We start from the raw sequence: 41,005 nt of genomic DNA, 5'->3' as shown, positions 1-41,005 counted from the left end.
CCTCCCCCCGAACCGCACCACTCCACTGAAGGAGCACCATGCCCCCCACCACCACACCCGCGCGGCGAGCGCCGCTGCGCGCAGCGCTCGCCGCGCTCGGCCTCGGAGCAGTGCTGCTCTCGGGCCTCGTCGCACCGGCTCCGGCCGCGCAGGCGGCCGACGCCGTCATCCCGCAGCAGGGTCTCCTCGCCGACTACCGGTTCACGCAGACCACCGGCAGCACGGTCCCGAACACCGTGAGCGGAGGCGTGGGAGCCGCCACCGTCCGCAACGCGACCGACGCGCTCTGGACCGGCACGTCGCTCCGCCTCACCGGCGGCCCCAAGAGCAGCACCACCGCCCCCTGGGTGCAGCTGCCCGCGAATCTGCTGACCGGCCGCTCGTCGGCCACCGTGACGATCGAGACCCGCGCCGACGCGTCGATGCTCTCGAACTTCCACTTCCTGTGGAACATCGGCAGTGACAGCACGAACCAGTACTGGTTCGCGTCCGTCCGCGACCGGGTGCGCACCGCGATCACGACCAGTGGAGGGAACGGCGAGAACAACGCCCGCAGCGCCTCCGCTCTCACCGCCGACCGCTGGTACAGCCTCACCTCGGTGATCGACGGCAGCGCCGGCACGATCTCGTTCTTCGTCGACGGCGTCCAGGTCGCCGCGGCGCCCACGGCGCTCCGCCCCTCGTCGGTGGCCGACCAGTCGCTGAACACGATCGGCCGCGCACCGTACCCCGACCCGTTCTACACCGGCGAGGTCTCGGCGTTCCGCGTCTACGACCGCGCGCTCTCCGGGGCGGAGGTGGTGGCCGTGTCGAGTGTCGACGCGAAGCCGCACGCCTCCACCTTCTCCCCGATCGCCGCCGCCGTGCTGGCCGGGGTCGCCCCGCTCACCGTCGACGACTCGACCACGAACCTGCCCGACTACGGGGGAGCGGTGACCTGGTCCTCCAGTGACCCGACCCTGCGCGTCTCGGCCGACGGCCGCACCCTCAGCGCCGACCGCCCCGCCGTGGGCCAGGCCGCGCGTACCTCGACGCTCACCGCGACGGCCTCGATCCGCGGAATCGTGCAGACCCGCTCGATCGCCGTGACCGTCGAGCCGCAGGTCGGCGTCGACACCCCCTACGGCTACATGATGGTCCACTTCGTCGAGGACTCCGAGGGCTACGCCGAGAAGATCTACCTCGACGTCTCCCGCGGCGACGACCCGGAGAAGTGGGACCCTCTCAACGGCGCGAAGCCGATCCTGGCCTCCGACCTCGGCACCACCGGCGTGCGCGACCCGTACCTGACCTACAACCCCGACACGAAGAAGTACTACATCATCGCCACGGACCTCCGCGTCTTCGGCGGCGACCGGGGCCCGAGCGGCTGCGACACCTGGTGCTACTGGACCACCAAGGGCAGCACGAAGATGAACGTCTGGGAGTCGAGCGACCTCGTGTCGTGGAGCGACGTCCGCCAGTTCGACGTAGCGCTCGACGCTGCGGGGACGAAGAAGCTCGAAGCCGGCATGATGTGGGCTCCCGAGGCCACCTGGGTGCCGGACTACGCGGGACCCGGCAAGGGCGCCTTCGTCGTCTACTGGTCCTCGACGGTCTACCCGAACGCGGCGCACACGCCGGGCACCGGATCCTCCCGCGTGCTCTGGGGAGCGACCACGGACTTCACACAGGCCACCTACTCGTACGGCGGCACCTTCATCGACACCGGGGCCGACACGATCGACACCACGCTGATCCAGGACTCCGGCACGACCTACCGGATCTCGAAGGACAACGGCACCGGCAAGGGCATCTACATGGAGTCGACCACCTCGGCGACCTGGTGGCTGCCGACGACCGCGTGGACGCAGATCCAGTCGCGGATCGGCGCGGTCTGGTCGGGCGGCAACGCCGGAGGGGTCGAGGGGCCCGCGGTGTTCAAGGACCACGGCGAGGACACCTGGTACCTCTACGTCGACGTGATCCCCGCGACCGGCTACAAGCCGATGGTGACGAACGACCTCGACGCAGGCTGGACCCAGCTCACCGATCCGGGCTTCTCGCTCGCCTCGTCGACCAAGCACGGCGGCATCGTCTCGCTGACCGCGGGGCAGTACGCCGAGGTCCGGTCGGCCGACGCCGCCTCCGCGGTCCGCTCGGACCTCGGCGAGGTGACGGTCGCCTCCGGCGCCGACGCCGCGGCGGCTCTGCCCGCCCGCGCCGACGTCGTGCTGGCCTACAACCGCGGCACGGCCTCGCAGCCGGTCACCTGGAACACCTCCGCGGTGGCGACGACGCCCGGCCGCTACTCCGTCACCGGAGTCGTCCGCACGATCGGTGCGAACGACAACCAGTGGGTGGGCGCGAACGGATCGACGGCCTACAACGCCGCCGACCGCCGGCTCTCGAGCTCCACGGCCGTCACGGTCACCGCGACCGTGGTGGTGACGGCACCGACCTCGACGCTCACCGCTTCCACCCGGTGCGTCGCCGGCAAGGTGGTCCTCACCGGAGTGGTGAAGAACACGGGCACGACGCCCCTCTCGGTCGTCATCCGCTCGCCGTTCGGCGCCTCGCAGACCCTGACCGCCGCCCCCGGCGCCAGCGCCTCGGCCGCGTTCACCACCCGTCAGACCTCGATCCCGGCTGCCTCGCTCACCGCGGGCGCCCTGACCGCGGCCTACCCGGCGCGCACCTGCTGACGCGCGCGCGCCGCTGACACCGAGACGGCCCGCCCCTGCCGAGACACCGCCCTGACGGCGGCGCCTCGGCGGGGAGCGGGCCGTCTCGGCGTCAGGCGCGGAGCGCGCTCGCAGGCTCCTGCCGCCCCGCCGCCCACGCGGGCACGATCGCGCTCACGACTCCGGTCACGGCTCCGAGCGCGATGCTCAGCGGAGTGAGAGCGGGCGGCAGCAGCGGCGACCATCCCTGCACCGCGGCGGTGGCCAGCGTCGCGGCGGTACCGAGGACGGCGCCCGTCACACCGCCGATGACTCCGACCACAAGCCCCTCGCCGACGAACAGTCGTGCGACCGCACCGCGGCTCGCTCCGATCGCTCGCCTCAAAGCGATCTCGGCCGCTCGAGCCTGGACGGACACGTACATCGTCGTCGAGGCGCTGATGGTCGCCAAGACGAGGAGCACGACCCCGATCAAGCCGATGAGCGCGCCGAGGTCGGTCGCGACGCCGTAGCGGAGGGCCCGCAGATCGGCGACCGTCTCGACGGTGAAGCGCCCTGGATCGCCCGGGTCGAGCGCCAGGGGAAGCGCCTCGGCGAGCGGAGCGGGGAAGCCGGGATCGGTCCGGACGAGGATGGTGACGGCGACGGACGGTGCTCGCGCCAGGATGTCCCGGGAGACGACGACCGATCCGTCGATTCCGGGCGCCCGCTCGCCCGCGATGAGGGTGCCCGCTACGGCGGCCCGGATGCCGAGGACCTCGACGGTGGAGCCGGGTCCCGGGGCGGCGGCGGCAAGGGTCGAGGCCGCGCCCGACCCGAGCAGCGCAACGGCGTCGGCTCCGGGGGTCGCGAGAAGACCCCGGGTGTCGGGTCCGACGGCAGAGGCGCCGACCAGGCGGAGGTACGTGGGGTCCGCGCTGATCAGCTGCAGCGGTGCGGCCGGCTCCGGGTCGGTCGAGGCGAGGCGCCGGATGCGCGCGGCCTCCGCTCCGGTCTGCGCGACGAAGCCGGCGTCGACCACATGAGGCAGCGCTCTGGTCGCGGCGAGCCAGGAATCGAGGCGCCCGTCCTCAGCAGCCAGGAGTTCCGCGCCGCCCGGCACGGTGACGCGGACCTCGTCCAGCGCGGCAGCTGTGAGCCGCTCCGAGACCTGCGCCGAGGCGCTCTCGCTGACTCCGAGCGCGGCGATGAGACCACCGACTCCGAGCGCGAACGCGAGGACGAGGAGGGCTGTGCGGAGCGGGCGAGCGGCGAGGGCGCCGAGGGAGTCGCCGAGCACGTCCGCCGCGGATGTGATGAAGGAGCGGCGCGGGGCCGTCTCCGGTCGAGGAGGCGGGGAGGGCAGCGCGCTGGTCGGTCTCGCTCCCGTGTCCTCGATGACGCGACCGTCGGCGATCCGGATGCGGCGCTCCGCTCTGGCTGCGATGGTCGGATCGTGGGTGATGAGTACCACGGTGGTCCCGGTCGCGTTCAGGTCCAGCAGCTGATCGAGCACGCTCTCGCCGTTGGCCGAGTCGAGGTTGCCCGTCGGCTCGTCGGCGAGGATGAGGTCAGGTCTCGTCGCGACGGCCCGGGCGATAGCCAGCCGCTGGCGCTCGCCACCGGAGAGAAGACGCGCGTCGAGGTCCGCACGGTGGCCGATGCCGACCGAAGCGAGCGCGTTCGAGGTCAAACGACGGCGGTCTTTCAGCGGACGGCCCTGGATCCGCAGCCCGGTCGCCGCGTTCTCTCCCACGCTCTGATGACCGAGGACGAACGACGACTGGAAGACGAATCCGATGAGACGGGAGCGGAGGATGTTGCGACGCCCCTCGCGGAGTTCGTTCGTGGCGACGCCATCGATCAGGTAGCTGCCGTCGGTGGGACGATCGAGGAGACCCAGGATGTCGAGGAGCGTGCTCTTGCCTGCCCCCGATGGGCCGACGACGGCGACGAACTCGCCGCGGCGGACGTCGAAGGTGATCCCGCGCACGCCTCCTGTCGAAGATCTGCCGAAGGTGCGAGAGACGTCGCGCAGGCTGAGCAGGGGAACCGGATCACTCACGACAGCAGCACGGGGTCGCCGACCTCGAGCTCCCCGTCCGCCACAGCAGCCCAGCCGCCGCCGGAGCGCTGCACCGTGATCGGCACGCGTTCCGGAGCAGGGGCGCCGTCGGAGCGGCGTTGCACGTAGTCGCCCTCTGCATCGCGCCGGACAGCGATCAGCGGCACGGCCAATGCTTCCTCATCGACGCCGCCGCTGAGCACGGAGACCGAGGTCCCCGGGCCGAGATCGGCGAGAGCCGGGTCGGTGCAGGCCAGGACGACATCACGTCCAGCCAGCCTGCCTTCGCCGGCATCACTGAACGCGCCGATGGACGCTACTGTCACCGGAAGGTCCTGGATACCAGCTCGAGCCGTCATCGAGGCGCCGACGGTGAATCGCGCCGCAGTCGCGACGTCGGCGCGGAGATTGATCGTCTTCGGTCCGGTGCGGATGCTGATGAGCGGCGTGTCTGAACCGAGCACCGTTCCCACCCCGGCTGCCGACACGACAGTGCCCTCAGCGGAACCGGTGCCGAGGATCTGGTTCGCGGGAATGAACGACGTCTTCTTCCCATCCGAAGCGACGGCCTCCGGGAGGACGAGGTCGTGTTCGTCGAAGAGGCCACTCACAGCGTCGAGCGTGGCCCAGTCGATCGATCCGCTCTCCTCGATATCGGCGCCCGTCGTGTTCAGGGCGCGCTGCAGAGCAATGACGTCGTCCCCTCGGTCGTCGGCGCGAAGATCCCGGTAGAGCGGCAGCGGCCCGGTCAGAACGAAGTAGGGCACGCCGGCGACGAGCGCGACCAGGTCGCCCGAGGACACAGGCTCGCCCGTGGTCAGTGCCTGGCGAGTGACGACAGGAACACCGGGCAGTGATCGGGCGATGACCGGAACCGCAGGGCTCTCGACGATCGTTCCCGGGAAGGAGGAGCGGGAGTCGACGACCCGCCGCTCGACCATCGCCGTCACCTCGATCCGCTCCTGTGTCGAGACAAGGGCGTCCCGCTCGGGCGCGTGAACGGACAGTCCAGCAGCGAACGACGCGCCTGATGCGAGGGTCAGTACTGCTGCGAGGACGGCGATCCGCCAGGGATGCCGGAACCGTCGGAGTGTTGTCGTCGCGTCAGCCATGTGCGGCTACGTAGGCTCGAAGCCCGGCGAGCCGGTCCTGGTTCCGTGTCTTGATCCGGTCCAGTGCGGCCTGGTTCTGCTTGATGAGTGGCGCCTGGTACGACGCCTCGAGATCGCCGAGGATCTGCGAGAGTCCGGTTTCGGTGTCGCACTGCGCCTCAAGCGATGCGACGCGTATCTCCTCCTCTCTGTCAGGAGAAGAGCCGTCCGGTCTTATGCTGGTGACGAGTCCCTCACCCTGTTCCGAGTTCCAGCCGCCGCCACTCGTACGCGGAGACAGGCCGAGGCTTCGAAGGCACTGCGACCATTCGTCCCGAGCATTCTGCCATCCGGCATCCGATGCGGCCGCGTTGTACGAATCGGTCCGGATGCGGGCGACGAGCGAATCGACCGACTCCTCGTTCGTCGGGATCAGTGCAGCGAGTTCGTCGTCTTCGTCGGTCGAGCAGTCATCGACCGCCGACTCCCAGCCGGGTCCTCCGGCCTGCGCGTCGGCTTCCTTCGCAGCGTCGACGAGGGAGGGGGCGTAGCCGTAGCCGTATGCGCGAGCTCGGTCCTCGTCCCACAGTCCGTACGTTCGATCACCGGTCCCGTGCTGGGGGTCCTCTTCGACGGCAGCAGCCGTGTACTGCAGACCTCGTCGACTCATGCACTTCGCTGTGCTGATGTCGAAAGCGCGGTCGACGAGGAGCCCCACGCTGTCCGAGTCGAAAGGGTCGTACTCATCGAGAGGCAGCACGATCTCGCCGGTCGTGTGGTCGAGGAGTGCCCGGGCGGTCACGTCCTGCTCCCGCTCCACCGGCATCGATGAACAGGAACCCAGGGCGAGCGCCAGACCGAGACCGAGGAAGGAGGAGAGGGCGAGATGCCCCCGTGACTTCATACCGTTCCGTGCTTCGGTGTCGGGTTGAATCATGAGGAGTCCTTCTTTCGTTCTCTTATGTGATTCGGAGTTCCGCTTTCCGCCGAGAGTGGTCGGACGCGGTCGACGCGAGGAGGATCACTGCTGCGGGCGTCGCGACTCTCCGGGCTGCTGGAGCCTCCGGAGGGTGAGGGGTCCGTCAGCCATGCGCGGCCACGTAGTCGCGGAGTGCGGCGAGTCGCTCCTGGTTGCGGGTCTTGATCTCGTTGAGTGCGGCCTGGTTCTGCGCGATGAGGGGCGCCTGGTACGACGCCTCGAGGTCGCCTAGGGTCTGCGAGAGACCGGTCTCGGTGTTGCAGTGCGCCTCGACCGTCGCGAGGCGGATCTCCTCCTCCGAGTTCGAGGAGGCGCTGTCGGCACCCGTCCGCACCGCGTCCTCCTGCTCCACACCCCACTCGGACGAGCCGGAGCGAGGGGTCAGTCCGGCGTCCCGAACGCAGCTCGCCCAGGCGTCGCGGGCCGTCTGCCAGAGCGGATCCGCCCGGGCGGCACTGTAAGCCTCGGTCGCGATCCGAGAGACGGAGGAGTCGGTGCTCTCATCGTTCCCGGGCAGGATCGCCATGAGCGCCGGGTCGGTCTCCTCCTCGCACCTGCCGACCGCCGTCGTCCACGCCTCCCCGCCAGCGGCCGCGTCCACCGCCTTCGCGGCGCTGACCCGGGACGGTGCGAAGCCGAATCCCCACCGGCGGGCGCGTTCCTCGTCCCACAGACCGTAGGTCCGGTCGCCGCCGCTGTGCTCCGGATCCTCTTCGACCGACGCCGCTGAATAGGCGAAGCCCTGCCCCGCCATGCAGCGTGCAGTCACGGTGTCGAGGGCGCGGTTCCCGATCGCCGCGTTCGCGTCGTCACCGTAGTAGTCGTACTCCTCCAGGGGCAGAACGATCCGGCCGGTGGTGCTGTCGAGCAGAGCGTGAGCCGTCGAGTCCTTGTCCAGCGGAGCACTCGTGCATCCACCGAGCAGGACGAGAGCGGGGGTGATGGCCGCGAGAGCCGCGATCCCACGGGTCGTGGAGCGATGGCTGGAGTGTCGTCGGGTCATGTCCGAAGCCGTTTCTGTGAGGGATGGGGAGCTCGTGGCCGGGGGCTCGGGCGGGTCCGAGCGAGGAGAGCCGTCGCGGTGCAGGTGCGTCGACCGTGGTCTGCTACTCCCAGCTGCTGATCCTGTCGTTCCAGCTCTCGTTCCAGCCGAGGTCTGTGGAGATCGACTGGAGGTCGTTGTAGTCGCCCATCAGGCGAACCGACCGTCCGCGACGATCGGCATGCTCGTAGTAGCGACGAGAGTCGCGGTTCCTGATGGAGGACGCCATGTCGTTGGCACCTTCTCCGACGTAGGCCGTGTCGTACCCACCGTCATGCGCCCGACCCTCGTAGTTCCTGTGCTCGTAGATCGTCGCCGCGCTCGCAGCCTGAGCGCCGCTCAGCGCGACCACTCCTGCGGCGGCGAGTGCGAGGACGGTCGTGGTGGTCCTCCTCATGGTTCTGTCCTTCCCTGCTGTCCCGTCGCCGGGACATCTCCGTCTCGACGGCGTGCACCTCTCTCCTTGGAAGAGCTATGCGCGCTGGACCATCATGAGGGAAGCACGCTTTTCCGTCACGGCGCTGGCGCGCCGGGTCGACTCCATCACGGTGCTGCCTCCCCGATGCTCACTGAAACGTCCCGGTCACCGGCCTTTTCGCGGACCGGGTGGTGCTGGTGAGGGTGGCGCGGGCCGTCGGCGATCACCGATCGCGCCTCGCCGGACGGCCGTCGTCGTCGCCCTGGTCGGTGCGGGCGCCTCGCTCGCCGTGCACGCTGCGACCGGGGCGGGCGGGATCGCGGCCGCGACCATCGGTGCGCTCGTCGTGGGCTTGGCCGGCTCGTGGGCCGGCTCCTGCGGGCGACCCGCGTCCGCTCGATCCTTCTCCTCGAGCGGCGGGTGCCGGAGGACGGGCTCGCCGACGCGGACGAGCTCGCCGTCGCCTCCGAGCGAGCACGCACAGCCCGGGACGTGCACGACGTGATGGCGCCGTCGCTCTCGATCGTCCTGGCCCAGGCGGACGGTGCCGAGCGGCTCGTGCGCGCCGAGCCCGACCGGGCGCAGGAGTCGCTGCGGGCGATCGCGGAGGTGGCCCGCACGTCGCTGGTCGAGGTGCGCCTCGTGATCGAATCGCTCGGCACCGGCCCCGACGCGGTCGATCAGCCCGGCCTCGACTCCCTCCCGCAGCTCGTCGGCCGATTCCGCTCCGCCGGGCTCGCCGCGGCGCTCGACGAGCAGGGCGATCGTGCCGTGCTCTCGCCGGCTCAGCAGCTCGCGGTGTACCGGATCCTGCAGGAGGCGCTCACCAATGCTCTCCGCCACAGCGGCGCCGCCCCGAATGCGGAGGTGCGCCTCGTCTGGGAGGAGTGCGCGCTGCTGCTCGAGGTCGCGTCGCACGGTCGCTCCGGCGCGGAGTCGAGCGGGTCGGGCCGCGGGGTCGTCGGCATGCGGGAGCGGGCCGCGCTCGCCGGCGGCTGGCTGACCGCGGAGGAGGACGGCGGCGGATTCCGCGTCACCGCGTCGATCCCGGCGCGCGTGCTCGAGGGTGCAGCGTGATCCGCGTCGCTGTCGCGGACGACCACGTCCTGTTCTGCTCCGGGCTCCGGATGCTCCTCGACGCGGAGCCGGGGCTCGAGTTCGCCGGAGCCGCGCACGACGGCGAGGCGGCCGTCGAGCTCGTGCGGCGCGAGGCTCCCGACGTGCTCCTGCTCGACGTGCGCATGCCGCTGCTCGACGGCATCTCGGCGATGCGGAGGATCGCCCGCGATCCCGACGTCGCTACGAGGGTGATCATCCTGACCACGCATCAGCACGACAGCGCCGTCGCCGAGTCGCTGGCGGCCGGAGCGGCGGGTTTCCTGATGAAGGACGCGACGACCGAGCTGCTGCTGGGCACCGTGCGCGCGGTCGCCGCGGGGCGGACGGTGGTGGCCGGCGGTGGCCGGCACGCCCCGCTCCGCGACTACACGGCGTCGGCGGTGCCCGCCCGTCCGGAGGTGCTCGACGTGCTCTCGGCTCGCGAGAAGGAGGTGTTCACCTCGGCAGCGCAGGGGCGGAGCATCGCCGAGATCGCGGCCGCGGCCCACCTCAGCGAGTCCACCGTCAAGAGCCCTGTCTCGAGCATCCTCGCGAAGCTCGGTCTCGCCTCCAGACTGCAGCTCGTCGCCTTCGCGCACCGCCACGGCCTGGCCTGAACCGCGGCGCCTCCTCCGCTGAGGTGCCCGGGGTCGAGGCGCCTCCGCCCTGTGGTGTTTCGCTGAAGGCAGGGCTGTCTCGATCCGCCGCCGGCTCGTCCTGGCGTCGAGGCGCCGCCCCCTCCGTCGAGACGCCGCTGACACGGAGGTGTCTCGGCGGATACGGGGCTGTCTCGCCGGCCGCCGGTGCGCGGCTCCGTCGAGACGCCCCCGCGGCGCCGACCCGCCCGGGCCGTCCCACATCCGGGGCACGGCAGGCTGTACGGATGAGCGCGCCTGGAACCACCGACCCCCTCGACCGCGTCCGCGTGCGCGGCGCCCGCGAGAACAACCTCCGGAGCATCGATGTCGACGTGCCGCGCGACGCCCTCGTCGCCTTCACGGGGGTCTCCGGATCGGGCAAGAGCTCGCTCGCCTTCGGCACGCTCTACGCGGAGGCGCAGCGCCGCTACTTCGAGTCTGTCGCCCCCTACGCGCGGCGGCTGATCGACCAGGTCGGCGTGCCGGACGTCGACTCGATCGAGGGCCTGCCTCCGGCCGTCGCCCTCCCGCAGCGGCGCTCCGGCGGCTCGGCCCGCTCCACGGTCGGCAGCGCGACGACGCTCTCGAGCGTGGTGCGGATGGTGTTCTCGCGCATCGGCGCCTACCCCGAGGGCGCGCCGATGCTGCTCGCGGAGGACTTCTCCGCCAACACCGTGCAGGGCGCGTGCCCGAGCTGCCACGGCATCGGCCGGGTCTACGACGTCCCCGACGAGCTGATGGTGCCGGACGACTCCCTCTCGATCCGCGACGGGGCGCTCGCCGCCTGGCCGACCGCCTGGCACGGCAAGCAGCTGCGCGACAGCCTGATCTCGCTCGGCCACGACATCGACGCTCCGTGGCGCGACCTGCCCGCGGAGGACCGCGACTGGATCCTGCACACGCCCGACTCCCCGCAAGTGCCCGTCTGGACCGACCGCTCGCCCGCGGAGGTGCGCGCCTCCGTCGCCGCCGGGGACGAGCCGCGCTACATGAGCACGTTCCTCGGGGTGCGCCGCTACGTGCTCGACACCTTCGCCGGCTCGAAGAGCGCCCGGATGCGCGAGCGCGCGGCCTCGTTCGTCGTCAGCGTCGCCTGCCCGGTGTGCGGCGGGCGGAGGCTGAAGCCCGACGCGCTCGCCGTCACGTTCGAGGGGCTCGACATCACCGAGCTGTCGGCGCTGCCCCTCGAGGAGCTGGTCGTGCTCGCCCGGCGCGTGCTCGAGCCCGGGTGGACCCCGGCCGACGGAGCGCCGCAGACCCGGCTGGCCGCTCAGCGCCTGGTCGAGGACCTCGTCGGCCGCCTCGCTCCGATCGTCGACCTGGGCCTCGGCCACCTCTCGCTCGACCGCTCCACGCCGACACTCTCCTCGGGGGAGCTCCAGCGGATGCGACTCGCGACGCAGGTGCTCTCGCGCCTCTTCGGCGTCGTCTTCGTGCTCGACGAGCCGTCGACGGGCCTGCACCCCGCCGACACGGAGGCGCTGCTGGGCATCCTGCGGACCCTGCGGGCGACCGGCAACACCGTCTTCTTCGTCGAGCACTCCCTCGACGTCATCCGCGAGGCCGACTGGATCGTCGACATCGGCCCGGGCGCGGGGTCCGGCGGCGGCACCGTCGTCTACTCCGGCCCGCTCGACGGCCTGCCGAGCGCCCGCGGCTCCGTCACCCGCCGCTACCTCTTCCCCGAGGGCGACCCGGCGCCGCTGCGCTCCCGCCGCACCGCGGAGCAGTGGATCGACCTCGCCGGAGTCTCGCGGCACACCCTCGACGACCTCTCCGTCGCGTTCCCGGTCGGGGTGCTCACCGCGGTCACCGGCGTCTCCGGATCGGGCAAGTCGACGCTCGTGAACCAGGCGCTGCCCGATCTGCTGCGCGCCTCGCTCCGCGCCGACGTCGCCGAGGACGCGCCGGCCGAGGAGGGCGGGGAGGCGGACCCGCTGCTCGACGCGGCCGCGGCGGCGACCCGCGGCACCGCCTCCGGGCCCGCGGACCGCCTGCGCCGGGTGGTGCAGGTGACCCAGACCCCGATCGGCCGGACCTCGCGCTCGAACGTCGCGACCTACACGGGGCTGTTCGACCGGGTGCGGACGCTGTTCGCGGCCACCCCGGAGGCCAAGCGCCGCCGCTTCTCGGCGAGCCGCTTCTCCTTCAACCTGCCCAGTGGGCGCTGCCCCGTCTGCAAGGGCGAGGGCTCCGTGGAGGTGGAGCTGCTGTTCCTCCCGACCGTCGAGGCGCCCTGCACGGCGTGCGGCGGGACGCGGTACAACGACGAGACCCTCGAGGTCACCCTGGGCGGCCGGACGATCGCCGACGTCCTCGCGCTGAGCGTCGCCGATGCGCGCGAGGCCTTCGCCGAGGACCGCGAGGTCGCCCGCCACCTCGACGCGCTGGTGGACGTGGGGCTCGGCTACGTCTCGCTCGGCCAGCCGGCGCCCGAGCTGTCCGGGGGAGAGGCGCAGCGGGTGAAGCTCGCCTCGGAGCTGCGCCGCGCCCAGCGCGGGGACACGCTGTACCTGCTCGACGAGCCGACCTCGGGCCTGCATCCTGCTGACGCCGACCGCCTGCTCGAGCACCTGCAGCACCTGGTCGACGCGGGCAACACGGTGATCGTGGTCGAGCACGACATGCGCGTCGTCGCCGACGCGGACTGGGTCGTGGACCTCGGCCCGGGGGCGGGCCGGGCCGGCGGCTCGGTGGTCGCGACGGGCACTCCGGAGGAGGTCGCGGAGGCCGCGGGAAGCCGGACCGCTCCGTACCTCCGGGCGGCTCTGAACCGGCGCCGCTGAGAGCTCGAGAGCCTGTCAGTCCTCTCACCGAAACCTCACCGAAAGCTCTTGTTAACGGTAACATTCGAGGCGGCCCGCCCCCCTGGGCCGGATTTCTCAACGACGAGAGGCCTCACGAATGAGACGACGACTCCCCCTGGCCACCGTGGCGGTGATGGCGCTGACGGCGGGTCTCCTGTCGGTCGGCCCCACGGCCCAGGCCGCCCCCACCACCTCCCTCGACGGCGCGAAGGTGCTCGAGCTCCCGTTCGACGGCTCGCTCGCCGACACCAGCGGGCGCGGGACCGCTCTCGGGATGCAGAAGGGCACCGCCTCCTACGGCACCGGCCTGAACGGCGGGGCGTTCGAGTTCACGGGATCGAACGCGATCTCGCTCGGCACCGCGGCGGCGCTGCAGCCCGCCGATCTCACCGTCTCGTTCTGGTACAAGCCGACCAGCGCGATGACCGGTGAGCAGGTCTTCACCTGGAACAAGACCGCCTACAACTCCGACGGCTGGTACCTCACGTCCGAGGGCGACGGCACCCCGCTCGCCCTCTCGATCGGCCCGTCCGGCGGGCAGCCGTACAAGGTCGCCGTCGAGACCGCCCGCTCCGGCTTCTTCCCCGCCGGCGAGTGGACGCACGTGGTCGCCACCTACGACAAGAGCACCAAGGCCGTCGCCTTCTACCGCAACGGAGTGAAGCAGACCAGCGTCGTCAAGACCGCGCCGTCCTCCTCCGCGTCCGGCGTCCTCGGCTCCGAGTCGACGTCGGTCAAGACCCTCGGCTTCAACGGCCCCCAGTACAACGGCGCACACCTGCGCGGCCTGCTCGACGACTACGCGCTCTACAACGGCGTCGCGACCACCACCGACGTCGTCGCGCTGACGAAGGCCGGGAACCCCTCCTTCGATCCGGCGAGCATCGCGCGGGCCGACCTCGAGCTGGTCGCCCCGCCCACGAGCACCAGCACCGGCTTCACCCTGCCCACCGCGGGCGCGAAGGGGTCCGCCCTCAGCTGGAGCTCCTCCGACCCGGCGACCGTCGCGATCAGCGGAGGCACGGCCGCGGTCACGCCGCCCACCGGCTCCGCGAAGACGGTCGTGCTCACCGGCTCCGCCACCTACGGCGGCAGCGCGGCTGTCACGAAGACCTACACTCTCCAGGTGCAGCCCCGGGGAGTGAAGACGTCGAACTACCTGCTGGAGGCAGGCCTGTCCGACGTCTCCGTGCAGGACCCCTACCTCGAGAACGGGGAGCAGCAGACCGTCGAGTACCTGCTGAGCCTCGACCCCGAGATGTTCCTCTACTCCTTCTACCGCGAGGCCGGGCTCACCCCGACCACCAGCGGCGGATACGGGGGCTGGGAGCGCGAGAACGGCACCCGGTTCCAGGGCCACTTCTTCGGCCACTACCTCTCGGCGCTCTCGCAGGCCTACGCGACCGAGGAGGACGCGGCCACCAAGGCGGCTCTGCTCGCGAAGCTGACCGCCTCCGTCGACGGCCTGAAGAAGGTCCAGGACGCCTACGCGCTGAAGGACCCGGCGAACGCCGGCTACGTCTCGCCGTTCCCGACCCGCTACCTCCCCTCGGGCGGCGACGGCCTGCTCGTCCCCTTCTACAACCTGCACAAGGTGCTCGCGGGCCTCCTCGACGCCCACGACCAGGCGCCCGACGCCGTCTCGCAGAAGGCGCTCACCGTCGCCGGCGGCTTCGGCAGCTGGATCACCACCTGGGCGGGCCGCCAGGCGAACCCCGGTCAGCTCCTGAACACGGAGTACGGCGGAATGAACGAGGCGCTCTACCGCCTGTACGAGACCACGCACGACCCGGCGCACAAGCGCGCGGCCGAGTACTTCGACGAGACCGCGCTGTTCCAGAAGCTCGCGAACAACGAGGACGTCCTCAACGGGCTCCACGCGAACACGACCATCCCGAAGCTGATCGGCGCGCTGAAGCGCTACCGCGTCTTCACCGACGACCCGGCGCTCTACGCCACGCTCACCGCCACGGAGAAGTCGGACCTGGACATGTACCGCCGTGCCGCCGAGAACTTCTGGCGCATGGTCGACGAGACCCACACCTACGCCAACGGCGGCAACAGCCAGTCCGAGCACTTCCACGCACCCGGCACCCTGTACGAGTACGCCACGAACGGCCAGACCACCGGCTACGGCGAGAACTCGACCTCCGAGGGCTGCAACATCTACAACATGCTCAAGCTCACCCGGGCGCTGTTCCAGGTGACCGAGGACGTGAAGTACGCCGACTTCTACGAGGAGACGTTCATCAACGGCGTCCTCTCGGTGCAGAACCCGGACACCGGCATGGTGACCTACTTCCAGCCGCAGACCGCGGGCTACGCCAAGGTCTTCGGGCACGAGCTCGACGAGTTCTGGTGCGACCACGGCTCGGGCATCGAGAGCTTCACCAAGCTCGGCGACTCGATCTACTTCGAGAAGCCGAAGACCGTCTTCGTGAACCAGTTCCGCTCCTCGGTCCTCCGCTCCTCCGCGAACAACCTCCGGCTGACCCAGACGGCGGACATCCCGAGCACGGACACGGCGACCCTGAGGGTCGAAGCGCTGGCCGGAGGAGCCGTGTCCGCGGACACGACCCTGAAGCTGCGCGTGCCGTCCTGGATCGACGGAGCGCCGACGCTCACCGTGAACGGTGCCGTCCGTGCCGTCACGGCCCAGGCCGGATACGTCTCGGTCGCCGTCGCCGCCGGTGACGTGCTGACCTGGAAGCTGCCCGCCGCGGTCAGCGCGGTCGCGGACACGGAGAACCCCGACTGGACCGCGTTCCGCTACGGACCGGTGCTGCTGGCGACCGAGCTCAACCGCTCGAACGTCGAGGCGTCCTACGTCGCCGGCGTCCTGGTGCGCATGGGCACGGCCGACAAGTCCGTGAACTCGAACGTCGTCGTCGCGGACTCCGCGGCCTGGAAGTCCGCGGTCCGCGGCAACCTGGTCCGCCTGCCCGACGGCGCGGACGGCAACGGCCGCACGACGATGCGCTTCGGCATGAAGAACGTCGACGCCGCGTCCGCCGCCCGGGTGTTCACTCCGTACTACAGCCTGTACAACGCCCGCTACGCTACCTACATGACCCTGATCGAGCCCGACTCGGCCGCGGCCCAGGCGCTGATCCGGACGCAGAAGGAGCAGCTGCGCGTCGACGAGACGACGATCGACTCCCTCACCTCCTTCGACAACAACAACAGCGAGGCCGACAAGAACTACAAGACCGCGCGGTCCTCGGTGGGGACCTGGCGCGGCGAGGGGTACCGCGACGGCGAGCGCTCGGCGGAGGCGTACTTCCAGTACGACATGATCGTCGACCCGGCTCTGCCGGCGAACTACCTCGGGGTCCGCTACTACGGCGGCGACGCGGGACGCACCTTCGACGTCTACCTCAACGACGTGAAGCTCAAGACCGAGGTGGTCTCGGGAGCGGGCGGAGCGACGAGCTGGTACGTCCAGTACGACCGGATCCCGGCGTCGATCCTCAGCGGTCTCGCCGCGAAGGACAGCTACAAGCGCGACCAGAGCGGGAAGTACGTGCTCGACGCGAAGGGGCAGAAGATCCCCGTCGTCACGGTGCGCTTCCAGGGCACCGGATCCAGCTACGTCGGCGGTGTCTTCGGGGTCTACACGACCGAGTCGACCACCTACGCTGCGGACCCGGAGCTGACGAAGCTCTCCTCCGACGTCGGGACGCTCTCGCCGGCTCTCGCCGCCGGGGTCAGGGACCACACGCTCACGGTGCCGGCCGGCACGACGAGCGTCTCGCTCGACCTCGACCCGGCCGTGCCCAGCGGCCTGGTGAAGGTCGACGGCGTGCTGATCGATGACACCGTCCGCCGCACCGTGCCGCTCGCGGCCTCGGGGACGACGAGCGTGGTCGTCGAGTCGTCGGCGCAGGACCACACGACGACAGCGACCTACCGCCTCTCCATCGTCCGCGCCTCCGCGGCGACGGTACCGACGACCGTGGCGGCCACCAGCCGCTGCGTGGCGGGCAAGGTCGTGGTGACGGTCACCGCTCGGAACGATGCGAAGGTCCCGGCGGGGATCACCCTCGGCTCCGCCTGGGGCTCGAAGGCGTTCACCGGGATCGCTCCCGGGTCGAGCGCCTCGCACGCCTTCACCACCCGCGCCGCCTCGGTGGCCGCGGGCTCGGCGACGGTGACCGCGACGGCGACCGTGGACGGAGCATCGGTGACGACCACGAACCAGGCCGCGTACTCCGCTCTCACCTGCAGGTGACGTGACGACGACGGCCGCCGGGGCTCGCCCCCGGCGGCCGTCGTCGTCGTCAGTCGGAGGCGCGGTAGAGGCCCCGGAGCAGCCCGATGACCTCGCGCAGTACGGGCGGCGGGTCGCTCCGGATCCACGCGGCGTGCACGGGGACCGGCGGGGCGTCGCGGACGACCCGGTACGCGAGGCCCTGCCGCCGGTACTGACTCACTGTCGACTCCGCGGTCACTCCGCGGGCGGAGCCGCTGCTGATCACCGTGAGCCAGTCGTCGACGTCGGTCGTCGGGACGGTGCTCCGCGGCCGGTCGTGCTCGGGCCAGAGGTCGAGCCGGGTGCTCCCGGTCCGGTCGTCGAGCGCCAGCGGAGCGGTCGCCACCTGGGCGAGGGTGACCGTGCGCTTCGCGGCGAGCGGGTCGTCGACGGACAGGGCGCAGTAGCGCTTCTCGGTGCCGATCAGAGCCGATTCGACGTCCGCAGGAGCGGATCCGCGCCGCAGGATCGCCAGATCGCTGAGGCCCTCCGCGAGCCCCGCGGTGGGCGTGTTGGAGCGGATCAGCCGCAGCTCGTGGTGGGGGAGCGCGGTCGCCCAGCGGCGCTGGAACTCCTGCGTGTGCTCGCCGAGAGCCGACCAGGCGTAGCCGATCCGGATCGTGTCCGTCCCGGCCGCCGCCTCCTCGCGCAGATCGTCGACGACGGCCAGGACGCGGCGGGCGTGCCGCAGCACCCGCTCACCCGCCGGCGCGAGCTCGACGCTGCGGGTCGTCCGGTGGAGGAGCCTCCGGCCGAGGACGGACTCGAGCGCCGCGACGTTGCGGGAGACCGCCGTCTGGGAGATGCCGAGGTCGATCCCCGCGTCGGTGAAGGTCCCGGCGTCCACGACGCCGACGAACGACCGGAGGTGGCGCAGTTCCAGATCCATGCCCGCATCCTATTCATGCGGATCGCGCATCGATCGGGCCGATGGCGCATTGTGAGCCGGGACCGGACCGCTCGCAGACTTCCGGCATGACGAAGCAGCTCCCCGGAGACGGCCGGACCGTCGGCGCCGCGACCGCCCTCGCGAGCGCCCTCTCGAACCAGCTCGGAGCGGCCTCCGGAACGCTGGCCTTCCCGGTCCTGGGATCCGTCGGGGTGGTCGCCGTCCGGCAGATCGTCGCCGCGCTGATCCTCCTCCCGGTCGTGCGGCCGCGGATCCGCGACCTGACCCGCGCGCAGTGGTGGCCCGTCCTGCTCCTCGCCGTGGTGTTCGGGGCGATGAACCTCACGCTCTACGCGGCCATCGACCGCATCGGGCTCGGGCTGGCGGTCACACTGGAGTTCTGCGGGCCGCTGGCGGTCGCGCTGCTCGGCTCCCGGAGCAGGACCAGCGCGCTCTGCGCCCTCGTCGCGGGAGCGGGCGTCGTCGCGATCGCGGGGCCGAGGCCCTCGTCCGACCAGCTCGGCATCGCGCTCGGTCTCGCGGCCGCCTGCTGCTGGGCCGCGTACATCCTGCTCAACCGGATCATCGGACTCCGTCTGCCCGGAGCGCAGGGGACCGCCACGGCGACCGGGATCTCCGCCGCCGTCTTCCTGCCCGTCGCCGTCTGGACGCTCGCCACGACGCACCCGGACGCGGGCACCGTGCTCCTGGCGGTCGGCGCCGGCGTCCTGGCGACGGCGGTCCCGTTCGTGGCGGACGTGATCGCGCTCCGGAGGCTCCCGACGAGCGTCTTCGGGATGCTCATGAGCGTCAATCCCGTCCTGGCCGCCCTCATCGGCGCGGCCGTGCTCGGGCAGGACGTCGGCGCGGCGGGATGGATCGGCATCGCCCTCATCGTCACCGCGAACGCCGCGGTCCTCCGGCGGGGTCGTCGCGCGCGGTGACGTCGGCGGTGGGTAGAGCGAGATGCGATCCCGTCCGAGCGCTGCCGCTGTGCGTTACCTGTTCGTTATGAAAAAGGCGCCTACACGACCAAACCAGGGACACCCTGGGAAACGGCAGGTCGCGGGAGAAAACTCTCCTCCATGAACCAGACAGCGGCACCCGTGCGCGAGCATCGAGCTCTCTACTTCCTGCTCGCCGCCCTCGCGGGCGTCGTCACGGGCGGAGTCCTCCTCGCCGTCGCCGAGCTCATCGCCCTCGCGGTCGCCCGCACCGCGAGCCCCGTGCTCGCCCTCGGTGCCTTCATCGTCGACATCGTCCCGCGCCCGCTCAAGGAGTTCGCGATCGAGACGTTCGGCGAGAACGACAAGACCTTCCTGCTCGGCAGCGTGGGCGCCGCGGTCGTCGTCGCCGCCGCGATCGCCGGAGTACTCCAGCTGGTCCGCCCGCCGCTCGGCCAGGTGCTGCTCGTGATCGCCGGCGGTCTCTCGATCGCCGCCATCGTGACCCGCACGGGAGCGTCGCCGCTCGCCGCGGTGCCCACGCTGGTCGGACTCGTCGTCGCCGTCGTCGTCATGCACCTCCTCTTCACGCGCCTCCGCGGCTGGCGTGCGGCCCGGGCCTCGGAGGCCCGGGGAACATCCTCCGAGGCCCGTCCGGGCGCCCTCGAGCGCCGCGGCTTCTTCCGCATCGCACTGATCTCCGCCGTCGGCGCGGCCGTCGTCGGCACCGGTGCCCGACTGGTCAACGCGGCGACGTCCTCCCTCGCCGGCGTCCGCGACGCCCTGCGTCTGCCGTCCCCGCGCAGCACCGTCTCGGTCCCCGCGGGCGCCGAGCTGGACATCGAGGGCATCACCCCGCTCTACACGCCGAACGCCGACTTCTACCGCGTCGACACCGCCCTCACCGTGCCCAACCTGGACCCGTCGGCGTGGTCGCTGAAGATCACCGGCATGGTCGACCGCGAGGTGACGCTGAATCTCCAGCAGATCTTCGACATGGGCCTCGACGAGTACGGCATCACCCTCACCTGTGTCTCGAACCAGGTCGGCGGCAACCTCGTCGGCAACGCCAAGTGGCTCGGCGTCCCCCTGCGCGACGTGCTCGCGATGGCCGGCGTGCAGAGCGGTGCCGACATGCTCCTCTCCACCAGCAGCGACGGCTACACGGCGTCCACCCCGATCTCCGCGGTCACCGACGAGAACCTCGACGCGATCCTCGCCGTCGGCATGAACGGCGAGCCCCTCCCGTTCGAGCACGGCTTCCCGGTGCGGATGATCGTGCCCGGCCTCTACGGCTACGTCTCGGCCACCAAGTGGCTCACCGAGCTCAAGGTCACCACCTTCGAGGCCGACCAGGCCTACTGGACCCCGCGCGGCTACTCCGCCGAGGCCCCCATCAAGATGTCCTCGCGGATCGACACCCCGCGGATCGGCGTCCCCGTCACGTCGGGCGCGCTCAAGATCGCGGGCGTCGCCTGGGCGCAGAGCATCGGCATCGACAAGGTCGAGGTGAGCATCGACAACGGCGACTGGCAGGAGGCGACGCTCTCGACCCCGGTCAACCTCGACACCTGGGTGCAGTGGTTCGTCGACTGGGACGCCCAGCCGGGCTCGCACTACGTCGCCGTCCGCGCGGTCGACAAGAACGGCATGGTCCAGATCGAGGACCGCGCGCCGGTCGCGCCCGACGGCTCCTCCGGCTGGCAGCGCACGCTCATCAACGTCACCTGACGCCCCCCGGAGGCGCCGATCCCCGCCGGGTCGGCGCCTCCGGTGCGTCCGGGGGGGCGTTGCCGGGGGTGACGCGCGAGGCTCCGCGCCACGACCCGGCCCGGAGCGCAAGCCTCCGCGGCGGCGCGGCCCGCGAGGAGGCGCCGCTCTAGCCTTCGAGGATGCGCTCCCGGCTCCTCCACCTCCGCGAATCCTTCTGGTTCCTCCCGGCCCTGTTCGGCGTCCTCGCCGTCGGGCTGGCGCTGGGACTGGTCGAGGTCGACCACCTGCTGGTCCGCGCCGGCGTCAGCGACATCCCGCTGATCGAGGACCTGTCGCCGACCGGCGGCCGGGCGATCCTCTCGGCGATCGGCGGGACGATGCTCGGCGTCGCCGCGACCTCGTTCTCGATCACGATCTCGGTGCTGGCGACCACGTCCTCCGCCTACGGGCCCCGGCTGGTCCGCAACTTCATGGCCGATCGCGGCAACCAGGTCGTCCTGGCGGTGCTCACCTCGACGTTCCTCTACTCGCTGATCGTGCTGCGCGCGGTGCACACGGAGGAGGACGCGTCGCTGACGTTCGTGCCGGTGGTGGCCGTCTCGTTCTCGGTGCTGCTCGCGGTGGGCGACGTCGCGGTGCTCGTCTACTTCATCCACCACATCGCGCTGTCGGTGCAGGTGACGACGCTGCAGCAGCGGGTCCTCGGCGAGCTCGTCGACGTGATCGAGCGGCTGCATCCGGAGGACGGGGAGGAGCCGGTGGACGCGGACGAGGCCTCGCTCGCGGAGGAGGCCCAGCCGCCGGGGCGCGAGACGGTCGTGCTGCGAGCGGTGCGGGGCGGCTACGTCGAGCAGCTCGAGATCGAGCGGCTGGTCGCCCTGGCCCGCCGCGGCGACACGCGGCTCCAGGTGCTCGCGCTGCCCGGCGACCACGTCCTCGTCGGCGACCCGGTGCTCGAGGTCCTCGAGGGGTCGGTCGCCCAGGAGGAGGCGGTCGCCGCGGTCGTCGTCGCCGACGCGCGCACCCCGCACCAGGACCTCCGCTACGCCGTCCAGCAGGTGGTCGAGATCGGAGTCCGCGGGCTCGCGACCGGCACGAACGACCCGTACACCGCGGTCGGCGCCGTCGAGGCCCTGACCAGCGCGCTGGTCGACCTCTGCGGCCGGCCGGAGGCGCGGGGCCGCTACTCCGACGCCGACGGAGTCGTGCGGCTGCTCGTCCCGTGGCCCCGTGCGGGCGAGCTGCTGGCCGACGTGTTCCTCGCCCTGCGCTCCTACGCGATGGAGCAGCCGCTCGTCGTCCGCGTCGGCGTGCGCCTCGCCGAGCGGCTCGCGGTCGTCGCCCGCGGCGGGACCCGCGTCGAGCTGCACCGCCAGGTCCGGGCGTTCGCGGACGCCCACGCCGCCGCCGACGGCGACGCCCTCGAGGCGCCGGCCCTGCGCGCGTCGCTCGCCGCGCTCGAGGCGCGCCTCGCAGCCTGACGCCCGGCGTCCGGTGCTCCGGGAGGACACGTCGGCCGTGGAGTACTCGAATCGATTCGAGTAGGCTCGGCGCATGACAGAGAACACCACTGAGCTGCGTGTGGGGGTCGTCGGCCTCGGCTTCGCCGGCACCACCCACCTCGACGCCTTCCAGTCCCTGCCCGGCGCCCGCGTCGTCGCGCTCGCCGGCCAGGAGGAGGCGCGCCTGCACGAACTCGGCGCGACCCGCGGCGTCCCCGACCTCTCCGCCGACTGGGAGGACCTGGTCGCCCGCGACGACCTCGACGTCGTCTCCATCGGAGTCCCGAACCACCTGCACCACCCGATCGCCGTGGCCGCGCTCGCGAGCGGCAAGCACGTCTTCTGCGAGAAGCCGCTCGCCACCACCGCCGAGCTGGCGGCCGAGATGGTCGAGGCCGCCCGCGCGAACGACCGCGTGCTCGAGATCGCCTACAACCACCGCCGCCGCGCCGACGTCGCCTTCCTCCGCGACTACCTCGACGACGCGCCGCTCGGCGACGTCTACCACGCCCGCGCGAGCTGGCAGCGGCGCACCGGCATCCCCGGCATCGGCTCCTGGTTCACCAGCAAGGAGCTCGCCGGCGGCGGCCCGCTGATCGACCTCGGCTCCCACGTGCTCGACATCGCGCTGCACCTGCTCGACGAGCCGCGCGTGACCAGTGTCTCGGCCGTCGCGTACGGCGAGATCGGCCGCTCCGGCCGCGGCGGGCGCCCCCACGGCGTCGCCGCCGCCGGCACGCACGCGTTCGAGGTGGAGGACTTCTCCAGCGCCCTGCTGCGCCTCGACAACGGACGCTCCCTCCAGCTCGACGCGTCCTGGGCGAGCTACTCGAAGGTCCACGAGGACATCGAGGTCGAGCTGCTCGGCTCGGCCGGAGGCGCGCGCCTCCACATCGCCGACTACGCCACGGAGGGGACGCTCACCCTCTACTCCGAGGTCGCCGGAGCGCCGACCGTCTCGCACCCCGACGTGAAGGTCCCCGCCGGGCACCACCGCTCCGTCATCGCCGAGTTCCTGGAGGCGATCGCCTCGGGAGCCGACGCGCCCGCGGGCGGCCCCCGCTACTCCGGCCACTACGGCGAGTACGCGCTGCACCGCAGCCGGGTGGTCGACGCGATCTACCGCTCCGCCGCCGAGAAGAAGGAGGTGGCGGTCGCATGAGCGCCCCGATCGAGGTCCTCGTCTGGAACGAGTTCCGCCACGAGACCCGCGGCGACGAGACCGTGCTGCGCCACTACCCCGACGGCATCCACCGCGTGATCGCGGACGGGCTCGCGGAGTCGCTCGGCGACGCCGTCTCGGTGCGCACCGCGACGCTCCCCGAGCCCGAGCACGGTCTCACCGAGGAGGCGCTCGCGAAGACGGACGTGCTGCTGTGGTGGGGGCACATCGCGCACGAGGAGGTGTCGGACGAGGTCGTCCAGCGCGTGCTGCGGCACGTGCAGGAGGGGATGGGGATCCTGGTCCTGCACTCGGGCCACTACTCGTCGATCTTCAGGGCGCTGATGGGCACGACCTGCTCGCTGAAGTGGCGCAACGACCGCGACCGCGAGCTGGTCTGGACGATCGCGCCCACGCATCCGATCGCCGAGGGCGTGCCCAGCCCGCTGATCATCCCCGAGCAGGAGATGTACGGCGAGTACTTCGACATCCCGGTGCCGGAGGAGACGGTGTTCCTGTCGACGTTCACCGGCGGCGAGGTGTTTCGCTCCGGAGTGACCTACACCCGCGGCCTCGGCAAGGTCTTCTACTTCTCGCCCGGCGATCAGGACTACCCCGTCTACCACCACCCGGACATCCGGCGCGTGCTGGCGAACGCCGTCCGCTGGGCCCGCCCGACCCGCCCGCGCACGCCCCTCACGGCCGACCACCACCCCCGGGGCTGGTTCGAGTCCTGACGCCCCTCCGCGAGATGCCACCTGTGACGGCGACACGCCGCGTCCGGGCGTCGTAGGTGGCATCTCGCGGGAGGTACTGGGGGGATGCAGGAGGCGGAGGGGCGCGAGCCGGACGAGGTGCGGCGGTACGGGGAGGCACCCGAGCAGCTCGTGGAGGTGTTCCGGGCAGCGGCCCGTGCAGGCGGTACTGCGCGCGGGCCGGTCGTGCTCCTGCACGGCGGATTCTGGCGCGCGCGGTGGGACCGGTTGCACGCCCGGCCGCTCGCTGCGGCGCTGGCCGACCGCGGGCACGACGTGATCCTCCCCGAGTACCGGCGGGTCGGCGACGAGGGCGGAGGCTGGCCGGGCACCGGCGAGGACGTCCTGACCGTGCTCGCGGCGCTCCCGGCACTGCTGCCCGACGCCGGACCGGTCACCCTCGTCGGCCACTCCGCCGGCGGCCACCTCGCCGTCTGGTCGCAGGCCGCCCGTCCGTCCCCGCACGTCGCGGCCGTGGTGGCGCTGGCGGGCGTGCTCGACCTGGCCGCCGCCTCCGCCGACCGCCTGAGCGATGACGCCGTCGGGGAGCTCCTCGGCGGCGACCTCAGGCTGCTCCCGGGCGCCGACCCCGCGCAGCTGCCCCCGCCGCCGCAGCCGACCACGCTGATCCACGGCGTCCTCGACGAGGACGTCCCCGTCGAATACAGCCGCCGCTACTCCGCCCGGCACCGCTCGGTGAGCCTGCACGAGCTCGCCGACGCCGGCCACCTCGACCTCGTCGACCCGGCCGGCCCCGCCTTCACCGCCCTCGTCGCCGCCCTCGCGTGAGTCCCCGAGCGCTCACCGCTCGCGAGATGCCACCTGTGACGGCGACACGCCGCGCACGGCCGTCACAGGTGGCATCTCGCGGAGGGGGCGGGGCGGGAACAGGCGCGCTAGAGGACCGGCGGGTACAGGAAGAGCGGGACCTGCGCGGTGGGGAAGGTGCGGGTCACGTAGCTGTGCTTGCCGCCGTAGTTGTACTCCTCCAGGAGCACGGTGCCGTCGTCGTTCACCTTCTGCACGTACGAGACGTGGTTGTAGGTCCACCACGCGACGCAGCCGACGATCGGGACGCTGCTGGTCGCCCAGCCCTTCGCGGCCCAGTTGTCGGGCCACTCGTAGGCGCTGCCGCCCAGGGGAGTGATATTGCCCCAGGTGTACTTCCACGGGGCGGAGGTGCGGCCGGCGTCGCGGTTGAGGCGCCAGGCCACGAAGTCGACGCACTCGCGGTAGTAGTAGCCGAGCGGCGAGAGTCCGCCGCCGTCGTCGTCGATGGTCTCGTAGGGCCACGGGTAGTCGTCGCCGACCGCGCGGGTCTGCACGGTCGAGAACTCGCCGCCGTTCGACCCGGAGAGCACGGCCGCCTGGCGGCTGGCCTCGTCGAGCTGCGCCTGGGTCGGTGCGGCGAAGGCGTCGCGGACGGCGGTCTGGCCGGTGGCGTCGGAGGAGACGGTGAGGTTCTGGAGGCCGACCCGGTTCGCGGCGGCGCGGCCGGTCGCGGTGGCGGAGGAGCTGCGGGCGCCGTACGCGGGGATCGCGGCGGTGGCGAAGAGGCCGCCGACCACCGAGAAGGTGCCGAAGGCCAGGGCGCGGCGGCTGAGGCCGCGGGCCCGGGCGGGCTCGGCGGCGCGGGGAGCGACGGGGCGGGAGGCGGACGCGCGGCGCGGTGAGGCCGGGATCGATCGTGAGGCGGGGGAGGCGACGGCGGGGACCTCGACGGAGACGGTCGGAGCGGTCGCCACGGGGGCCGCGGCGTCGACGGCGGTGGAAGCGGTGCCCGCGGACTCGTCAGCGCCCGCGGAGTCGTCAGCGCCCGCGGGGTCGTCGGTGCCCGCGGAAGGGGCGGAGTCGTCCGATCCGCTGCCCTCGACCGCAGTGCCGGCGGTCGCCGCGCCCGTCTCCGCCTCCGCCCGGGCCGCACGGCGCTCGGCCTCGCGGGCCTCGCGCCGGGTCAGGGGTGCAGTGGTCGGGGTGCCGGCACTCTCCTCAGGGGTGGGAATGCCTGGCTTCGACACGCGTGCGTTCTCCTCGGGTGACGGTGGTGACGGGGGTCGGGGCCGGTGGGGGATCCGGCGACGAGCCACTCTAGCCCGAGGCCCGCGGATAACGGAACGATCACGACGGATCCGGCACGGATGCTCCGACCGCTCGCGCCCGTGCGGTGCCAGGATGGGGCGCAACCGGGAAGGAGCTCCTCATGACCGCACCCACCCCCACCGGACCCGTCCTCGTCGGCATCGTCGACGGCCAGCGACCCGAGGTCCTGCGCACCGCCGCCCGCGTCGCCGCCGACGCCGGAGCCGCTCTGCTGCTCGTGTCGGTCTCGGCCGATCCGTACCTCGTCGGCGAGTACGTCGATCCGATGACCGGCGGCATCCCGCTCGGCTTCGTCGGAGCCGCGGCCGACCGCGGCGAGGGCCCGACCCTCCCGCCCGGGCTCCGCGAGACGGTCGAGCACGAGCTGGACGGCAGCACCGTGCAGTGGTCGCTGCGCGCCGCGCTGGGCGAGCCCGCCCTGGCGCTCGCCGAGGTCGCCGAGGAGGTCGACGCTCGGATGATCGTGGTCGGCACCCGCGACGCGGGTGTGCTCGCGAGCATCGCCGAGTTCCTCAGCGGGAGCGTCGCCGCCCACCTCGCGCACCGCCAGCACCGCCCCGTGCTCGTCGTCCCGCGCGCCGACCGCGACCCGTCGCGCCCGGCGCCCTGGGACCTCGCGGAGTGACGCGACCCCTCCACCTGCGCCCCTCCGCGATCCTCCTGGTCGCGGCGGGCGGTGCCGTCGGCACGGCTGCCCGCGCCGCGATCGGTGCCGCACTGTCTCCGCTGGGCGTCGTGCCGGTCGCGACGCTCGCCGTGAACCTGCCGGGCGCGTTCCTCCTGGGCCTCCTGCTCGAGGCGCTGGCGCGGCGCGGGCCGGACGACGGCGGGCGCCGCACCCTGCGCCTCCTGCTCGGCACCGGCGTGCTGGGCGGATTCACCACCTACAGCACCTTCTCGCTCGACACGGTCGCGCTGCTCGAGGGCGGCCACGTCGCCGAGAACCTGCTCTACACCGGCGGCACGCTCGTGCTGGGCGTGCTCGCCGCCGCTCTGGGCATCGCGGTCGCGGGGCGGCGGAGGACGGCGGCGTGACGCCCGGCCTGCTGCTCGCGGTCGCGCTCGCGGGCGGCGTCGGAGCGGCCGCACGGCTCGTCGTCGACGGGGTCGCGCGGTCGCTCGTGCCGACGCGCTGGCCGGTCGGCACCGCGCTGATCAACGTGAGCGGGTCGCTGCTGCTCGGAGTCGTCACCGGGCTCGTGCTGGCCGGCGTCCTCGACCCGGTGTGGCGGGCCGTGCTCGGGACGGGCGTGCTCGGCGGCTTCACCACGTTCAGCACGGCGAGCGTCGAGACCGCGCGGCTGCTGCTCGACCGGCGCTGGGCGGCCGGGCTGGGGTACGGCGTCGGCACGGCGGCGCTCGCCGTCGCAGCGGCGGCCGCGGGTCTCGCGCTGACGGGCGTCCGCTTCTCCTGAGCCGCGCCGGGCGGCCGGTCGGCGCTCGGCCGCTCGCCGACCGGCTCCGCGGCCCGCTCGCGCCCGCCCCGTCGACCCGGCCCCGTCACTCCGGATCCCCCCGCTCACGGGGCAGGCGCCCGCCGCTGCCCGCGAGCTGACGCGGATCCCCGCGCGACGCCCCCCGGTCGAGGGACGGCTCGACCTCCGGCGCATGGGTGAAGATGGGCGGATGACATCCGCGGGGGGCGTTCCGGAGCTCAGGCTGGCCGTCGTCGACGACCAGCCCCTCTACCGGCACATGCTGTCGTCGCTGCTGCGCTCGGTGCCGGGCGTGCGGAGCGTCGTGGAGGCCGGATCGGCCACGGAGGCGCGGTCGGTGCTGCGGCCCGCGGAGCTCGACGTGGCGATCCTCGACATCGAGCTCGGCGACGGGGACGGCATCGAGCTCGGGCGCCGGCTGCGGTCCACCGCGCCCGGGCTGGGCGTCGTCCTGCTCTCGGCCGTCGACGCGATGCACCGCTTCCTCCGCCTCGACCGCGCCGAGGCCCGCGGCTGGAGCTACCTCTCGAAGACCTCCTCCCTCTCCGCCCCCGCCCTGCTCGCCTCCGTCCGCGCCACGGCCGACGGCCGCACCGTGCTCGACCCGGCGCTGGTCGCCGCCCGCGCCGCCCGCCGCGACTCCCCGGTCGCCGCGCTGAGTCCGCGCCAGTACGAGGTGCTCTCCGGTCTCGCGTCGGGGCTGACCAACGCCGCGATCGGCGAGAGCCTGGGCATCGCGGTCCGCTCGGTCGACAACCACGTCAACGCCGTCTACGCGGCCCTCGGAGTCCGCTCGGACGGCGAGCGCAACCCGCGGGTCGACGCGACGCTCCTCTTCCTCGAGCACACCGGATGAGCACCGGCCCGAGCGACGCGCACGAGGACAACCGCATCGTCCTCGGAGCGATGGCCCTCCTCGGCGGCGTCCTCTCGCTGCTGGCTGCGCTCCAGGCCGTCTTCGCGCTCGGGATGCTGTCGCGGACGCTGCGGGGCGTCGATCCGGGCCCGCTGCTCGACGTCACGACGCGCGTGCTGGTCAACGTGGCGACGATCGGGCTCGCGATCGCGCTGGTCGCGGTGCTGCGCCCCGAGCGCTCGTCGGGCGGCGCTCGCGTGGCCCGGACGGCGGTGATCGCGGTGGGGATGGGACTCGTCCGCTGCTGCCTCCAGGTGCTGACCGGCGTCTACCCGGTCTCGGCCCTCCCCGCTCTCGCGGTCGAGCTGGTCGTCGGATCCACGGTGATCGCGCTGATCACCGCCTACGGCTACCTGCTCGTGCGCTCGGCGCGGCGGGTGCGCGAGAAGGAGCGGGAGCACGCCCGCGCCTCCGTGCAGGCGCTCGAGGCGGTGCAGGCCCTGCAGCGGGAGGAGCTGCGGGTGCGGCGCGACGTCGCGCAGAGCCTGCACGGCGGCCTCCAGAACGGCCTCGTGGTGCTGACCGCCGAGCTGCACGCGATCGCGAGCACGGCGGACGAGGCGGCGTCGGACCGGCTGCTCGCCATCGCCGCGCGGCTCGACCGGCTCCGCGAGGACGAGGTGCGCGCGGTCGGCCACGCCCTCTACCCGGTCGAGATCGACCACGGCCTGGTCCCCGCCGTCCGCGACCTCGTCGCGCGCCTCCCTCCCGAGATCGCGGTCGACCTCGACCTCGGGCGGATCGCGGCGCTCGCCGCGGAGGGCGCCGAGCCGCCGCTCGAGCAGCGGATGCTCCTGGTCCGGTTCCTGGAGGAGGCGGTCACCAACGCGCTGAAGCACGGCGGCGCCTCCTCGCTGCGGGTGCGCGGCGCCGAGGACGCGGGCGTCGTGGTGCTCACCCTCGACGACGACGGCCGCGGAATCGCCGAGGACGCGACGCGCTCGGGCCTGGCGCGGCTGGAGCGGCAGCTCGCGGTCTACGGGGGCTCGCTGGAGCTCTCGGACTCGCCCGTGCTCGCGGGGGCGCGGCTGCGGGCGCGGCTCCCGCTGGCCGGCGCGGCGCCCGGCGGGAACGTCGGTCGGGCGGAGTAGCGCGACGGGCGCTCAGGCCGTCCCTCGCGTCGAGCACCGGGTGGCCCGAGGGACGGATCCACGCCGGACAGCGAGCCGTCTCCTCGGGCCCGCTGCTCACGCCGGGTAGACCAGCAGGTCCTCCGGGGCGACGGTGAAGCCCGCCTCGCGGCCGGGCGCGAGGTCGAGCCGGGCCGCGTCGGCCGCCGGGACGTCGGCGGTCAGGAGCGCGCTGCGCACCCGCACCGCGTCGCCCCGCTGCTCCACGTCGGTGATCACGGACCGGAGGCCCCCGTCGCCGACGGAGACGGCGGAGGGACGGACCGCGGCGAGCACCGCGGCGCCGACCGCGACCGGCTCGGCCGCGACTCCGGACAGCTCGCGCCCGTCGGCGGTGCGCAGACCCGACCCGGTGCGGACGCCCTCGAGCAGCTCGAGCCCGGCGAGCTCGGCGGTGAACGCGGTGCGCGGGCGCGTGAGGACGCGGGCGGTCGGCCCCTCCTCCACCACGCGGCCGCCGTGCAGCACCAGCACCCGGTCGGCGAGGGTCCAGGCGTCGAGCACGTCGTGGGTGACCACGATCGCCGAGCGGTCGGCGAGCACCTCGCGGAGCATCCGGCGGAGGACGGGGGCGGTCCGGGCGTCGACCGCGGCCAGCGGCTCGTCGAGCAGCAGGAGGCGCGGGTCGGTCGCGAGGGCCCGGGCGAGGGCGACCCGCTGAGCCTGGCCGCCGGAGAGGCTCCCCGGGCGCCGGTCGGCCAGGTCGGCCACGCCCGCGGCGGCCAGCTCGCGCTCCGCCCGCTCGCGGGACCGCGCCCGCCCGGCGCCGGCGCTGCGCGGACCGAACGCCGCGTTCTCGCGCACGCTGAGGTGCGGGAACAGCAGCGGATCCTGCGCCAGCAGGGCGACGGGGCGCCGGTGCGGAGGAGTCCAGCGATGGTCGTCGAAGAGCAGCTCGCCGCCGGCGGTCGCCCGCCCGGAGTCGGCGCGGACGAGGCCGGCGATCAGCTCGAGCACGGTCGACTTGCCCGCGCCGTTGGGCCCGAGCAGCGCGATCGTCTCGCCCTCGGCCACGTCGATCCGCACGTCGATCCCGCGCGCCGCGAGCCGCGCCTCCAGCAGCAGGCTCACCGCGGCACCCCCCGGGCGGAGCGGCCGTGCGCGAGACCGATCACGAGCACCGCGACCACCACGAGCACCAGCGCGAGGGCGACCGCCGCGTCCGGATCGCTCTCCCGCTGCAGGTAGATCTCGAGCGGGAGGGTGCGCGTCGTGCCCTCGAGGCTGCCGGCGAAGGTCAGCGTCGCCCCGAACTCGCCGAGCGCCCGCGCGAACGAGAGGATCGCGCCCGAGGCGAGGCCCGGCAGGATCAGCGGCAGCGTGATCCGCCGGAGCACCGTCCCGGGGGACGCGCCGAGCGTCGCGGCGACCGACTCGTACCGCGCGCCGGCGCTGCGCAGCGCGCCCTCGAGCGTCAGCACCAGGAACGGCAGGGCCACGAAGGTCTGCGCGATCACGACGGCGGTGGTCGAGAACGCGATGCGGACGCCGAGGGCCTCCAGCGCGCCGCCGAGCAGGCCCATCCGCCCGAAGGTGAAGAGCAGCGCCAGCCCGCCGACCACCGGCGGCAGCACCAGCGGCAGCAGCACCAGCGAGCGGAGCAGGCGCTGGCCGGGGAACGCCGTGCGGGCGAGCACCAGGGCCATCGGGGTCCCGAGCAGCAGGCACAGCAGGGTCGCGACGGCGGAGGTGCGCAGGCTCAGCAGGAGCGCGGCGACGGAGGAGTCGGAGGTGATCAGCGGCAGGAACTGCGGCCAGTCGACGCGGGCGAGGATCGCGACGAGCGGGAGCAGCACCAGCAGGGCGCCGAGCGCGGCGACCGCCACGACCCAGCGCGGCAGGCCGGACCCGGTGCGCATCAGCCGCGGGCGAGCGGCGTCTCGACGATGACCGTGGTCGCCTTGACCACCGCCACCGCGGGAGACCCGGGCTCGAGCCCGAGCTCGCGGACCGCCTCGCTGCTCATCAGCGAGACCACGCGGTGCGGACCGCACTGCAGCTCGACCTGCGCCATCACGGTGTCCATCACGATGCCGGTGACGATCCCGACGAAGCGGTTGCGGGCCGAGCGCGCGACCGGGGAGGGATCCTCCGGCAGCACGGCGTTCGCGCGGGCGAGCCGGGCGACCTCGAGGCCGTCGACGACGCGCCTCCCGGACGCGTCCTTCGCGCTCTCGAGCGTCCCGTTCTCGATCCAGCGCCGCAGCGTGTCGTCGCTCACGCCGAGCGCGGCGGCGGCGTCCCTGATCCGTATCTGCGGCATGCCGTCGATCCTACGTCCGCGCCTGCGCTCGCGGCCTGCCTGCGAGATGCCACTTCGGTACGCCTTGTGCGGCGTGTCGCGTACCGAAGCGGCATCTCGCGAAGGGGGGAGAGCGCGGCGCGGAGGCACGGACGCTGGGGAGCCCGGGCTTCGCGCGTAACCCCCTGGAGGGACGGCGGGAGCGCGACGCACGCTGGGGGACGACGACACAGGAGGCGGCATGCGCGCGACGGTCTACCGGGGCCCCTACAAGGTCCGCGTGGAGGAGAAGGACCGGCCGAGGATCGAGCACCCGAACGACGCGATCGTCCGGGTGACGATGGCGGCGATCTGCGGATCCGACCTGCACCTCTACCACGGGCTGCTCCCGGACACCCGGATCGGCCACACCTTCGGCCACGAGTTCATCGGCGTGGTCGACGAGGTCGGCTCGTCGGTGCAGAACCTCAGCGTCGGCGACACCGTGATGGTCCCGTTCACCATCTCCTGCGGCTCCTGCTGGTTCTGCTCCCGCGGCCTCTACTCCAACTGCCACAACGTGAATCCGAACGCCACCGCGATCGGCGGCATCTACGGCTACTCGCACTCGGCGGGCGGCTACGACGGCGGGCAGGCCGAGTACGTGCGCGTCCCGTTCGCCGACGTGGGCCCGACGAAGATCCCCGAGTAGCTGCCGCACGAGGACGCCCTGATGCTCACCGACGCCTTCTCGACCGGCTACTTCGGCGCGCAGCTCGGCGACATCGTCGAGGGCGACACGGTCGTGGTGCTCGGAGCCGGACCGGTCGGCCTGGCCGCCGCGCGCTCCGCCTGGCTGATGGGCGCCGGCCGCGTCATCGTCGTCGACCAGATCGACTACCGCCTCGCCAAGGCCCGCGACTTCGCCTTCGCCGAGACCATCGACTACACCGAGGAGGACGACCTGATCGTCACCCTCAAGAAGACCACCGGCGGGCTCGGCGCCGACGTCGTGATCGACGCGGTCGGTGCGGAGGCCGACGGGAACCTCCTCCAGCACGTCACCGGCGCGACGCTCAAGCTGCAGGGCGGCTCGCCGATCGCGCTGAACTGGGCGATCGACGGCGTCCGCAAGGGCGGCACCGTCTCGGTGATGGGCGCCTACGGTCCGCTCGCGAGCGCCGTCAAGTTCGGCGACGCCGTCAACAAGGGCCTCACGCTGCGGATGAACCAGGCCCCCGTCACCCGGCAGTGGCCGCGCCTGTTCGAGCACATCCGGGCCGGGCACATCACGCCCAGCGGCCTGATCACGCACCGCATCCCGCTCGAGCACATCGCCGAGGGGTACCACCTGTTCTCGTCCAAGCTCGACGGCTGCATCAAGACCGTCGTCGTCCCGTAGGAGGATCCCGTGCCGTACACCGCCGACCGCCCCGTCCGCGTGCCGACCGCCGAGGAGCTGCGCGCCCGCATCCCGGGCTGGGGCGCCGATCTCGACCCCGCCGACCGGCCCGCGTTCCCGCGCGAGCGCACCGACCTGGTCTCGGGCGCGCACTGGGAGCGTCCGGAGAGGATGCGGTCGCACGGCCGTCGCGAGAAGAGCATCGAGCACCTCGAGCTGCCCGCCGTCTTCGGCACGGCGCAGCCCCTCCACGGGATCTCGGGCGCGATCCGCCGCTACGCCTACGACCGGTTCAGCGAGGGGCGCCACGCGCACTGGCTGCTGCTCGTGCTGGGCGACCGGGTGGAGTCGACGGGGGCCCACCTCCGCTCGCTGTTCACGGCCCGGCCGGACGATCCGATCACCGAGTCCGGCGTGCCGGCCGAGGCGCACGCGCATCCGATCGCCTCGCGCCGCGGCCGGACCGACGTGCGCCACCAGGTCCTCGACCCGCTGCTCGTCGGCGGTCCCTGGGTCCTCGCGGCCCTCGGCGCCGTGGCCGCCGCCCGCCGCCTCCTCCGCTGACGCCCGATCCCCCTCCTCGCGAGAGGCCGCTTCGGTACGCCTCCGTCGGGGTGTCGCGTACCTGAGCGGCGTCTCGCGGAGGGGACGGGGGTCAGCGGCTGCGGGGCGCGGCGCCGGCCGTCGGCGCGGTGCGGGTGTCGACGCTCGCCGTGAGTGCCGCGGAGTAGCCGGACGCCGGGCTGCCGGACATCGTCGCGAGCTGCAGGGTCCCGCCGTCGTCGCCGAAGACGGAGTCGGACTCCAGGCGGACCCGGGCGAGGTTCGCGGCCGAGCCCGCGTAGGCGTCGAGGGCGTAGACCGCGGTGCACGCCTCCTCCTGCAGGGCGACCTGCGAGGTCGCGATCGCGTTCGCCGCGTCGGTGATCGAGTCGACTCCCGGGTACACCTCGAAGTGGATGTGCGGCCAGCGGCCGGAGTAGCAGGCCGGGACGATCGAGGCGAAGGAGACGACGCCCGACGCGTCGGCGACCTGCACGCCGCGGAGGTACGTCTCGTCCTCGACGCCGCTGGAGTACATCGAGTAGTCGCCGTTCGCGTCGCAGTGCCAGACGTACACGGCGGCTCCGGCGAACGGCACGCCCCCGTCCGCCGCGTCGAGGATCGTCAGAGTGAGCGCCAGGGGGACTCCGTCGGCCGTCGCGCCGCCGCCGATGCTGGTGCGCAGGTCGCTGCGGACGATCCCGGAGCGCTCGAGGACGTCGACCCCGTTCGAGCCGTCGCCCGGGTAGGGGCCGGCCGTCTCGTCGGGGATCTCGTCGGCGACCGCGGTGGCGGTCCCGGCCGGGGCGGTCGCTGCGGCGGAGGAGGAGGAGGAGGCCGAGGAGGCGGAGGCGGATCCCGAGCCTCCGGTGGCGCACGCCGCGAGCCCGAGGGTCGCCGCCCCCGCGCCGACCAGCGTCAGCACGCGGCGCCGCGAGAAGAGGGTCCCCACGTCGAACGGGAGGCCCTGGTCGACCACCTCCTCCTCGGGGCGGTCGAGCCGGCGGCCCTCGTAGGCCGGTCCGTCGGGCGTGCTGCGGGGCTCCGGAATGCGGGTCATGGTCGTGCTCCTCGTCGATCGTGGTGTCCGTCGCGAGCGACTCTGGCGGCCGAGGCTCTGCGCCTCCGATGACCCTCCGATGACCCTCCTACGACCCTCCTACGACCCTCCTACGACTCTCCTCCGACCGACCTGCCGACCGTCCTGCGGCCGTCCTCCGATGCCGCGACGCCTCTCAGGGCGCCCCGAACCCGGCCGCCGCGAGCACCGCGCGCCCGGCGTCGGAGGCGACGTACGCGACGAAGGCCGCCGCCGTGGCCGGGTCGCCCGCTCCGGTCAGTGCCGCGATCGGGTAGGTGTTCACCGCCTCCGAGGACTCGGCGAACGGGATGCCGGTGACCGAGCCCGCGGCCCCGCGCACGTCCGTCGCGTACACGAGCCCGGCGTCCGCCTCGCCCGAGGACACCTTGCCGAGCACGTCGGTGACCGACGACTCCTCGCTCACAGGTGAGAGGTCGATCCCGGCGGCCTGCTCGACCGCGACGGCCGCTGCTCCGCACGGCACCTGCGTCGCGCAGACGACGGTGGCGGTCGCGGGCCGGGCGAGATCGGCGAGCGAGGCGACCTGCGCCGGGTTGCCGGGGGGCACGGCGATCTCGAGCGTGTTCGTGGCGATGTCGACCGGGTCCCCGTCGACGAGCCCCGCCTCGGCGACGGTCGACATCGTGCGCTCGTCGGCGGAGGCGAAGACGTCGGCCGGGGCGCCGTTGACGATCTGCGTCGCGAGGTCGGAGGAGCCGGCGAAGGAGAGCTCGACCTCGGCGCCGGGCTCGGCGGCCTCGAACCCCGTGGCGAGCTCGGTGAACGCGCCCTTCAGCGAGGCGGCGGCGAAGACGGTGATGGAGCCGCCGGCCGAGGACGTCGCGTCGCCGGTGGCCGCACCGCCGGCAGGGGACGAAGGAGCGGAGCAGCCCGCGAGCAGGAGGAGCGCGGCGGCGGCGGGGACGAGGGTGAGCAGGCGACGACGCACGGGGACCTCCGGATCAGGAGTCCGCAGATGCGGCGGACAGCTGATCCTAGATCCTCAGGTGCGGTGGACGGCCGGGCGACGCACCTGCGCGGAACGACCGGTCCCGCGACGCACAGCGGCGGGCTGACCGCAGCCCTCCGGCTCCGGCCCGCCCGCCGCTCGTCGCGGCCGCCTCGACGGCGGCCCTCCGCTCAGCGCTGCGGCGGCGAGTAGAACTGGAGGTCGTTGCCCTCCGAGTCCTTGAAGGGGAGGATGCGGCCCCACTCGTGGTCGCTGATCTCGCCCTCGATCGACGCGCCGCGCGCCGTGAGTCGCTCCAGCTCGTCCTCGATCGAGCCCTCGGGCTGGAACGAGACGACCGCCCCGCCCTGCTCCGCGACCGTGGCCGACTCGCGGGCGTTCAGGCCGATCATCAGCCCGCCGGCGTCCAGCTCCGACCAGTCGTCCGAGGTGTCCTTGACCTCGAGGCCGAGCGTGTCGCGGTAGAACGCGACCGCCCGCTCCATGTCCGTGACGGGGACCCAGACCGTTGCGACTCCTGATGCCATGTCGTGCTCCTTCGCTCGATGATGCCGTTCCTCCGACGCTAGGTCGGGGACGCCCGGAGCGGGGGCCCTTGTGCCGACGCGCGGAGGCTGCTCTCGCGCGGCGCCTCTCCGCCGGGGCGCCCGCGCGCGAACGCCCCGCGCCCCCGCCTCAGCGCTCGGCGACGAAGCGGTGCACCACCGCGAGGTCCTCGTCGCCGAGGCCCGCGTCGACGAGGTCGCGGAACACGGTGCGGAGCGTGCCGAGCAGCGGAGCGGAGGTGCCCGTCGCCTCCGCCTCGTCGGCCGCGGCCCGCAGGTCCTTGTCCATGAAGGAGGCGACGCCGGTCGGCGTGTAGTCGCGGGCGACCAGGGCGGCGCGCTTGGTCTCGAGCACCCGGCTGCCCGCGTAGCCGCCCTGCAGCAGGGCGAGCAGCGTGTCGAGGTCGAGGCCGGAGCGCTCGGCGATGACGGCGGCCTCCGCGATCGCGGTCATGGTCGCGGCGACGACGAGCTGATTGCAAGCCTTCGCCACCTCGCCGGCGCCGAGCGGTCCGAGGCGGACGGCGGTCCCGCAGGCGGACAGGACGGGCAGCACCCGGGCGACGTCCTCCTCCGCCCCGCCGACCATGATCGAGAGGGTCCCCGCCTCGGCGCCCTCGGTGCCGCCGCTGACGGGAGCGTCCACGAGGCGGAGCCGAGGGTGGCGGCCCGCCAGCTCGCGCAGGCCGGAGGCGGACACGCTGGAGCAGACGGCGAGCACGAGGTCCGCCCGGGCCGCGAGCACGCCCTCCTCTCCCTCGAGCACCTCCTCGAGCTGCGGCAGGTCCGGCACCATCGCGATCAGCACGTCCGAGGCGGCGGCGAGCGAGCGGGCGGAGTCGTGCCACTGCGCCTCGGGGACGGCACGGCGGGCGCGGTCGGCGGAGGCGGGGCGCGCGGTGATCCCGAGCGGGACGCCGGCGGCGACGAGGCGACGGGCCATCGGGGCGCCCATGCTCCCGAGCCCGACGAAGCCGGTGCGGACGGGCGGGAGGGCGGCGGTCGAGGTGTCCGGCATGCGCCCAGCATATCGAACACGGTTCACAGGAGTGAAGTAGGGTGGGCGCGGGCCGATCCGGGGGAGAGCCTCCCGCACCGTCCCGCGAAGGGACATCCGTGACCGATCGCCTCCGCGTCGTCGTCGCCTCGCCGCTCAGCCCCGAGCTGATCGCCCGCATCGTCGAGCTCGAGCCGCGCCTCGACGTCGTCGCCGACCAGAGCCTCCTCCCTCCGATGCGCCACCCCGGCGACCACGGCGGAGACCCCTCCTTCCGGCGCACCCCGGAGCAGCAGCACGCCTTCGACGAGCTGGTCGACTCCGCCGACGTCCTCTACGGCGTGCCGGACGAGACCCCCGCCGCCCTCGCGCGCACAGCCGCCGCGAATCCGCGCCTCCGCTGGGTGCAGACGATGCCCGCCGGCGGAGGCGCGCAGGTGCGGGCCGCGGGGCTCGACGACGCGCAGCTGGAGCGCATCGCGTTCTCGACCTCGGCGGGAGTCCACTCCGAGCCGCTGGCCGAGTTCGGGGTCTTCGGACTCCTGGCCGGTGCCAAGTCCCTCCCGCGCCTCCAGTCCCTCCAGCGCGAGCGCGTCTGGGGCGGCCGGTGGACGATGGGGCTGATCTCGGAGCAGACGGTCCTGATCGTCGGGCTGGGCACGATCGGGCGAGCGACGGCCCGCACGCTCCAGCAGCTCGGCGCCCGCGTGATCGGCACGAGCCGCCACGAGACCGAGGTCGAGCACGTCGACGAGATCGTCGCCCCCGACGCGATCGCGGAGGTGGCGGGCCGGATCGACGGGGTCGTCGTCACCCTCCCCGGCACCGCCGCCACCGAGAAGCTGGTCGGCTCCGAGTTCTTCGCCGCGCTGCGCCCCGGCGCCTCGTTCGTCAGCGTCGGCCGCGGGACGGTCGTCGACGAGGAGGCACTGCTCGCCGCGCTCGACGACGGCCGCGTCGGCTTCGCCGCGCTCGACGTGGTGGCGGAGGAGCCGCTCGAGCAGGGCAGCCCGCTCTGGAGCCACCCGAGCGTCCTGATCAGCCCCCACACCGCGGCGCTGAACGTCGCCGAGGACCGCCTGATCGCCGAGCTCTTCGCGCGCAACGCCACCCGCTTCCTCGACGGGGAGCCCCTGATCAACCGAGTCGATACGGTGGAGTTCTACTGACACCGCCCCCGCGAGAGGACGACATGGCCCGCCCCGATGCGCCCCCGACGACGGCCGACTCCGACAGGGGCTCGGGCGCCCCGGCCGTGTCGCGCGCTCTGCGGATCCTCGACCTCCTCGCCGACGCGGGCGGCCCGCGCACGCTGACCGACATCGCCCGCGAGCTCGGGATCGCCAAGTCGTCGACCTCGAACCTCTGCGCCGCGCTGGAGGAGGGGCGGCTGATCCGCCGCGTCGGCTCCGGCTTCCTCCTCGGCCGGCGCACCGTCGAGCTCGGCAGCCACTACCTCGCCGGCTTCGACCCGGTGCGCGAGTTCTACCGGCTCTGCGAGGAGTCGCCGGTGCTCTCGCGTCAGCTGGTGCAGATCGCGCTGCTCGACGGCACCCGCGTCCTCTACCTGGCGGTGCACGAGGGGCGGGAGAGGTTCGCGCTCTCCGCGAGCGTCGGCGACAGGTATCCCGCCTCCGCCACCGCCGTCGGGACCGCCCTGCTGGCCGAGCTCGACGACGCCGAGATCGCCGAGCGCTTCGCCGACGACCGCGACATCGTCGTCTTCACCGACCGGTCCACGTCCTCGACCCGCGAGCTGCTCCGCAAGGTCGCCGCGGCGCGCCTGCGCGGCTACGCGATCGACGACGGCGAGCTGCACCCCAGCGTCCTGGGCGTCGCCGTCGCGGTCCCGGCCGCGACCCGCTCCGATCTCTCGGTCGCGGTCGGCGTCTCGCTGGTCCGGCCGGTCGCCGACGATCAGGAGGAGGTCGTCGCGGCACTCCGCGAGGCCGCCGCGGCGCTCGGCCGCCCGCCCCTCGTGGCAGGGACGCCCGCCTGACGCCTCAGCGTCCATTCTGTTGAATGGCGTTCACTGGGCTGTTACGCTCGGCCCATCCCGCCTCTGCGGGCCGGAGTGAGCGAGGCACCGTGGCGAGCAGCAGCACCAGCACGACCGGCGTCGATCCGAGAGGCGTCCGCTGATGCGCCTCGCGCGGATCCGGGCCGAGGGCGGCCCGGCCGTCGTCCTCCAGGTCGCGGGGGAGTGGCGCGAGATCGAGGACGCCTTCGCCGCGGAGCCGGTCGAGACGGGCCGCCGCTGGCCCGTCGAGGGCGCGCACCTGCTGGCCCCGGTGGAGCCCCGCGTCATCCTCGGCATGGCGCACAACGGCTCCGCGGCCGACCGGCAGCTGCCTCCGCAGGCCTTCCACAAGACGGCGCACACCCTGGCCGGGCCCGGCGATCCGATCGTGCTCGACGAGGGCATCGGCCCGGTGGTCGTCGAGGGCGAGCTCGCCCTGGTCATCGGCCGCACCGCGCGGCACCTCACCCCCGAGGACGCGCTCGCGCACGTGCTCGGAGCGACGGTCGCGAACGACGTCACCGCTCCCGGGATGATCGCCGCCGACGGCCTCTTCCTCCAGGGGAAGAACGGCGACGGCTGGACGCCGCTCGGTCCGTGGATCGAGACCGGGGTCGACGTCGACGCGGTCGGCATCACGGTGAGCGTCGACGGGGAGGTGCGGGCCGTCTCCTCGACCGATCGCCTCGGCTGGCGCGCCGCGGAGATCCTGGTGCACCTCACCTCCCACCTCACGCTCCACCCGGGTGACGTGGTCCTCACCGGCTCGCCCGGCACGGCCGTCGAGGTCGGGCCCGGCCAGGAGGTGCTGATCGCCCTCGACGGGATCGGCGCGCTCGCGAGCCGCACCGTCGCGGGCCCTCCGCGCGCGGCGCCTCCGCAGCCCTGACATCCGCCCCGACCCTCTGGAGGAACCGTGCTCTTCGACCTGACCGACCGCGTGGCGCTCGTCACCGGATCCAGCCGCGGCATCGGCCGCGCCGTCGCCACCGGCCTCGCCGAGGCGGGCGCCACCGTCGTCCTGAACGGCCTCGACCCCGAGCGCCTCGAGGCCGCCCGCGCCGAGCTCGCGGAGCGGTTCCCCGGCACGGACGACCGCCCGCGGATCCGCGCCCGCGCCTTCGACGTCACCGACGACGCGGCCGCCGAGGCGGGCGTCGCCTGGATCGAGGAGGCGGTGGGACCCCTGCGCATCCTGGTCAACAACGCCGGCGTCCAGCACCGCGTGCCCCTGCTCGAGCTCGAGGTCGCCGATTGGGAGCGGGTGCTGCGCACGAACCTCACCAGCGCCTTCCTGGTCGGCAGGGCGGCGGCGAAGCGGATGATCCCGCGCGGCGCCGGGAAGATCGTCAACGTCGCCTCGGTGCAGGCCGATCTCGCGCGGCCGACGATCGCGCCCTACACGGCCTCGAAGGGCGGGATCCGCAACCTCACCCGCGCGATGACGGCGGAGTGGGCGCAGCACGGCATCCAGGTCAACGCGATCGCTCCGGGCTACATCCACACCGAGATGACGCAGGGCCTCGTCGACGACGAGGCGTTCGACAGCTGGATCCGCGGCCGCACGCCCGCCGCGCGCTGGGGCCGCGTCGAGGACCTGATCGGCCCCGCCGTCTGGCTCGCCTCCGACGGCTCCGACTACGTCAA

35 protein-coding genes and 1 pseudogene (1 of these 36 running past the window's edge) are annotated in these 41,005 nt (G+C 73.1%); 22 read left to right on the top strand and 14 right to left on the bottom strand.

Annotated features, from left to right (window positions below; genetic code table 11):
• Positions 1-38 precede the first annotated feature (38 nt).
• A complete protein-coding gene (locus C5C24_RS02420; protein WP_104304213.1) occupies positions 39-2,684 on the top strand; it encodes a LamG-like jellyroll fold domain-containing protein in 2,646 nt (881 codons plus the stop codon).
• A 91-nt stretch (positions 2,685-2,775) separates the two neighbouring features.
• Here C5C24_RS02420 and C5C24_RS02415 read toward each other — a convergent pair whose 3' ends face one another.
• The 5 genes from C5C24_RS02415 to C5C24_RS02395 all read right to left on the bottom strand — a co-directional run bounded on the left by C5C24_RS02415 (position 2,776) and on the right by C5C24_RS02395 (position 8,216).
• Positions 2,776-4,635, bottom strand: a complete 1,860-nt coding sequence (locus tag C5C24_RS02415) for an ATP-binding cassette domain-containing protein (RefSeq protein ID WP_146082503.1) — start codon at positions 4,633-4,635, stop codon at positions 2,776-2,778.
• A gap of 68 nt (positions 4,636-4,703) precedes the next feature.
• The gene (locus C5C24_RS02410; protein WP_146082502.1) at positions 4,704-5,819 is read right to left on the bottom strand and encodes a hypothetical protein; all 1,116 of its coding nucleotides are present in this window, start codon (positions 5,817-5,819) and stop codon (positions 4,704-4,706) included.
• Positions 5,812-6,735 carry a DUF1003 domain-containing protein gene (locus C5C24_RS02405; protein WP_146082501.1) on the bottom strand — a complete coding sequence of 308 codons (924 nt, stop codon included), beginning with the start codon at positions 6,733-6,735 and terminating at the stop codon, positions 5,812-5,814. Before C5C24_RS02405 ends, C5C24_RS02410 begins: the two co-directional genes overlap by 8 nt.
• Positions 6,736-6,880: 145 nt before the next feature.
• Positions 6,881-7,780, bottom strand: a complete 900-nt coding sequence (locus C5C24_RS02400; protein ID WP_104304211.1) for a hypothetical protein — start codon at positions 7,778-7,780, stop codon at positions 6,881-6,883.
• A gap of 103 nt (positions 7,781-7,883) precedes the next feature.
• The gene (locus tag C5C24_RS02395) at positions 7,884-8,216 is read right to left on the bottom strand and encodes a peptidase inhibitor family I36 protein (protein ID WP_104275918.1); all 333 of its coding nucleotides are present in this window, start codon (positions 8,214-8,216) and stop codon (positions 7,884-7,886) included.
• A 384-nt stretch (positions 8,217-8,600) separates the two neighbouring features.
• Between C5C24_RS02395 and C5C24_RS02390 the strand changes: the two genes are divergently transcribed.
• The 4 genes from C5C24_RS02390 (at position 8,601) to C5C24_RS02375 (ending at position 17,011) form a co-directional block, all read left to right on the top strand.
• The gene (locus tag C5C24_RS02390; protein ID WP_104304210.1) at positions 8,601-9,314 is read left to right on the top strand and encodes a sensor histidine kinase; all 714 of its coding nucleotides are present in this window, start codon (positions 8,601-8,603) and stop codon (positions 9,312-9,314) included.
• Positions 9,311-9,952, top strand: a complete 642-nt coding sequence (locus C5C24_RS02385; protein ID WP_104304209.1) for a response regulator transcription factor — start codon at positions 9,311-9,313, stop codon at positions 9,950-9,952. The genes C5C24_RS02390 and C5C24_RS02385 overlap by 4 nt, the downstream gene beginning before the upstream one ends.
• A 266-nt stretch (positions 9,953-10,218) precedes the next feature.
• Positions 10,219-12,759 (top strand): excinuclease ABC subunit UvrA, encoded by a 2,541-nt coding sequence (locus C5C24_RS02380; RefSeq protein WP_104304208.1) that lies wholly within the window; start codon positions 10,219-10,221, stop codon positions 12,757-12,759.
• 118 nt (positions 12,760-12,877) lie between these two features.
• Positions 12,878-17,011 carry a beta-L-arabinofuranosidase domain-containing protein gene (locus C5C24_RS02375; protein ID WP_104304207.1) on the top strand — a complete coding sequence of 1,378 codons (4,134 nt, stop codon included), beginning with the start codon at positions 12,878-12,880 and terminating at the stop codon, positions 17,009-17,011.
• Positions 17,012-17,060: 49 nt separating this feature from the next.
• Here the strand turns inward: C5C24_RS02375 and C5C24_RS02370 are convergent, their stop codons facing one another.
• On the bottom strand, positions 17,061-17,921 hold the full coding sequence (locus C5C24_RS02370) for a LysR family transcriptional regulator (protein ID WP_104304206.1): 861 nt from the start codon (positions 17,919-17,921) through the stop codon (positions 17,061-17,063).
• A gap of 86 nt (positions 17,922-18,007) precedes the next feature.
• On the opposite strand from C5C24_RS02370, the gene C5C24_RS02365 reads away from it, so the two are divergent.
• The 6 genes from C5C24_RS02365 to C5C24_RS02340 all read left to right on the top strand — a co-directional run bounded on the left by C5C24_RS02365 (position 18,008) and on the right by C5C24_RS02340 (position 24,786).
• Positions 18,008-18,865: a DMT family transporter gene (locus C5C24_RS02365; RefSeq protein WP_104304205.1), complete on the top strand. Its 858-nt coding sequence runs from the start codon at positions 18,008-18,010 to the stop codon at positions 18,863-18,865.
• A 141-nt stretch (positions 18,866-19,006) separates the two neighbouring features.
• Complete coding sequence (locus C5C24_RS02360; protein WP_104304204.1) at positions 19,007-20,596, top strand: molybdopterin-dependent oxidoreductase; 1,590 nt, start codon at positions 19,007-19,009, stop codon at positions 20,594-20,596.
• Positions 20,597-20,757: 161 nt separating this feature from the next.
• Positions 20,758-22,059 carry a DUF2254 domain-containing protein gene (locus C5C24_RS02355; protein WP_104304203.1) on the top strand — a complete coding sequence of 434 codons (1,302 nt, stop codon included), beginning with the start codon at positions 20,758-20,760 and terminating at the stop codon, positions 22,057-22,059.
• Between the two features lie 73 nt (positions 22,060-22,132).
• Complete coding sequence (locus C5C24_RS02350; protein ID WP_104304202.1) at positions 22,133-23,242, top strand: Gfo/Idh/MocA family protein; 1,110 nt, start codon at positions 22,133-22,135, stop codon at positions 23,240-23,242.
• A complete protein-coding gene (locus tag C5C24_RS02345; protein WP_104275908.1) occupies positions 23,239-23,979 on the top strand; it encodes a ThuA domain-containing protein in 741 nt (246 codons plus the stop codon). Before C5C24_RS02350 ends, C5C24_RS02345 begins: the two co-directional genes overlap by 4 nt.
• Before the next feature lie 84 nt (positions 23,980-24,063).
• On the top strand, positions 24,064-24,786 hold the full coding sequence (locus C5C24_RS02340; protein WP_104281044.1) for a S9 family peptidase: 723 nt from the start codon (positions 24,064-24,066) through the stop codon (positions 24,784-24,786).
• A gap of 107 nt (positions 24,787-24,893) precedes the next feature.
• Here the strand turns inward: C5C24_RS02340 and C5C24_RS02335 are convergent, their stop codons facing one another.
• Positions 24,894-26,015: a CHAP domain-containing protein gene (locus C5C24_RS02335; RefSeq protein WP_181135457.1), complete on the bottom strand. Its 1,122-nt coding sequence runs from the start codon at positions 26,013-26,015 to the stop codon at positions 24,894-24,896.
• A gap of 182 nt (positions 26,016-26,197) precedes the next feature.
• Between C5C24_RS02335 and C5C24_RS18185 the strand changes: the two genes are divergently transcribed.
• From C5C24_RS18185 to C5C24_RS02310, 5 genes are all read left to right on the top strand, one after another.
• Positions 26,198-26,722, top strand: coding sequence for a universal stress protein (locus C5C24_RS18185; RefSeq protein WP_104304200.1), 525 nt, complete (start codon positions 26,198-26,200; stop codon positions 26,720-26,722).
• Positions 26,719-27,132 (top strand): CrcB family protein, encoded by a 414-nt coding sequence (locus C5C24_RS18180; RefSeq protein WP_104304199.1) that lies wholly within the window; start codon positions 26,719-26,721, stop codon positions 27,130-27,132. Before C5C24_RS18185 ends, C5C24_RS18180 begins: the two co-directional genes overlap by 4 nt.
• The gene (locus tag C5C24_RS02320; protein WP_104275903.1) at positions 27,129-27,512 is read left to right on the top strand and encodes a CrcB family protein; all 384 of its coding nucleotides are present in this window, start codon (positions 27,129-27,131) and stop codon (positions 27,510-27,512) included. Before C5C24_RS18180 ends, C5C24_RS02320 begins: the two co-directional genes overlap by 4 nt.
• Before the next feature lie 211 nt (positions 27,513-27,723).
• Positions 27,724-28,389, top strand: a complete 666-nt coding sequence (locus C5C24_RS02315; protein ID WP_104304198.1) for a response regulator transcription factor — start codon at positions 27,724-27,726, stop codon at positions 28,387-28,389.
• Positions 28,386-29,540, top strand: a complete 1,155-nt coding sequence (locus C5C24_RS02310) for a sensor histidine kinase (RefSeq protein WP_104304197.1) — start codon at positions 28,386-28,388, stop codon at positions 29,538-29,540. The genes C5C24_RS02315 and C5C24_RS02310 overlap by 4 nt, the downstream gene beginning before the upstream one ends.
• A gap of 96 nt (positions 29,541-29,636) precedes the next feature.
• Here the strand turns inward: C5C24_RS02310 and C5C24_RS02305 are convergent, their stop codons facing one another.
• From C5C24_RS02305 to C5C24_RS02295, 3 genes are read right to left on the bottom strand one after another with little or no spacing between them, the layout of a single operon-like run.
• Positions 29,637-30,650 (bottom strand): sulfate/molybdate ABC transporter ATP-binding protein, encoded by a 1,014-nt coding sequence (locus C5C24_RS02305; RefSeq protein WP_104304196.1) that lies wholly within the window; start codon positions 30,648-30,650, stop codon positions 29,637-29,639.
• Positions 30,647-31,438: an ABC transporter permease gene (locus tag C5C24_RS02300; RefSeq protein WP_104260651.1), complete on the bottom strand. Its 792-nt coding sequence runs from the start codon at positions 31,436-31,438 to the stop codon at positions 30,647-30,649. Before C5C24_RS02300 ends, C5C24_RS02305 begins: the two co-directional genes overlap by 4 nt.
• Entirely contained in the window at positions 31,438-31,842 is a 405-nt protein-coding gene (locus tag C5C24_RS02295) for a molybdopterin-binding protein (RefSeq protein WP_104222447.1), read from the bottom strand. The genes C5C24_RS02300 and C5C24_RS02295 overlap by 1 nt, the downstream gene beginning before the upstream one ends.
• 220 nt (positions 31,843-32,062) lie before the next feature.
• Between C5C24_RS02295 and C5C24_RS02290 the strand changes: the two are divergent.
• Positions 32,063-33,202 (top strand): annotated as a pseudogene (locus C5C24_RS02290) (zinc-dependent alcohol dehydrogenase).
• A 9-nt stretch (positions 33,203-33,211) separates the two neighbouring features.
• Positions 33,212-33,766 carry a hypothetical protein gene (locus C5C24_RS02285; protein WP_104304195.1) on the top strand — a complete coding sequence of 185 codons (555 nt, stop codon included), beginning with the start codon at positions 33,212-33,214 and terminating at the stop codon, positions 33,764-33,766.
• Between the two features lie 91 nt (positions 33,767-33,857).
• Here the strand turns inward: C5C24_RS02285 and C5C24_RS02280 are convergent, their stop codons facing one another.
• The 4 genes from C5C24_RS02280 to C5C24_RS02265 form a co-directional block, all read right to left on the bottom strand.
• The gene (locus C5C24_RS02280) at positions 33,858-34,805 is read right to left on the bottom strand and encodes an intradiol ring-cleavage dioxygenase (RefSeq protein WP_104304194.1); all 948 of its coding nucleotides are present in this window, start codon (positions 34,803-34,805) and stop codon (positions 33,858-33,860) included.
• A 175-nt stretch (positions 34,806-34,980) separates the two neighbouring features.
• Complete coding sequence (modA, locus tag C5C24_RS02275) at positions 34,981-35,775, bottom strand: molybdate ABC transporter substrate-binding protein (protein ID WP_104304193.1); 795 nt, start codon at positions 35,773-35,775, stop codon at positions 34,981-34,983.
• A 191-nt stretch (positions 35,776-35,966) separates the two neighbouring features.
• Entirely contained in the window at positions 35,967-36,323 is a 357-nt protein-coding gene (locus tag C5C24_RS02270; protein WP_104275895.1) for a VOC family protein, read from the bottom strand.
• Positions 36,324-36,471: 148 nt separating this feature from the next.
• The gene (locus C5C24_RS02265; RefSeq protein WP_104275894.1) at positions 36,472-37,359 is read right to left on the bottom strand and encodes an NAD(P)-dependent oxidoreductase; all 888 of its coding nucleotides are present in this window, start codon (positions 37,357-37,359) and stop codon (positions 36,472-36,474) included.
• A 98-nt stretch (positions 37,360-37,457) separates the two neighbouring features.
• On the opposite strand from C5C24_RS02265, the gene C5C24_RS02260 reads away from it, so the two are divergent.
• The 4 genes from C5C24_RS02260 to C5C24_RS02245 form a co-directional block, all read left to right on the top strand.
• A complete protein-coding gene (locus tag C5C24_RS02260; protein ID WP_104275893.1) occupies positions 37,458-38,507 on the top strand; it encodes a D-2-hydroxyacid dehydrogenase in 1,050 nt (349 codons plus the stop codon).
• Positions 38,508-38,530: 23 nt separating this feature from the next.
• Positions 38,531-39,337 (top strand): IclR family transcriptional regulator, encoded by an 807-nt coding sequence (locus tag C5C24_RS02255; RefSeq protein ID WP_104304192.1) that lies wholly within the window; start codon positions 38,531-38,533, stop codon positions 39,335-39,337.
• Positions 39,338-39,479: 142 nt separating this feature from the next.
• Positions 39,480-40,247, top strand: coding sequence for a fumarylacetoacetate hydrolase family protein (locus C5C24_RS02250; protein ID WP_104304191.1), 768 nt, complete (start codon positions 39,480-39,482; stop codon positions 40,245-40,247).
• A gap of 27 nt (positions 40,248-40,274) precedes the next feature.
• A protein-coding gene (locus C5C24_RS02245; RefSeq protein WP_104304190.1) for an SDR family oxidoreductase crosses the window boundary here: on the top strand, positions 40,275-41,005 show its 5' portion. The gene runs 46 nt beyond the window's last position; only the first 731 of its 777 coding nucleotides appear in the window; the start codon lies at positions 40,275-40,277; its stop codon lies off the right edge, out of view.

The sequence above is a fragment of the Rathayibacter sp. AY2B3 genome, from assembly GCF_002931755.1.
Classification (GTDB): domain Bacteria; phylum Actinomycetota; class Actinomycetes; order Actinomycetales; family Microbacteriaceae; genus Rathayibacter.
The sequence above is the reverse complement of the archived record's forward strand: the minus strand, read 5'-3'. Positions and strand labels throughout refer to the sequence as shown.

Coding starts and splice junctions, on each gene's coding strand:
- C5C24_RS18185 (WP_104304200.1), top strand. CDS start 26,198: ATGACCGCACCCACCCCCACCGGACCCGTCCTCGTCGGCATCGTCGAC.
- C5C24_RS02360 (WP_104304204.1), top strand. CDS start 19,007: ATGAACCAGACAGCGGCACCCGTGCGCGAGCATCGAGCTCTCTACTTC.
- C5C24_RS02340 (WP_104281044.1), top strand. CDS start 24,064: ATGCAGGAGGCGGAGGGGCGCGAGCCGGACGAGGTGCGGCGGTACGGG.
- C5C24_RS02355 (WP_104304203.1), top strand. CDS start 20,758: ATGCGCTCCCGGCTCCTCCACCTCCGCGAATCCTTCTGGTTCCTCCCG.
- C5C24_RS02380 (WP_104304208.1), top strand. CDS start 10,219: ATGAGCGCGCCTGGAACCACCGACCCCCTCGACCGCGTCCGCGTGCGC.
- C5C24_RS02410 (WP_146082502.1), bottom strand. CDS start 5,819: ATGGCTGACGCGACGACAACACTCCGACGGTTCCGGCATCCCTGGCGG.
- C5C24_RS02370 (WP_104304206.1), bottom strand. CDS start 17,921: ATGGATCTGGAACTGCGCCACCTCCGGTCGTTCGTCGGCGTCGTGGAC.
- C5C24_RS02280 (WP_104304194.1), bottom strand. CDS start 34,805: ATGACCCGCATTCCGGAGCCCCGCAGCACGCCCGACGGACCGGCCTAC.
- C5C24_RS02395 (WP_104275918.1), bottom strand. CDS start 8,216: ATGAGGAGGACCACCACGACCGTCCTCGCACTCGCCGCCGCAGGAGTG.
- C5C24_RS02375 (WP_104304207.1), top strand. CDS start 12,878: ATGAGACGACGACTCCCCCTGGCCACCGTGGCGGTGATGGCGCTGACG.
- C5C24_RS02255 (WP_104304192.1), top strand. CDS start 38,531: ATGGCCCGCCCCGATGCGCCCCCGACGACGGCCGACTCCGACAGGGGC.
- C5C24_RS02400 (WP_104304211.1), bottom strand. CDS start 7,780: ATGACCCGACGACACTCCAGCCATCGCTCCACGACCCGTGGGATCGCG.
- C5C24_RS02310 (WP_104304197.1), top strand. CDS start 28,386: ATGAGCACCGGCCCGAGCGACGCGCACGAGGACAACCGCATCGTCCTC.
- C5C24_RS02300 (WP_104260651.1), bottom strand. CDS start 31,438: ATGCGCACCGGGTCCGGCCTGCCGCGCTGGGTCGTGGCGGTCGCCGCG.
- C5C24_RS02350 (WP_104304202.1), top strand. CDS start 22,133: ATGACAGAGAACACCACTGAGCTGCGTGTGGGGGTCGTCGGCCTCGGC.
- C5C24_RS02295 (WP_104222447.1), bottom strand. CDS start 31,842: ATGCCGCAGATACGGATCAGGGACGCCGCCGCCGCGCTCGGCGTGAGC.
- C5C24_RS02265 (WP_104275894.1), bottom strand. CDS start 37,359: ATGCCGGACACCTCGACCGCCGCCCTCCCGCCCGTCCGCACCGGCTTC.
- C5C24_RS02315 (WP_104304198.1), top strand. CDS start 27,724: ATGACATCCGCGGGGGGCGTTCCGGAGCTCAGGCTGGCCGTCGTCGAC.
- C5C24_RS02250 (WP_104304191.1), top strand. CDS start 39,480: ATGCGCCTCGCGCGGATCCGGGCCGAGGGCGGCCCGGCCGTCGTCCTC.
- C5C24_RS02405 (WP_146082501.1), bottom strand. CDS start 6,735: ATGATTCAACCCGACACCGAAGCACGGAACGGTATGAAGTCACGGGGG.
- C5C24_RS02270 (WP_104275895.1), bottom strand. CDS start 36,323: ATGGCATCAGGAGTCGCAACGGTCTGGGTCCCCGTCACGGACATGGAG.
- C5C24_RS02365 (WP_104304205.1), top strand. CDS start 18,008: ATGACGAAGCAGCTCCCCGGAGACGGCCGGACCGTCGGCGCCGCGACC.
- C5C24_RS02420 (WP_104304213.1), top strand. CDS start 39: ATGCCCCCCACCACCACACCCGCGCGGCGAGCGCCGCTGCGCGCAGCG.
- C5C24_RS02345 (WP_104275908.1), top strand. CDS start 23,239: ATGAGCGCCCCGATCGAGGTCCTCGTCTGGAACGAGTTCCGCCACGAG.